30 protein-coding genes and 2 pseudogenes are annotated in these 46549 nt (G+C 73.9%); 10 read left to right on the top strand and 22 right to left on the bottom strand.

Translation table 11 applies throughout. From position 1 onward, the window contains the following. Window positions 1–8: 8 nt before the first annotated feature. The 3 genes from ACFWJ4_RS25240 to ACFWJ4_RS25230 form a co-directional block, all read right to left on the bottom strand. Window positions 9–1070, bottom strand: coding sequence for a zinc-binding alcohol dehydrogenase family protein (locus ACFWJ4_RS25240; protein WP_380547215.1), 1062 nt, complete (start codon window positions 1068–1070; stop codon window positions 9–11). A 29-nt stretch (window positions 1071–1099) separates the two neighbouring features. Then, window positions 1100–2425 (bottom strand): peptide ligase PGM1-related protein, encoded by a 1326-nt coding sequence (locus tag ACFWJ4_RS25235; RefSeq protein WP_380547213.1) that lies wholly within the window; start codon window positions 2423–2425, stop codon window positions 1100–1102. A 396-nt stretch (window positions 2426–2821) separates the two neighbouring features. Continuing rightward, window positions 2822–3940 carry an RICIN domain-containing protein gene (locus ACFWJ4_RS25230; protein WP_380547211.1) on the bottom strand — a complete coding sequence of 373 codons (1119 nt, stop codon included), beginning with the start codon at window positions 3938–3940 and terminating at the stop codon, window positions 2822–2824. Window positions 3941–4221: 281 nt separating this feature from the next. Here ACFWJ4_RS25230 and ACFWJ4_RS25225 point away from each other — a divergent pair, with 281 nt between their 5' ends. Together ACFWJ4_RS25225 and ACFWJ4_RS25220 are read left to right on the top strand one after the other, a co-directional pair. Beyond that, window positions 4222–5265, top strand: coding sequence for an NAD(P)-dependent alcohol dehydrogenase (locus ACFWJ4_RS25225; protein WP_380547209.1), 1044 nt, complete (start codon window positions 4222–4224; stop codon window positions 5263–5265). A gap of 64 nt (window positions 5266–5329) precedes the next feature. After that, window positions 5330–6235: an NAD(P)H-binding protein gene (locus ACFWJ4_RS25220; protein ID WP_380547207.1), complete on the top strand. Its 906-nt coding sequence runs from the start codon at window positions 5330–5332 to the stop codon at window positions 6233–6235. A 71-nt stretch (window positions 6236–6306) separates the two neighbouring features. On the opposite strand, the gene ACFWJ4_RS25215 is transcribed toward ACFWJ4_RS25220, so the two are convergent. Continuing rightward, complete coding sequence (locus tag ACFWJ4_RS25215) at window positions 6307–7224, bottom strand: SMP-30/gluconolactonase/LRE family protein (RefSeq protein WP_380547205.1); 918 nt, start codon at window positions 7222–7224, stop codon at window positions 6307–6309. Window positions 7225–7300: 76 nt separating this feature from the next. Here ACFWJ4_RS25215 and ACFWJ4_RS25210 point away from each other — a divergent pair, with 76 nt between their 5' ends. Next, entirely contained in the window at window positions 7301–7804 is a 504-nt protein-coding gene (locus tag ACFWJ4_RS25210) for an Lrp/AsnC family transcriptional regulator (protein WP_359906786.1), read from the top strand. A 105-nt stretch (window positions 7805–7909) separates the two neighbouring features. Here ACFWJ4_RS25210 and ACFWJ4_RS25205 read toward each other — a convergent pair. From ACFWJ4_RS25205 to ACFWJ4_RS25180, 6 genes and pseudogenes are all read right to left on the bottom strand, one after another. After that, window positions 7910–8863 (bottom strand): annotated as a pseudogene (locus tag ACFWJ4_RS25205) (chitinase); the annotation flags it as partial. Between the two features lie 255 nt (window positions 8864–9118). Next, window positions 9119–9619, bottom strand: a pseudogene (locus tag ACFWJ4_RS25200) (carbohydrate binding domain-containing protein); the annotation flags it as partial. A gap of 299 nt (window positions 9620–9918) precedes the next feature. After that, window positions 9919–11286, bottom strand: coding sequence for a hypothetical protein (locus ACFWJ4_RS25195; protein ID WP_380547203.1), 1368 nt, complete (start codon window positions 11284–11286; stop codon window positions 9919–9921). Between the two features lie 61 nt (window positions 11287–11347). After that, the gene (locus tag ACFWJ4_RS25190) at window positions 11348–12967 is read right to left on the bottom strand and encodes a S8 family peptidase (protein ID WP_380547202.1); all 1620 of its coding nucleotides are present in this window, start codon (window positions 12965–12967) and stop codon (window positions 11348–11350) included. A 277-nt stretch (window positions 12968–13244) separates the two neighbouring features. Further along, the gene (locus tag ACFWJ4_RS25185) at window positions 13245–13742 is read right to left on the bottom strand and encodes a MarR family winged helix-turn-helix transcriptional regulator (protein ID WP_380547200.1); all 498 of its coding nucleotides are present in this window, start codon (window positions 13740–13742) and stop codon (window positions 13245–13247) included. A gap of 184 nt (window positions 13743–13926) precedes the next feature. Next, window positions 13927–15288, bottom strand: a complete 1362-nt coding sequence (locus tag ACFWJ4_RS25180) for a DUF3533 domain-containing protein (RefSeq protein WP_380547198.1) — start codon at window positions 15286–15288, stop codon at window positions 13927–13929. A 270-nt stretch (window positions 15289–15558) separates the two neighbouring features. On the opposite strand from ACFWJ4_RS25180, the gene ACFWJ4_RS25175 reads away from it, so the two are divergent. Both ACFWJ4_RS25175 and ACFWJ4_RS25170 read left to right on the top strand, forming a co-directional pair. Next, window positions 15559–16251, top strand: coding sequence for a MerR family transcriptional regulator (locus tag ACFWJ4_RS25175; protein ID WP_380547196.1), 693 nt, complete (start codon window positions 15559–15561; stop codon window positions 16249–16251). 45 nt (window positions 16252–16296) lie between these two features. Continuing rightward, on the top strand, window positions 16297–17220 hold the full coding sequence (locus tag ACFWJ4_RS25170; protein ID WP_380547194.1) for an endonuclease/exonuclease/phosphatase family protein: 924 nt from the start codon (window positions 16297–16299) through the stop codon (window positions 17218–17220). Between the two features lie 115 nt (window positions 17221–17335). On the opposite strand, the gene ACFWJ4_RS25165 is transcribed toward ACFWJ4_RS25170, so the two are convergent. The 4 genes from ACFWJ4_RS25165 to ACFWJ4_RS25150 all read right to left on the bottom strand — a co-directional run bounded on the left by ACFWJ4_RS25165 (window position 17336) and on the right by ACFWJ4_RS25150 (window position 22593). After that, window positions 17336–17539, bottom strand: a complete 204-nt coding sequence (locus tag ACFWJ4_RS25165) for an MbtH family protein (protein ID WP_380547192.1) — start codon at window positions 17537–17539, stop codon at window positions 17336–17338. A 523-nt stretch (window positions 17540–18062) separates the two neighbouring features. Continuing rightward, window positions 18063–19616: a sialidase family protein gene (locus tag ACFWJ4_RS25160; protein WP_380547190.1), complete on the bottom strand. Its 1554-nt coding sequence runs from the start codon at window positions 19614–19616 to the stop codon at window positions 18063–18065. 505 nt (window positions 19617–20121) lie between these two features. Further along, window positions 20122–20715, bottom strand: coding sequence for a hypothetical protein (locus tag ACFWJ4_RS25155; RefSeq protein ID WP_380547189.1), 594 nt, complete (start codon window positions 20713–20715; stop codon window positions 20122–20124). A gap of 333 nt (window positions 20716–21048) precedes the next feature. Beyond that, window positions 21049–22593, bottom strand: a complete 1545-nt coding sequence (locus ACFWJ4_RS25150) for an FMN-binding glutamate synthase family protein (RefSeq protein WP_380547187.1) — start codon at window positions 22591–22593, stop codon at window positions 21049–21051. Between the two features lie 242 nt (window positions 22594–22835). Between ACFWJ4_RS25150 and ACFWJ4_RS25145 the strand changes: the two genes are divergently transcribed. After that, on the top strand, window positions 22836–23486 hold the full coding sequence (locus ACFWJ4_RS25145; RefSeq protein ID WP_380547185.1) for an NAD(P)-dependent oxidoreductase: 651 nt from the start codon (window positions 22836–22838) through the stop codon (window positions 23484–23486). 236 nt (window positions 23487–23722) lie between these two features. Continuing rightward, complete coding sequence (locus ACFWJ4_RS25140; protein WP_380547183.1) at window positions 23723–24490, top strand: SpcZ; 768 nt, start codon at window positions 23723–23725, stop codon at window positions 24488–24490. A gap of 72 nt (window positions 24491–24562) precedes the next feature. On the opposite strand, the gene ACFWJ4_RS25135 is transcribed toward ACFWJ4_RS25140, so the two are convergent. The 5 genes from ACFWJ4_RS25135 to ACFWJ4_RS25115 form a co-directional block, all read right to left on the bottom strand. Beyond that, window positions 24563–25435 (bottom strand): TauD/TfdA dioxygenase family protein, encoded by an 873-nt coding sequence (locus ACFWJ4_RS25135; RefSeq protein ID WP_380547181.1) that lies wholly within the window; start codon window positions 25433–25435, stop codon window positions 24563–24565. Window positions 25436–25468: 33 nt separating this feature from the next. Further along, complete coding sequence (locus tag ACFWJ4_RS25130) at window positions 25469–26164, bottom strand: hypothetical protein (RefSeq protein WP_380547179.1); 696 nt, start codon at window positions 26162–26164, stop codon at window positions 25469–25471. Then, the gene (locus ACFWJ4_RS25125) at window positions 26127–27176 is read right to left on the bottom strand and encodes a GSCFA domain-containing protein (RefSeq protein ID WP_380547177.1); all 1050 of its coding nucleotides are present in this window, start codon (window positions 27174–27176) and stop codon (window positions 26127–26129) included. The genes ACFWJ4_RS25130 and ACFWJ4_RS25125 overlap by 38 nt, the downstream gene beginning before the upstream one ends. Window positions 27177–27353: 177 nt before the next feature. Next, window positions 27354–36812: an amino acid adenylation domain-containing protein gene (locus tag ACFWJ4_RS25120; RefSeq protein WP_380547175.1), complete on the bottom strand. Its 9459-nt coding sequence runs from the start codon at window positions 36810–36812 to the stop codon at window positions 27354–27356. Further along, on the bottom strand, window positions 36812–40957 hold the full coding sequence (locus ACFWJ4_RS25115; RefSeq protein ID WP_380547173.1) for an amino acid adenylation domain-containing protein: 4146 nt from the start codon (window positions 40955–40957) through the stop codon (window positions 36812–36814). Before ACFWJ4_RS25115 ends, ACFWJ4_RS25120 begins: the two co-directional genes overlap by 1 nt. 429 nt (window positions 40958–41386) lie before the next feature. On the opposite strand from ACFWJ4_RS25115, the gene ACFWJ4_RS25110 reads away from it, so the two are divergent. After that, the gene (locus ACFWJ4_RS25110; protein ID WP_380547171.1) at window positions 41387–42508 is read left to right on the top strand and encodes a hypothetical protein; all 1122 of its coding nucleotides are present in this window, start codon (window positions 41387–41389) and stop codon (window positions 42506–42508) included. A 137-nt stretch (window positions 42509–42645) separates the two neighbouring features. Here ACFWJ4_RS25110 and ACFWJ4_RS25105 read toward each other — a convergent pair whose 3' ends face one another. Further along, on the bottom strand, window positions 42646–42903 hold the full coding sequence (locus ACFWJ4_RS25105; protein ID WP_380547219.1) for an ABC transporter permease subunit: 258 nt from the start codon (window positions 42901–42903) through the stop codon (window positions 42646–42648). Window positions 42904–42936: 33 nt separating this feature from the next. Here ACFWJ4_RS25105 and ACFWJ4_RS25100 point away from each other — a divergent pair, with 33 nt between their 5' ends. Beyond that, window positions 42937–43311 (top strand): FtsX-like permease family protein, encoded by a 375-nt coding sequence (locus tag ACFWJ4_RS25100; RefSeq protein ID WP_380547217.1) that lies wholly within the window; start codon window positions 42937–42939, stop codon window positions 43309–43311. Window positions 43312–43401: 90 nt separating this feature from the next. Here ACFWJ4_RS25100 and ACFWJ4_RS25095 read toward each other — a convergent pair whose 3' ends face one another. Both ACFWJ4_RS25095 and ACFWJ4_RS25090 read right to left on the bottom strand, forming a co-directional pair. After that, on the bottom strand, window positions 43402–43866 hold the full coding sequence (locus tag ACFWJ4_RS25095; RefSeq protein WP_380547170.1) for a phage tail protein: 465 nt from the start codon (window positions 43864–43866) through the stop codon (window positions 43402–43404). Between the two features lie 303 nt (window positions 43867–44169). Further along, the gene (locus ACFWJ4_RS25090; RefSeq protein ID WP_380547168.1) at window positions 44170–45357 is read right to left on the bottom strand and encodes a cytochrome P450; all 1188 of its coding nucleotides are present in this window, start codon (window positions 45355–45357) and stop codon (window positions 44170–44172) included. 391 nt (window positions 45358–45748) lie between these two features. Between ACFWJ4_RS25090 and ACFWJ4_RS25085 the strand changes: the two genes are divergently transcribed. Next, a partial coding sequence (locus ACFWJ4_RS25085) for a glycoside hydrolase family 19 protein (RefSeq protein WP_380547166.1) occupies window positions 45749–46549 on the top strand: 801 nt, incomplete at its 3' end.

The following is a 46549-nucleotide window of genomic DNA, read 5'->3' as shown; positions in this document are numbered from 1 at the left end:
CGCTTCGTTCACGCCTCGCGGCGGACGTCCACCAGCACCTTGCCCATGGTCTGCCGCGCGGCCATCGCCCGGTGCGCGGCGGCCACCCCGGACAGCGGCACGGTCCGGTCGATCCGCGCCACCACCCGCCGCTCGGCGGCGAGCCGGAACAGGTGGTCGGCGATGCTCTCGAACAGCGCCCGGTCCGTGAGCACATGCCTGAGCCAGAAGCCCTGCACCCCCGCCGAGCGCTCGGTCAGCTCGCCCATCGTGAAGCCGTCCTCCACGCCCTCCCGCGCCCCGACCGACACCAGCCGCCCGAAGGGTGCCAGTCCGGCCAGCCCGGCGCGCAGCACCCGGCCGCCGACCGAGTCCACGAACAGGTCCAGCCCGCCCGACTCCGCGAGCCGCTCGCCCAGGTCGGGGTCCTCGGAGTCCAGCACGGCGTCGGCGCCCAGCGAGCGCAGGAACTCCCGCTTCTCCGGGGTGGAGGCCAGGGCGACCACCCGGGCCGCCCCCAGCTCCCTGGCCAGCTGCACCGCCAGGTGACCGACCCCGCCCGCGGCCGCGGACACCCCGACGGCGTCGCCCGGCCGCAGCCGCCCCGCCAGGACCAGCGCGCCGTACGCCGTCGCCCCCTGCTCCAGCAGCGCGAGCGCCTGCTCGTCGTCCACGCCGTCCGGCACCTCCACCGTGTGCGCCGCCTCGGGGACGGCCACCTCGGCGTACCCGCCGCCGGTGCGCAGCAGCGCGACGACCCTCCGGCCGTCCTCGCGGCGCCGCCCGACCGCGTCGACGCCGAGCACCAGCGGCAGCGGGAGCTGCAGGTACTCGCCGGCGCGGATCTCCAGGTCGGCGTAGTTGAGCCCGGCCAGGGTGACGTCCACCAGCACCTGGCCCGGCCCGGCCACCGGTTCCGGCACCGTCTCGATGCACAGTTCCTCCGGCCCGCCGTAGCGGTGGATCACCGCCGCGCGCATCCCCTTCCCGTCCGCGGCCACCTCGTCCCCTTCCGCCTCCGCCTGGTCCACGGCCACCTCGTTCACGGTCACCTCGATCTCGGTCGTCTCGTTCACGGTCGTCTCGTTCACGGTCGTCTCGTTCACGCCCGCCCCGGGCCTCATCCGGCGAACAGCGCGAGCAGCGCGCTCTCCAGGACACGGACGGCCTCCGGGCTCTCGGCGACCACGCAGTACATCACCGAGCCGTCGGCCGGCCCGAAGTCGCTGCTGTACAGCACGCCGGTGCCCGTCCGCGGGTCGAAGGCCAGCCCGGCCGCGCCGAGCGCCGCCACGGCCTCGGCGAAGGACGGCACCTTGAGGCCGGCGAGCTCCAGCAGGTGGCGCGAGCCGCGGTGCTCCTCGCGCAGCAGGCGGGCGGCGAAGATGTCGTGCAGGTGGCTGGAGCCGGTGAGCCGGCCGTTGGTCTCGTGGAAGTAGATCTCGCCCCCGGGCGCCAGCACGGCGTCCGCGCTGACCGTGCCCCGGTAGCCGATCACCCGCAGCGACTCGCACAACCGGGCGCCCTGCTCGACGAGTTCGGCCAGGACGCCCGCGTCCGGGGTGACCGGCGGGGTGATCTCGCCGACCACCACCGGCCGCATGACCATCTCACCGCAGCCGGCGAGCACCACGGCCGCGTCGTCGACGAGGAACTGGGCGTACAACGGCGCGCAGTCGGGGAAGTACCGCTCCACCACCACCCGTTGGCCGCGCCCGCCGGTCAGCCAGGTCCACCGCTCGGCCACGTACGCGGCCACCGCCGCCCGGTCCGGCAGCGGAACCACCCGCTCGGCTCCGACCGCCTCCACCTTCTCGTCCCGGGCGAGGATCTCGTTGCCCAGCCCGCCCACCTGGTACTCGACCTTCAGCATCACGCTCTGCCCCTGCCCCAGCAGGTGCTCGACGGCGGCCTCGACCTCGGCCGGCGAGCCGGCCACCGTCCCGGGCGGGATCGGCACCCCGACGCCGGCGGCCAGCGCCCGGAACCCCGCCTTGCTGTTGACCAGGGCGTTGCCTCCCTGCGCGGCGAAGGGTTGGCCTGGCATCGCGTGCGCCAGGCCGAGTGCGGCCGCCAGCCCGGCCACCGCGCCGTTCGGCGAGACGGCCAGCACCTCGTCGACGGTGCGCCCGTCCAGGGCGCTGTGCAGCTCCGCGAGGAATCCCGGGTCGACCAGGCGGTCGGTGGTGAGCACCTGGTCACCGTGGGCGCCCGGCGGCGGCACCACGAAGGTCAGGCTGTCGGCCCGCACCCCGGTCAGCCCGGCGACGTACGCCAGGTACTCCGGGTCGGGGCCCCAGGGCAGCACCAGGACGTCGCCGTCCTCGGCCCACCAGAGCATCCGCTGCGCCCCGCACCCGGCGAACAGCTGCTCCAGCGGCGTCGCCCCGGTGAGGTCCCCGACCATCTCCTCGGTGCGGTTGTTCGCGATGCAGAGCGTCGTCATTCGGTGAACTCTCCCGGTGTCCGGCGCTGTCGCGGCCCACGGTCCTGGTCCCGCGCACGACACGGGTGTGGCGTGCGCTACTGGTGTAGCGCACCGGGGTTGTTCTGGTTCGGTCCTCGGTCATTGAACAAAACGCCGAACAACCGGCAGCCCTTCGACCTGCGCGGTCGGGCCCGCGGGAGGGCCCGGGCTCGGTGCGGTACTCGCCGCAGGTGCCGTACGTCCCGTTCCGGTGGCCGACCCGGTCACCGGCGCCGTCGTGGATGTCCCCCGAGGCCGCCCGTCCCCGGGGAGCCGGCCCTCGACCTGCCGGCTCCCCCTGCGCGATCCGCACGCCGGGGCACGGGCGGTTCACCGGGGACGTTCAGTGCCGATGCGGCGTGGCGGGATCCCGCGTCAGCTCTTCTCCCCGTCGGCCCAGGTGATGTCCATCTGGTCGATGAAGTACCGGCCGTCGAAGCAGAGGAAGACCTTGGACGTGGTGTCGTTGTCCGCGATCCAGGTCTTGTTCCACTGCACGACGGTGCCGGCGCCGTCGCGCCTGGGGAAGTAGAGGCCCTCGCGGCGTTCGGGCCGGTGGTAGAAGCCGTGCCCGTTGGCCAGCCGGTACGGCGTCCGGACGAGGGCGCCGCTGACGTCGTCGAAGAGCGCGGCGGGGAAGTTGGTGCGGGCGACGAGCTTCGGCGGGACGTAGTGAACGTCCACCTCGGCGGCGTCCACGTAGCGGGCGGGTTCCCCCTTCAGCCGGTGGAAGGCCCTGCGCGCGGCGCCCGCCGTCTCGTAGCTGTCCGTGAACGTGACGAGAGTGCCCTCCCGGCCCTCCCGGTACCAGTCGCCCTGGGAGTACTGGTCGAAGTCGAAGGTCTCGATGCGCGTGCCCGGAGTGAGGAGCTCGCCGGGGACCTCCCGGAAGATCGTCTCCCCGAAGATCTCCTCGACGATCCGCCCGTACCGCTCGAAGCGGCGGGCCGGCACCCGGACCCGTCCCGTACCCACCGGGAGGTCGGTGACCTTCGGGGCCGGAGCGGGCGCGGGCTCCGGCGCCGGGACGGGCGCGGGCGCCCAGGCGGTGCAGGACAGGTCCTGGGCGCCGGCACCCTTCTCCAGCACCAGCGGCCCGCCCGGCCGGTCGGCGGCCGGGTCGGCCAGGCCGAGGAGGCAGTTGGAGGAGTCGTTGATCGCCATCAGCCGACCGGTGTCGCGCTGGACGTAGGCCCGCCAGGCCTGTCGCCAGTAGGAGGAGTCGCTGCCGGTGTCGGGGAACTTGGGCCGCAGGGTGACCGCGGCGCCCCGGCCCGTTCCCTCGGCGGTCAGGTAGAGGCCGGTGGCGGCGTGCCGGATCCGGTGGTTGAGCACCCGGAACCGCTCGGCCACCCACCGCTCGCCCTCACCGCCGGTCTCCGGCCCGAGCACCACGGGGGTGCCCTCCGGGCTTCCCGCCGCGGCGCCCGCCACCAGGCCGGGAATGCGGTGCAGACGGAGCGCGAACACTTCGGTGGGCCAGTCGACCAACATGGAGAACACCTTCTCGTCAAACAAACATGACAGGACGTCACATCATGATCACCCACTCGGATGCGGTCACGCCAGGCGCCTCCGGGCCTGCCCGACCGTGATCGTCCCGGGGCGGGTTCCGCCGCTCCCCGGCCGGGCCGGCAGCGCGGCGCACCGTCCTCGTGGGTACCGTGGACGTGCTGGTCGACCGACCCGTCCGGCTCACCCGACCCGTCCGGCCCGGCCGACGCGGCCCGATCCGACCATCGCGGTTCCGTCCGCAGAAGGGGGAACGAACTCCCATGACCACCACCGTCGCCGCCTACGCCGCACCGGGCCCCAAGGCCCCGCTGGAACGCACCACCATCGAGCGCCGTGCGGTCGGCGAGCACGACCTGCTGATCGACATCGCCTTCGTCGGCATCTGCCACTCCGACATCCACCAGGCCCGCGAGGGCTGGGGCGAGGCGGTCTTCCCCATGGTGCCCGGGCACGAGATCGCGGGCGTCGTCACCGGGGCCGGCCCCGGCGTCACCAGGTTCCGGGTCGGCGACCGGGTCGGCGTCGGCTGCATGGTCGACTCCTGCCGCACCTGCGACAACTGCCGGGCCGGCCTGGAGCAGTACTGCGACGACGGCCCGGTCTGGACGTACAACGCCGTTGGCAAGGACGGCCGGCCCACGTACGGCGGCTACGCGAAGAACGTGGTCGTCGACGAGAACTACGTGGTGCGCATCCCGGACGCGCTGCCGCTGGACAAGGCCGCCCCGCTGCTGTGCGCGGGCATCACCACCTATTCCCCGCTGCGGCACTGGAACGCCGGGCCCGGCACGCGGGTCGCCGTCGTCGGCCTCGGCGGGCTCGGCCACATGGGCGTGCAGATCGCCCACGCGCTCGGGGCCGAGGTCACCGTGCTGTCCCAGTCCCTGCGCAAGAAGGACGACGGCCTGCGGCTGGGCGCCGACCACTACCACGCGACCAGCGACCCGGCGACCTTCCAGGAGCTCGCGGGCACCTTCGACCTCGTCCTCAACACCGTCTCCGCCCCGCTCGACTTCGCCGCCTACTTCTCCCTGCTGCGCACCGACGGGGCCATGGTCACCGTCGGCCTCCCGGAGGAGCCCGTGGAGGTCGACCTCCGGCGGCTGGCCGGCAAGCGCCGCAGCATGAGCTCCTCGGGCATCGGCGGGATCGCCGAGACCCAAGAGATGCTGGACTTCTGCGCCGAGCACGGCGTGGCGGCCGAGATCGAGCTGATCGGCGCCGACCGGATCAACGACGCCTACGAGCGCGTCCTCGCCAGCGACGTCCGCTACCGCTTCGTCATCGACACCGCCACCATCTGACGACCGGCCGGGCCGGGCCGCACCGGGCCCGCGCCGCGCCGGGCCGAACACTTCGGAGGAGACCGTGCAACCGATCCTGGTGACCGGGGCCGCCGGCCGCGTCGGGGGCGTCGGACGGTCCGTGGTCGAGGACCTGCGGCGGCGGGGCCTCCCGGTCCGCGCCCTGGTGCACCGCGAGGACGAGCGCGCGCGGGCCCTGCGGGCGACCGGCGCCGAGGTCGTCGTCGGGGACCTGACCCGCACGGACGACGTCCTCGCCGCCCTGGCCGGCTGCCGCCGGACGTACTTCGGCATGGGCGTCTCCGACCAGTACCTGGAGGCCGCCCTCACGGCGGCGGCCGTGGCCCGGGAGGCGGGGCGGCTGGAGGTGTTCGTGAACATGTCCCAGCTGACCGTCTCCGAGCTGGGACTCGCCGCCGCCGGCGAGTCCCACCAGCACCGGCAGCAGTGGCTGGTCGATCAGGTGCTGAGCTGGTCGGGCCTGCCCGTCGTCGAGGTCCGGCCCACCGTGTTCCTGGAGAACCCGCTCTTCCGGGCCGGGCTGTCCTCGATCGCCAGGGACGGCACCGTCAGGCTGCCGTTGGGGCGGGCCAGGACCTCCCCCGTGGCGGCCGCGGACGTCGCCGCGGTCGTCGCGGAGGTCCTGGCCGACCCGGCCCCGCACCTCGGCCGGGTCTACGAGCTGACCGGCCCGCGCTCCCAGGACGGCCCGGCCATCGCCGCGGAGGCCTCCGAAGCCCTCGGCCGGCCCGTCCGCTACGTCGACGTCCCGCTGCGGGAGTGGATCGACCACGACCTCGCACCACTGGAGCTGCCGGAACACGTCCGCCGGCACATCTCCACCATGGCCCGCCTCCACGCCGAGAACCGCTACGACCGCCGGACCGACGGCGTCCGGCAGGTCACCGGCCGCCCAGCCACCGGCGTGGGCGACTTCGTCCGGCGGAACGCCGGCCTGTTCACCGGCTGACCACCGGCTGACCACCGGGGACGCAACGGGCCGGCGCTCCCCCGCCGCGAGCGGCCGGGCCGGCGTGTCTCCTACTGGAAGGAGACGCGGTGGGTGCCCGTCATGGACGTCACCAGGGAGTACAGCGAGGTGGTGGCGGTGATGAACAGCCGGTTCCGCTTCGGGCCGCCGAAGGTGAGGTTCGAGACCGGCTCGGGAACACGGATGCGGCCGAGGAGGGTGGCGTCGGGGGCGTAGCAGTGGACGCCGTCGTCGAAGGCCGCCGCCCAGAGCCGGCCGTCGCGGTCGAAGCGGATGTTGTCGAAGCGGCAGCCGACGCCCTTGACGAAGATCCGGTCGCCGGTGAGGGTGCCGTCCTCCCGGATGTCGAAGACCCGGATGTGCCCGGCCCGGCTGTCGTTGACGTAGAGCTGCCGCTCGTCCGGTGACAGGACCAGTCCGTTGGGCCCGTCGAAACCGTCGGCCGCCAGCCGGACCTCGCCGCTGTGCGGGTCGATCCGGTAGACGTCGCGGGCGCCGATCTCGGATTCGGCCCGGTGGCCCTCGTAGTCCGAGGTGATGCCGAAGTCCGGGTCGGAGAACCAGATCGCGCCGTCCGAGCGGACCACCGCGTCGTTGGGCGAGTTGAGCCGCTTGCCCCGGTAGCGGTCGGCGAGGACGGTGATCCGGCCGTCGTGCTCGGTGCGGGTCACCCGGCGGTCGCCCTGCTCGCAGCTGATCAGCCGGCCCTCGCGGTCGAGGGTGTTGCCGTTGGGGTGCCCGGCCGGGGAGCGGAAGACGCCGACCGTGCCGGTGGCCTCGTCCCAGCGCAGCAGCCGGTCGTTGGGGATGTCGCTCCAGATCACCTGGCGCCAGGCGGGCAGGTAGAGCGGGCCCTCGGCCCAGCGGCAGTCGCCGTACAGCTTCTCCAGCCGGCTGTCGCCGTTGGTGCAGCGGCGGAACCGATCGTCCAGGATCTCGTACAGCTCGGACCCGATGGAGCCGGACATCATTCACCCCGTGTCGCCTAGTACCGAATACCGTCCCGACAATCGGGAGTATGCCAGAACACGGTATGGTCCCACCATGACCATCGATCATCTCGACGACACCGACCGGGCGTTGCTCGCCCTGCTGCAACAGGACGCCGGACAGGCGTACGCGGCGCTGGGCAGGGCCGTGGGCCTCTCCACGGCGGCGGCGCACGAACGGGTGCGCAAGCTGCGCGAGCGCGGCGTGATCCGCCGCACCACGGTGGAGCTGGACCCCAGGAGCCTCGGGCTCGGGGTGCTCTCCTTCGTGATGGTGGATTCCACGGCCTGGATGGGGGACTCGGCACCGGCTTTCACCGCGATACCCGAGATCGAGGAGGCGCACATCATCGCGGGCAGCGCCTCGGTGCTGGTCAAGGTGCGGACGGCGACCCCCGAACAGCTTCAGGACGTGCTGCGGCGGCTCTACGCGATCGACGGCGTGAGCGGCACCCAGGCGACCGTCGTCCTGGAGACCTTCTTCGAACGGCCCCCCGCGCCCGAGGGCTTCGACGGCCCGCGCCCCGGGCTCCGAGCCGGGCGCGGCTCCGGTCGGTGACCGGGCCGCACCCGGAGCGGTGCACCGGGGCGCGGGGACGTCGGCGGGAACTCCGGGAGCTCCGGGGGCTTCAGGAGCTCCGGGGACTCCGGGGACTCCGGGGTGTCAACGCCCCTGGAGGCGCTTGACGTTGTCGCCGAAGGACCAGCCCTTCGAGCCGTCCCAGTTGAGCGACCAGGTCATGAGCCCCTTCAGCGAACCGCTGAAGGCGTTCCACGACTGGCCGACCAGGCCCGTGTCCATGTAGCCGCCGCCCGCACCGGGCTGGGCCGGCAGGCCGGGCACCTGCTTGTCGTAGGGCACCCGGACGGTGGTGCCCTGGATGGTCAGGCCGTTGTTCAGGCAGGTGGTCTGCGCGGTGAAGCCCTGGACGGTACCGGCCTGGTAGGAGTCGCCGGAGCAGCCGTACATGCTGCCGTTGTAGTACTGCATGTTCAGCCACCACAGCTGCCCGTTGTCGGCGTACTTCTTGACGATCGGCAGGTAGGCGCCCCAGATCGACCCGTAGTTGACGCTTCCGCCGGTGACGTACGCGGTCTCGGGGGCCATCGTCAGACCGAAGCCCGCGGGCATCTGGGACAGCACGCCGTCGATGATGCGGATCAGGTTGGCCTGGGAGGCGGACAGCGTGTTGATGTTGCCGCTCCCGGACAGGCCGGTCTCGATGTCGATGTCGATTCCGTCGAAGTTGTACTTCTTCAGGATCGGGACGACGGTCGCGACGAACTTGTCGGCGACGGTGCTGGAGCTCAGGTCGATGCCGGCGGCGGCGCCGCCGATCGACATCAGGATCGTCGCCCCGGCCGCCTTGGCCTGGCACATCTCGGCGGGGGTCGAGACCTTGACGTTGGTGTCCATGCCGTCCTGCCACAGGACGGTGCCGTCCGAGAGGATCACCGGGAAGGCGGCGTTGATGACGTTGTAGCCGTGCGCGGCGATCCGGCTGTCCGTGATGGGCACCCAGCCCATCCCGGGGTGGACGCCGTTCAGGGCGCCGTCCCAGTTCTCCCAGTACCCCTGGAGGACCTTGCCGGACGGCTTGGGCTTCGTGGGGCAGGTGTCGCCCGGCGGCGTGGTGGTGGGCGGCGTCGTGGTGGGCGTCGACGTCGTCGGCGGTGTGCTGGTGGGCGGCGCGGTGGTCGGCGTCGACGACGTCGGAGGCGCGGTGGTCGGCGTGGTGGCGGTCGGCGAGGGGCTGCTGCCGCCGGGGCCGGTGAGCGACACGTCGTCCGCGTAGAACGCGGGCTGCCCGTACCAGCCGTGCAGGAAGACGGTCACCGAGGTGGTGTTCGCCCCGGTGGTGAAGCCCACGCCGAGCTGGCTGTACGAGGCGCTGTTCGCCGTCCAGGTGGAGGCGTTGGTGACACCGGCGCCGGTGGCGCCCAGGTAGATGTAGCTGCCCTGGACGTAGGCGCTCAGCGTGTACTGGGAGTTGGGCTGCACACTGATGGTCTGGGTGCACTGGGCGGTGTCCTGGCCGGTCGGCGTGGCCTTGAGCGCGGAGGCGCCGGAGTGGACCGGGCTGCTCACCGCCGCACCCGCGCCGCCGGAACAGGTCCAGTCGGAAAGCCCGTTCTCGAAGCCGGGGTTGGCCACCAGGTTGGGGGTGGCGGCCCCGGCCGTGACGGTGCCGGCCACGGCGATGCCGGCGCCGATGACGGCTGCGGCGCTCACCCCGGCGAGGAAGCGCTTCAGGACGGTCGGCCCGTGCTCGGGGCCGCCGGTCCGGTGCACCCGTACTGCGCGTTCCACGGTCGTCCGCTCCGGGCGGAATCCGCCCGACGGGCGTGGGGTGCGCGACCTCCGACGAAACATGCTGTGCTCCCTTTCCGCCGAGCGTCATGGACATGACCGACGCGTGGGGGCGTGACGCCCGGCTCTGGGTGAGGTGGGGGAAACATGTGGGGCTGTGCCGGACCGGATCGTAGGAGGGGCGGCAAGGGGAGTCAATAGGTCTGGACCAATTAGGTCTGGACCAATTGTGCGGGGCGCGGCCCGACATCGCGATCGGCCCGCTCGGCGACCGGCCGCACGACGCCGCCGCCCGGTCCGCTCCGTACGAGCGGGCCGGGCGGCGGCGTGCGACGGCCGTGGTCAGTCCACCGCCGCACCCACTACCCGTGCGCCGCGGCGGCGGCCGCCGCGAGCACGGCGACCTGGGGCTTGCGGATGTCGGAGTGCGCACCGGAGAACGGCTCGCCCGCCACGTTGTTGATGACGGCGGCGGCGTTCACCCGGTAGAAGGTCCCGGGCACGAAGGCGTAGTCGATGCCGCCCTCGGCCGGCATCACCCGGTCCCCGGTCGGCGCCACGGCCTGGTACCCGTCCGCGCCCATGCCGTCCCAGCGTCCGGCGACATCGGCCTCGGAGTCCTGGCGGGCGAGGAAGGACGCCTTCGGGTACCACACGCCGACGGCCCAGTCGTGGACGCTGTAGGTGGAGACGAGCGGACCGTGCACCCGGTCCGCGAAGGCGTTCAGCGCGCCCGCGCTGCCGAAGGGGTTGTCCTGGGCGTGGGCGAAGGACCAGTGCGAGAACGCCCCCTGGATCAGCAGGAGTGAGGTGACCGGGCTGTCGGCGGGGGCGCCGACGCCGGCCAGGGCGAAGGAGACCAGCCGGGCACCGAAGCTGTGGCCGAGGAGGTGCACCCGCAGGCCGGGCGAGCGGCCGTGCAGGGTGGCCAGCAGCGGCCCCAGGCCGCCCCGGCCGATGTCGCCGGCCCGGGCCTTCATGATCGAGAACGAGAGCACCCGCAGCACGTCCTTCGCGCCGTTCACGGCGTGCTGGAACCAGTCGCCGATGCCCTGCGTGGAGGAGCCGGGCGGCGCGCTGCCGAAGGCCTCGGCGGCGGCCTGGTACGACGTCTTCGGATCGGCGTCCAGGAGCAGCGCGGTCTCGCCCGCGTCCTCGAACCCGCCGCCAGGCCCGGGCGGCGGCACCAGGGACCGGATCAACTCGTGGATCCGCACCAGTCGTTGCTCCTTGGCCGCATCGGGCTCGGCCGCACCGGCGGCCGCCACCGCCTCGTCGATGCGTCGGCCGATCTCGGTCACCGTCTGCTGCTGCTCGGGGTCGGCGAAGCCCTTGCCCAGCGACGCGGCGATGTCCGCCCCGGAGACGGCCGCCGTTCCGGCGCTGAGGTCCAGCAGGGCGCCGTCCCCGGCCTGGGGCGAGGCGACCGCCGCCGGCGGGGTCGCCGGCGTGGGCGGGAACCAGAGCGCGGGCCAGTGGATGCCCGCGAACCCCACCGTGCCGAGGTTCGCCGCGCCGCTTCCGGCCTGCCGGATCAGCGGGAACATCGCGTCGTAGAGCACGCGGGCGCTCTGTTCGTCCACGCCCCACCCGTGGCTGAACACGAACAGGTCCGTCACCTCCTCGGCCGTCACCTCGTCGAGGAAGTCGCCCGCCGCCGGCGCGGTCAGCACCCCCTTCTCGTCGAAGGTGAGGTCCCACACGGGCTCGTCGGTCGGCAGTCGCCTCATCGCACATGACCTTTCGGATGGCCGTTCGTCGGTTCGTCGGTTTCGTCCGTTCGCCGGTTCGTCACACGTTCGCCAGCATCCGCATCAGGTCCACCAGGCCCGCCCCCTGGGCGTACCGCTCCCGGCCGAGGTCGGTGGCGGAGGCGGTGAGCAGGCTCTTGACCTCCCGGGGTCGGCCGATGAACTCCGGGCGGGCGGACAGGAAGGCCGCGATCACACCGGACACGTGCGGCGCCGCCATCGAGGTACCGGACTGCTCGGCGTACGTCAGCAGACTCTCCGGCACCGGATCCCCCGGGGCCGGGGTCAGCCCGGCGGTGGCCCGCACGTCGCCGCTGGCCGCCGAGGCGATCCACTCGCCGGGCGCCACGACGTCCGGTTTCATCCGGCCGTCGAGCGTCGGGCCCTTTCCCGAGGTCCAGGTGACGCCGAACGCGTGCGGCGCCTCCCGGTGGGTGGAGCCGACCGCGATGCAGTCCTCGGTGTGTGCCGGTTCCGTGATCGAGCCCATGATGGCCGAGGTGTTGGCGGTGTCCCGGGCCGTGCTCCGGGCACCGAAGTTGCCGGCCGAGATCACCACGACCACACCGGAGGCGACCACCTGGCCCACGGCCTGGCAGAGCGGCGACTGGCCCGCGGCGTACTGGTCGGGCCTCCACTCGCAGCCGAGGCTCATGTTGACGCCGTGCACGCGCAACACCGCCGGGTCCACGTTGACCTCGGTCCGCAGGTAGGTCAGCGCGCGGATGACCGCGCTGGAGGAGGTCACATAGGTGCCCTGGCGGCTGAGCCTCATCACCTTGATGCTGACCAGATCGCAGTCCGGCGCCATCCCGGACAGCCGGTCCGCGCCGGCCCTGGCGACGAATCCGCCGTCCCCGGGCTCGTCCGGCGTCGCCACCCGCGGCGTCATGCCCTCCGGGGTGCAGCCCGCGATGATGCCGGCGACGTGCGTGCCGTGCCCGCTGTCGTCCACGAGCGGCGACGCCGGGTTCTGGCCCGTCGCTCCGCCGGGCGGCTGCGCCACGGGGTCGTCCGGGTTCACCAGGAAGCTGAAGTCGCGGTGCAACCGGGTGGTCCGCCCCTGCGGCAGGTCCTCGCCCCGCCCCTCGGCCGCGAGCTCCAGCCGGGAGAAGTGCGGGTGGGCCGCGTCGATGCCGCTGTCGATGACCGCCCACACGATCCCGCTGCCGCGCGCGTCGTAGGCGCGCCAGGCGGCATTGGCCTTCACCGTGGGTGCCGAGCGGTCGATCTGGGGATCCAGCGGATAGTCCGGCCACACCCGGAAGATGACGGGCGGCCGCCCGGTCCGGACGGCGGACTGCCGGTCGTCCTCCACCAGCTCGCGGAGGTCCCCCCGGGAGAGGACGGTCTGGTACAGCTTCGGCGCGACCAGCGCGAGCCCCCGCGGCACCTCGGGCTGCACATGGCTCCCCGAGGTGACCTCCACCGGCCACCACCCGCTCGACCGCCCCGCGTAGTGCTCCCAGAGCGCGTAGAACTCGTCGCGGACCGCCTGGAGTCCGCCGGGAAAGCGCAGGTTCAGCTCGATCAGCATCGGCAGCTGCCGCTCCGGGTCGGCCGCGGGCTCCGCGGCCTCGCGAAGCACCACGCCGGGCGGGGACAGGTTGAGGTCACCCACGATGGGCGACCGGAAGGGGCTCTCCGGCTCGTACGCCATGACCGTTCTCATCTCCGGGGCGGGCGCGGCGGCCGACCCGTCGGCGACACCGCTCCTGCTGCGAGTGTCAGCCGGTCCCACAGCCGCTGCAACTCGCCGGTGCCCACCCCGGCACCGCCCTCCTCCCGTGCTCGACGACGCCCGTTCGCCCCCCCGGTCCGGCCGTGGGGAACGGCGTGCGGCGGTCGGTGGAAGCCGAGCGCGGAGGGGGTCCCGGCCTGGCGGTCGGCGGGCCGCGGGTTCGCCAGGACGGCGCGGGTCGGCGCCGCGAGTTCGGTCAGAGCTGCCGACCGGTCCGGGGCGTGCCGGTGTCGCCTTCGAGGAGGTGTTCCAGCCTGGTGAGCAGGCCGGCGAGGGCCCGGCGTTCCCCGTCGTCGAGCCCGGCCATCAACCGCTGTTCCATCAGGCGGTGCCGGGCGATGACCTGGTCGACAAGGCACAGGCCGCGGTCGGTGAGCCTGAGGTGGATGATCCGGCGGTCGCGTACGTCGCGCTCACGGGCGATCAGGCCCTTGCGTTCCAGCTGGTCCGCGCGGGCCGTCATGCCGGAGCCGGTGACCATCTCGCCGGCGGCCAGTTGTCCGGTGGTCAGGCGGTGGGAGGGCCCGGCCTGGCGCAGGACCGCGAGGACGTGGAAGTGGGCGACGGTGAGCCCGTGTTCCTTGAGGGCGGGCGCCAGGTGCCCCTTCCAGAGCGCGATGATGCGGTACATGCGGTCGAGCGGCCGTACGGGCGGGGCCGACGGGGGCGGGGGTGCGGGCGCGTCCTGGGACATGGCGGTTCTCTCGGTGGTGCTGGCTCGTCGGTTAGTCGGTTCGCGGGGTCGCGGGGTCGCGGGGTCGCGGGGTCGCGGGGTCGCCGCCGGCGGCTGTCCGAGGCGGCGCCCGGCGGACCGGCGGTCATGGCGCGGGTCCGGTGCCGACCCGGGGAGGGCCGGCACCGGACCCGTCACGGGCGGGTCACCCGGCCGCCGGGGCCGGCTGCGGCACGCGGGCGGGGCTGCGGTGCAGCCCCTTGCGGTCGTAGAGGCGGGTGACGGCGAGGCCGAGGGCGACGGAGATCGCGAAGCCGATGCCGACCATGGCCCAGGCCCGGCCGAGTCCGGCGTCGGCCTGCGCGCCGAAGTAGAGGATGGAGCGGACTCCGTCGACCACCTGGCGGAAGGGCTCGAAGTCGGCCAGGAACCGGTAGAAGTCCGGCAGCGCCTGCAGCGGGATGGTGGCGCCGGCGGACGGGATCGCCAGGCCGACCAGCACCAGCATGGACACGATCGGGCCCGGGGTGCCGAAGGCGGCGAGCAGGGCCAGCCCGGTGATGCCCATCGCGGCCGTGGCGCAGGTCCCGAAGAGCCACAGCAGGGGCAGGTGGGAGGCGTCGATGCCGATGACGCCGACGGCGGCGGCCATCGCGAGGGCCGAGGTCAGCGCCGAGAGGACGACCATGAGCACCGAGGCGACCGCGAAGTGGCGGGTCCGGCTGATGTGCTGGGCGGGTGCCGTGCTGCGGAACGGGCCCTTCTCACTGGAGATGTAGCCGAGCGCCGTGTCCACCTGGGTGTGGATCACGTTGGCGCCGAGCATGCCGCCCAGGACCAGGACGAGGGTGTAGAAGAAGGCGCTCAGGCCGAGGCCGCTGTGGTGGCCGAGCGGGTGGCCCTCCTGGATCACGGCCTTGACCGGGTCGGTGACCATCAGCTGAGCGGCGGCGCCCGGCGCGGCCTGGTGCGCCGCGGAACCGTCCGCCGCGGCCGCGCCCGCCTGGTGCGCGGCCTGCTGCTTCGCGAGCTGCTCGGTGAGCTGGTGGCCGAGCTGGACGGACGTGGCCTGGACGACGTTGCGGTTGATCTCCGTGGCCATGGAGGAGCCGAAGCTTCCGGCCGCGGGGTTGGTCAGCACCGTGATGGTCGGGGGGTGCGGGTCGTGCTGGGCCGGTCCGGCGAGTGCGGCGACCGTGGCGGAGAAGTCGTCCGGGATGACGAGCGCCCCGAACACCTTGTCCTTGCCCAGGAGGTCGTCGGCGGTGGCGCGGTCGACCTGCTTCCAGGAGACCTTGCCCTTCAGGTCGTCGGCCCCGGTGACCTGCGCGACGATCTGCGCGCCCAGGTCGATCCGCTGGCCGGCCACCTGGGTGCCGCGGTCCGCGTTGACCAGTGCGATCGGCATGTCCTTCGTCGAGCCGACCGGGTCGTTGTTGGCCCCCAGGTAGAGCAGGGACAGGACGAACGACAGCAGGCCGAGGATCACCGCCGACGGCAGCCACAGGCTCTTCCTGCGCAGCAGTCCGCGGGCGCTCACGTTCACGACACGGCTCGGCTCAGACATCACTCCTCCCGGAGTTCCGGGGCGGGGCGGGGGTCGTGGCGTGGCGCCCGGTTCCGGTGGGGCTTGGGGCTGGCATGGTGCTCCGGTTGCGGTATCGCGCCGTGACGGCGCTCCAGGTAGGGACGAACAGCCGGTTCCTGGCGTTGTGGCTGTTCAAAAGCCCAACTGGAACCTTCACTATCCAGCCCGATAGTGGCACTATCAGTGGACGGAGTCCATTCGACGGCCTGCGAGACTGATCACAGACACCGAGTCCGAGCGAGAGCGCGCATGAAGATCTCCGACCTGAGCCGGCAGTCCGGGACACCGGTCGCCACCATCAAGTACTACGTACGCGAGGGCCTGCTGCCGCCCGGACGACCGCTCGGCGCCACGCTCACGCTCTACGGCGACGAACACGTCCAGCGGCTGCGGCTGATCCGCGCCCTGACCGCCCGCGGCGGCCTGTCCATCGCCGCCACCCGCGACGTCCTCGCCGCACTCGACGAGCCCCTCGCCCCGCTCGCCAGGCTCGGAGTCGTCCACTACGCCCTGCCCACCCCCGTGGACGCCGCCGAGACGGAGGCCGTCGACCAGCAGGCGCACCGGGTCGACGAACTGCTCGCCGCCATGGGCTGGAACGTCTCCGAGGACTCACCGCACCGCCGGGCCCTCGCCGCGAGCCTGATGGACCTCGACCGCCTCGGCGTCAGCTACCGCACCGAGGACCTCCTCCCCTACGCCGAGGTCGCCGCCACCGCCGCACGCCTCGACCTCGACCAGCTCGAAGGCATCAAGGACCCCCTGCGGCTCGCCGAGCACGCCGCCATCGTCGTCCTCCTCCTCGAACCGGTCCTCGCCCTCCTGCGCCGCCTCGCCCAGGAACACGAATCCCAGCGCCGCACCGCCTGGGCCCGCACCACCGAGAAGCCCGAGAAGCCCGAGGAGAGCGGGGAGAGCGAGGAGAGCGGGGAGAGCGACTGAGCAAGGGCGCCGATGCGGCCCGGCCCGTTGCTGTACCGTCCATCCATGATCGGCTCCGCGCTGGTGCGCCTGGCGACCTTCAACGTCCTGCACGGGCAGCGGTTCCCGGCCGGCGGCCACCCGCCGGCGACGGCCTCCGGCACCGCCACCGTGCACCCGCTCGTCGACGCCGTCGCGTCCCTGGACGCCGAGGTGGTGGCGCTGCAGGAGCTCGACCGCTTCCAGGAGCGGTCGGGCCGGGTGGACCAGGCGCGGGCGGTCGCCGAGGCGACCGGTGCCGCGGACTGGCGCTACGCCTCGGCGTTCCACGCCCGGGCCCTGCCGGGCCGGACCTGGGTCCGCGACCGCTCCGAACCGGGCCTGCGGGTGTACGGTCCGCCGGGCGCGGGCCACGACGGCGAGGTTCCCTCGCACGGCATCGCGCTGCTGTCCAGGCTGCCGGTCCTCGGCTGGCGGGCCCGGCGGTTCGGCGCGCCTCGCCTCGCCGTCCCGCTGCGCCTTCCCGGGCAGGCGGGCCTCACGGTGATCCGCGACCATCCGCGCACGGCACTGGCCGCCGTCCTGCAGGGACGGCGCGGCCCGTTCACCGCGGTGGCGCTGCACCTGTCGTTCGTCCCGGGGTGGAACGTCGGCCAACTCCTCGCCGTGCACCGCTGGATCACCGACCTTCCCCGGCCGCACGTCCTGCTGGGCGACTTCAACATCGTCGGCGCGATTCCCGCGGTCGCGCTCGGCGCGGCCGAGCTCCTCTCCCCGTCGAGGTCCTCGAAGCCCCGGCCGGCCGGCCCGCCGACCCGGTCCGGCTGGCGTCGAGCGGCCCGGGTCCGGACCTTTCCCTCGCACCGCCCCCTGGTACAGCTCGACCACGTCCTGGCGGCCGGGCTCGGACCGCACCAGGCGGCTTCGGTCCGGGCGCCCAGGACGCCGGTGTCGGACCACCGGCCACTGGTGGTCGAACTGCCGCTGTAGGCCGGCTCCACCACCGGGCCGGCCACCCCTGAGCGGACAGCAAGTCGCCCCGGCCAGGAACCTTGAAGGGTCCAGCCGGGGCGGGCTCCGGAGTTGCGGTGTCGCGAAGCCGGCTCTACTTGGCGGCCTCGCCCATCGCCCGCCGGAGCGAGAGGGGGCGCATGTCGGTCCACACCTCTCGGATGTGCGCCATGCACTCCTCCTTGCTGCCGGTCTTGCCTTCGGCCTTCCAACCGAGCGGGAGGTCCTGGTCCGCGGGCCAAATGGAGTACTGCTCTTCGTCGTTGACGGTGACCTGGTAGGTGACGTCGTCGGCCATGTCGATGTTCCTTTCACATGAGGTTCAGCGCTGACCCGAGCATTGCCTGTTGTGATCATCGAGTACACCGACTGTCACTAGTTCGGGTGATCCTTTGTCAACTTCTGGATGATGGCTCGACAGTGTGATAACAGGCTGAACGTCCAACGACGCCCTATCCGTGGACGGCACGAACTGCCTCGCCGGCACTACCGAAGACGTCGACCATCGGCGCGGACTCGGTGACCAGGGACCCCGCCGCGCCAGCGGTTCCAGTCCCGCCGCCCGCATGATCACGACCGGATCGCGCGAGTCCTTCCGAGGACGTCCCATCGCCATTCTGATCTCCCGTCAGCGCATCAGTGCCCAGCGAGGCGATCTCATCGGCCACTGACATCCCGGCTGCCCCTGGACGTCGGCAGCAGGGTTGTCGCAGCTCGCCCGGCAGGGCGAGGACGGCGCCGCCCGGCCGTCCGGTGCGGAAGGCGGGCAGGGCCCGTCCTCCCGTCGGGTGGGAGGACGGGCCCGACCGGTCAGCGGCCGGTCACCAGCGGGTCACCGGCGAACGGTGCCGGGCCCGGCCGGGTGCGGTGACGACCGGCCCGGTACTGGAGGGAACGGTACCGGGCCGGACGGCGAGGCCGCCCGCGACGGCGTACATGGCCTCGTCGAAGGCCTGGCCGCCGGTCGGCGTCCTGCCGACCGCGAAGACGGCCACGGCCCTGCCGTGGAGGACGGACGTGGAGAGGTAGTCACCGACCATGCCGCCCCCGCTCGTGGCGGCGATCCGGGACACCGACATCGGGCCGGCGACGGTCCGCGGCGCACTCCAGGTGGCGCCCCCGTTGGTGGAGGAGACGAAGCCGACCTCCAACTCGCAGGTGTCGGCGGTGCAGTCGGCGTTCGGGTAGAAGTAGTAGTACAGCCCGAGCCTGGCGGTGCGACCGGCGGTGGTGCGGTCGACGCCGAGGCCGGGGATGAAGTGGTCGACACCGCTGGTGGTGGGGTCGATCGGCACCCGGGTCACGGCGGACCAGGTGGTGCCGTCGGCCGAGCTCGCGTAGACGATGTCGTTGGCCGCGCAGCCGGCCCGGAAGCGGCAGTCCTGCCAGGCGACGTAGACCCTGCCGTCGGCGTCGATCTCCGCCGAGGGCAGGCCCTCGCCGTCGCGCAGCCCGCCCGCGACCTCGTGCGCGACGACGTCGGCGACCAGGACCGTGGAGCTCCAGGACCTGCCGCCGTCGGTGGAGGTGAAGGAGCGGATCGAGGTGGTGTCGGTCGAGAAGGGGACCACGACCGTCCCGTCGGGCCGCACCAGCGGCTGGCCGCCGAGGCCCAGGTTGACGCCGGACGGGCCGGTCGGGGCGGACCAGGTGGCACCGCCGTCCCGGGAGGCGGACATGACCATCAGGTTGTCGGAGGAGGGGATGTCGACCTCGACGTAGCAGGTGCCGAAGTACGGGCTGGTCGGAGTGTTGTCGCAGACGATCCACTCCTTGTCGTAGGCCTGGCCGTCGTGGCCGACCGCCCGCACCGGGTCCTGCCAGTGCAGGCCGTCGGCGGACCGGCTGACGGTCACACCCACCGGGTTGCGTCCCGAGTCGATGACCAGGCCGGCCACCATCCAGGTGCCGTGCCTGGCGTCGTAGGCGACCGCGGGGTCGGAGGCGCGGGCCCAACTGCCGCCGCCCCAGTGGGTGGTGAGGCCGGGCAGCATGCCGTGCTGCCAGCTGAGGCCGCCGTCCAACGAGGTGTTCCAGCCGAGGCCGGCCGCCCCGCCGTCGGTGAACCGCCCCACCTGGGCGGCGGAGACGATCGTGCCGCCGTAGGCGAAGGTGTCGGGCTCCACCTCGGTGGCGTACTGGCTGCCGGCGCTGGTGAACGGGTCGCTGCTCACCCGGACCAGGCTCGGTCCGCCGCCGTCGACGGTCAGGGTGATCGGGTCGGTGCCGGACGTGGCGTCGCCGGCGGCACGGGCCGGCGGCGCGGACGCGCCGGCCGGGCTCGCGTTCCAGGCCGCGCCGACCAGGACGAGGGCGACCGCCGCGACGGCGGCGAACGGCCTGCGCCAGGGGGTGGGGGTGCGCGGGTGCTTCATCCGAAGCTCCTTCGCGTGAGGGGTGGTTCGGACGACCCGGCGGGCGCGGCAGGCCGCACCTCGTGGTCCTTGCCCTTGCCCCGGTGCTCGGGCTCGGGCGCGATGACGGCGGCGGCCGCCGGGCCCCTCGGCGAGTGGGGTGTCGTGATGGCCGGCGGCGCGGGAGTCGGCGGACCGCGCGAGCGCGACGATCAGTCCTCTTCCCAGGGGGAGCGTGACAGGGAACGTCCCTCCGACCGCCGGGGATCCCGGCAGGCGCAAGGGTGAAGGGCGCCCACGTGGCTGTGCACACGTGTTCGCAAATCGGAAGTGTGAGCCGGATCATGACATCGCACAAGATGTACGGCCGAATCTCACGGAACGACGGCTTGGGCGTTTAATCCCCCGCGGGGAACGGGAATCGGGCCCACACACAAGCCCGGATCCACGTCCGCGCCCACGCCCACGGCCCCAGGTCCTCCGCCGGGTGGGCGAGGACCTGGGGCCGCAGAGCCGGTCAGGAGGATTACACGGGGAAGGGCCAGGTCGGGCACCACGGCCAGACGATCTGGCCGGGGAGCGGCGGGCCCCACGGCGGGCAGGCCGGGAGGGGCGCCGGGGTGGACGGGGCGGAGGTCCACAGGACCTTGCCGTTCAGGACGACCGCGATCGCGCCCTCGTTGTAGATGGCCAGCTCGGCGCCCGGGCGGCCGCCCGTCTGGCTGTTCCACAGCGGCGTGTTGGCGGCGGAGTACACGACGAGGTTGCCGTCGCCCTGCATGACCAGCACGTTGCCGTCGGGCATGGCGCCGGGGGCCACCCAGACCGGCTTGTTGTCCCGGTAGAGCACGACGTTGCCGTCGCCCTGCATGGCGAACACGACCCGGCCGTCCGGCGAGTACCAGGCCTGGTTGCGGGAGATCGCGGTGTTGCCCGGGATGCGGGTGGGCGTGGACAGCGCCGCGACCGCGGCGGGCGCGGCGGCGGGCGCCTGGGCGACCGAGGGGGCGGCCGGGGACGGCGCTGCCGCGGCGGCGTGGGCGGTCCCGGCGGTGAGGGTGGCGAACCCGACGGCGGCGACGGCCGCCAGGGCGGCGGCCCGGGTGCGGAGAGTGGTCATGGCGGGCTTGGGATCCTTCCGGACGGGGACGGCGAGCCACGGGGGACGCCGTTCTGGCGGCGCGTCAGCCTGGTCCTGCGCGCCGGGCGCCCAGGCTATGGCGGCCGTCCCGGGGGGCTGCGGCAGATCGACCGGCAGCTTCCCGGCACCCCCTCGGGTCCCGGTGGCGCCCCTCCGCCCCTTGCGTGCCGACGGCTCCCGGCGGTCCCTCACGTCCCATCGGCCTCCCGCCACCCCTCGCGTCCCGCCGCGTCCCGGCCCCTCGCGGGCGGCTGGTCGCCGTCACGCGAGGGGCCGGGAGTCGGATCCCGTGGAGCCGCTCCGGGCGGTGCCTCAGACCGCCGGCTTCCGGGCGGCGGCCGACTCGCCGGTGAGGAGCGCCGTGATCTCCTCGGCGAGGTGCGGGCCGAGCTCGCCCCAGCCCTCCTTGTAGCCGTAGACACCGGCGAGGGTGCGGGCCTCGTAGTCGCCGTTCATGATCTCGAAGTCGTCGGCCGTGATGAGCGCCGGGTGGGCGACGCCGACGGCCGCCGAGACCTTCATCAGCTCCCTGCGCAGGGTGCGCAGGTAGGAGGCGGCCCGGTCGGCCTTCGAGGCCGGGTCGATGCCGCGGGCCAGCCACGGGTTCTGGGTGGCGATGCCGGTGGGGCACTTGTCGGTGTGGCACTTCTGGGCCTGGATGCAGCCGATCGACAGCATCGCCTCACGGGCCACGTTGATCATGTCGACGCCCAGGGCGAAGGCGACGGCGGCGTTCTCGGGCAGGCCGAGCTTGCCGGAACCGATGAAGGTCAGCTCGTCGGTCAGCCCCAGCTCGGCGAAGGTGCCGTAGACCCGGGAGAAGCCCATCCGGAACGGCAGCGACACCGAGTCGGCGAACATCCGCGGCGCCGCCCCGGTGCCGCCCTCGCCGCCGTCGATCGTCACGAAGTCGACCCCGCGGTCGCCGCGCGCCATCAGCGAGGCCAGCTCCTGCCAGAAGCCCATCTCCCCCACCGCGCTCTTGACCCCGACCGGCAGACCGGTCTCGGTGGCGAGCAGTTCGACGAAGTCGAGCATCGAGTCGACATCGCCGAACGCGGAGTGCCGCGACGGCGAGGCGCAGTCCTGGCCCTCCGGGATGCCGCGGATCCCGGCGATCTCGGCCGTCACCTTCGCGCCCGGCAGCATCCCGCCCAGCCCCGGCTTGGCGCCCTGGGAGAGCTTGATCTCTATCGCCTTGACGGGCGCGCCGGCGACCACCTCCTTGAGCTTGTCGAGGTTGAAGGTGCCGTCCTCGTTGCGGCAGCCGAAGTACGCCGTGCCGAGCTGGAGGACGAGGTCACCGCCGTTGCGGTGGTACGGCGAGAGGCCGCCCTCCCCCGTGTTGTGCATCGTGCCCGCGAGCGCCGCCCCCTTGTTGAGCGCCGTGACGGCCGCGCCGGAGAGCGATCCGAAGCTCATCGCCGAGATGTTCACCACGCTCGCCGGCCGGAAGGCCTTGGCGCGCCCGCGCGGCCCGCCCAGCACCTTGGCCGAGGGCAGCGGGGCCTGCGGGTCGTGCGCGTCGGGCAGCGTGCCGGCGAAGGTGCGCTGCTTCAGGTAGGCGTGCCCCTGGACGTGCTCGACGTCGACCTCGGTGCCGAACCCGAAGTAGTTGTTCTCCTCCTTCGCCGACGCGTAGATCCACGTGCGCTGGTCACGGCTGAACGGGCGCTCCTCCTCGTTGGAGGTCACGATGTACTGCCGCAGCTCCGGCCCGATCGTCTCCAGCAGGTACCGGGCGTGCCCGACCACCGGGAAGTTCCGGAGCAGCGCGTGCCGCTTCTGCACGAGGTCGCGGGCCGCCAGGAGGGCCACCGCTGTGGCGGCGGCCGCGCCGATCTTCCGGGCTTGCATGGACGTTCCTCCTCGATGTACGGCTCCACCGCCGGGCGGTGGAGCCGTCGTGTCGTACGGGGTGCGGGACGGCGGGGACACGGCCAACCGGGCAGCAGCTCCGTCGAAGAATGCGACATGATGGTAAAAGGCCGCGCCGACCCTCCTGCGACCCGGGGGTGCCAGCGCGCCTTCCCGGGCGACGAAGGCACGCTGGCTAGCGTGGTGCCTCCACCCGATGCCCGGTCCCGAGGAGACCCGCCATGGCCAAGATCGCCCTGTACGGCGCCACCGGCATGATCGGCAGCCGCATCCTGCGCGAGGCGCTGGACCGCGGCCACCACGTCACGGCCGTCGTCCGCGACCCCGGGAGGCTCACCGAGAAGCGTCCCGGCCTCACCGTCATCACCGGCGACGTCCTGGACCCCGCTTCGGTGACCGCCGCGGCCCGGGGCCAGGACGTGGTCGTCAGCGCCGTCGGCGGCAGCGACGGGCCCGGTCACATCGCCACCATCGCGCCCTCCGCCGAGTCGCTGGTGGCCGGGCTGCGTTCGCTGGACGGCAAGGCCCCGCGGCTGATCACCGTCAACGGCGCCGGTTCGCTGCGCACACCCGACGGAAAGCAGGTGTGGGACGCCGAAGGACTGCCCGAGCCCCTGCTGCAGATCATGCACGCCCACGGCGACGCCCTCGACTTCTTCCGCTCCGTCCACGACGTCCGCTGGACCTGTCTCAGCCCCGCCGGACAGATCGAGCCCGGCGAGCGCACCGGCACCTACCGCACCGCCCTCGACGACCTGGTCGTGGACTCCGAGGGCAGGAGCCGCATCTCCGCCGAGGACTACGCGGTGGCCCTCGTCGACGAGATCGAGCAGCAGAACCACGTCGGCGAACGCTTCGCCGTCGGCGACTGAACCCCGCGCTCCGCCCGCGGTATCCGCCCGGTGGCGGCGAGAGCGGGTCGGGCCGAGGTGCGGGCGGCCCCGGGAACCCCTCCCCCGCCGTCTGCGCGCCTGTACGATCTCCTCACCGGAGCGGCCGGTGAAGCTCCACTTCTCCACCGCTCCAGCGGACTTCACCGGTTCGGCGTTCTCGCCCGGGCCGGCGTTCTCCCCCCGGGTCGGGGACGAGCCCCTGAGGAGCAGAGCGGATGACCACTCCCGAGACCTTCGCGGCCTTCTACTCCTCCCTCGGCGCCCTCGCACCGGCCCCGGTCGGGGCGGCGGCGCCGGGTGGGGGGCCGGCCGTGCCGCCCTGGCTGGCGCAGGTGTCGGAGGCGCTGTTCGCGGGCATGGACGCCGACGCCGCGCGGGCCTGGGCACGCCGTGTGCGCCGGGAGATGGAGCGGCTGAACGGCAGGGTGCCCTTCAGCGTGGTCCACGACTGGTACCGCTCCGCCGTCGGGCCGGTGCTGACCGAGGCGAGCGCACGGCGCGGCGGGTCCGTCGCGCAGCACCAGCGCGTCCAGGCGCTGCACGCGGACGCCCTGGGCGGCGGTCGGGTCGACGAGGGCACGTGGCGCGCGGCGCTCGAACCGGAGCTGCGGGAACTCTTCCACCACGCGTACCCGTACGCCGAGGCCTACGCCGCGGCCGCGGCCGCCGCCGGTTCCTACGCGCTGGCGAACGGCTACGACGCGGCCGAGGCCGCCCAGTACGGCGAGACCTACGCGGAGCTCAACACCACGGCCAACGTGCGGGCCCATGCCGACGCGAACGCCCTGGCCAACGCGGCCGCCGTGGCGGCCGCGTACGCGGCGGCGGACCCGGCCGCCTACGCCGCGACCTGGCCGTCCGCCCGGGTCCGCGCGGTGGTGCTGGTGCACGCCGACCGGCGGGACGAGCGCGGCGAGCGCGCCACCTGGGCGCGGCTGGCCGACGGCCTCGCCGCCTGCCTGGCCCGCGCGGAAGCCGCCTGACCCGGAGCTGAGTCCGGCACCCGGGTCCGGGCCCCGGGCTCAGGTCCGGGCGCGGACCGGGCGCGGACCGGATCAGGCCTTGAGCGGCCCGCCGTTGATCGCGACCCGGCGACCGTAGCGGGTGTGCGGGTGGTAGTCGTACGTGGCGTGGTGCTGGACGCAGCGGTTGTCCCAGAACACCAGCGTGTTGGGGCTCCAGCGGATGCGGCAGCTCAGCAGGGGCCGCTGGGCGGGCAGCGCGCAGAGCAGGTCGAGCAGGGCCCGGCTCTCGTCGGGCGACAGCTGGGGGATGCGCGCGGTGTAGGCCTTGTTGACGTAGAGGATCCTGCGGTCGGTGTCGGGGTGCCGCACCACCAGAGGGTGTTCGCTCTTGGGGATCACGTACCCCTCGGGCGGGGTGTGGCCCTGGAAGGCGACGAGGCCGTCGTGGATCGCGGTCAGGCCGTCGAGCAGCTCGCGCATCGTCGGGGACAGCATCTCGTACGCCAGGTGCATGTTGGCGAACAGGGTGTCGCCGCCGCTGCCCGGTTCCGGCACGCGGGTGATGTGGAGCATCGACCCGAGCGAGGGTTCGGCGTCGGCGGTGCCGTCGGCGTGCCAGCCGTTGCCGGCGACGTTGTCCGCCTCGGCGCCGGTGCTGATCTCCAGGATGTACGGATCCGCGTCGACCGGGGGCGGGTTGACCGGGCGCAGTTCGCCGAAGTGCCCGGCGAAGCGCTTGTGGTCCTCGTCCGTCAGCTCCTGGTCGCGGAACACGAGGACGTGGTGGTCGAGGAACGCCTGCTTCAGCTCGGCCAGTTGGTCGTCCGACAGCTCCTTCGAGAGGTCGACGCCGGAGACCTCGGCGCCGATCACCGGAGTGACCGGGTCGACCGTGACGGTCCGGTACTCCTTGGCGGGCCTGGTGGTGACGGCCCTGACCGCGTCCAGCTCGTACTGCTCCATGACCTGCTCCTGTGGTGGGGGGATTCGGTGTCGTCACAGCCCGCGTGCCAGCAGGTCCGCGAGGACCAGCCGGCCGAAGGCCAGGTTGCCGTGGATGGAGTCGTCGGCCTCGCACAGCTCGGGGCGCTGGAAGCCGTCCGGTCCGGTGGTGCGGGCCCGGAGGTCGACGAGCTCGACGCCGAGCGCGTCGAGCGCGCTTCGGACCGTTTCCTGCGCGGCCGTGAACACCACCGGGTCGGACTGCTCCGGTACGCGCTGCGGCGGCAGCACGGCCAGCACCCGCAGGCCGAGGCCGAGTGCGTGGCGGTAGAAGGCCAGCGCGTCGCGGACGGTGGCGCGGACGACGGCGTCGAACAGCGGCCCGGAGAGGAAGCCCGGGGCGAAACCGCCGTCGCGGCCACGGTGGAGGTGCCAGTTCTCCCGGGTGGCGACGAAGTGCGCGCTGAGGCCGAAGGTGGACACCAGGGGGACCGTGAGGTGCCCGAGGCCGTCCGCGTCCATGCCGGCCAGGAAGCCGCGGTAGTGGGCGTCGGCCTCGGCCTTGTGGAACACCACGTCGTGCCCGCGCGGCGCGAAGAAGTCGTCGGTGAACTCGCGCCCGGCACCGATCGGGCCGCCCTGGAAGGGGATCCGGGCGGCCTTCGCGGCTCGTCCGATCGGGCCGGCGTGCGAGTCGCCGAGCAGCAGGAACCTAGCGGGGGCGGTAATAGTCGAGGACGGCGTCGTCACAGGTGTCCACCCCCTTCGGTCCCGCGGCCGGCGTACCGGTTCGGACCGGTCGCGGATCCGCCGAGGGCCGCGACAGCCCGGCCATGAAGTGGCGCATCACGAAGTCGACGCCCTCGGAGGTCACTTCACGCAGGTTCGGCGCGTAGAACCTGCTCCGGAACGGGAGGCCGGTGATGAGTTCGTACGACGGGAAGTAGTCGACGTCGTCGAGGTCCTCGGTCAGCTGCCCGGCCACCGTCCGCAGCAGCGACTTGGCGTAGGTGTTGGCGGTGAGCGCGTGGCCGCCGGTCGCGGTCGCGGTCAGCGGAACCGGTGAGACGGTCAGCAGGACCCGCAGCCGCGGATTGGCCTCGCGGGCCAGTGCCACGGCGTCCGTCAGGTCGCGGCGGACCTCGTCGAAGGTGAACCGGTGGAGGACGTGGCGGTCCGGGTCGAAGGTGCCGCGCACGGTGCCGGGGCAGGACGGCAGGACGGTGCCGTCGGCGCGGTCCCGCCACGCCTCGGTCAGGCCCAGGGTGAAGATCAGGCAGCCGGCTTCCGTGACGGCCTCGCGGACGGCGGCGAGGGTCGTCCCCCGGGCCGCCAGCATCTCCTCGGCCGAGGCGTGGCCGCCGGGTTCGACGGACGGACGGCAGGGGTCGTGGTACCTGCCCTCGTCCAGCCACGCCCCGGTGGGCGGGTTCGTGCGGCCGAAGGCCCAGGAGAGCCACTGCCGCAGCACGGCGGCGGTGTAGATGTTTCCGGTGCGGAACGAGAACACCCCGTAGTGGCGGGCCCTGCGCTCCTGCTCGGTCAGCCCCGGCGGGGCCGGCTCCGCGTCGTACCAGTTCATGCCCCGCTCCAGCAGGGCACGGCCGATGTGCGCGGCGAAGCAGGACCCCGCGGTGAGGATCGGCTCGTCCTGCCCGATCGCGAACGCGGGCGTCCAGAGGTCGTCGATGGCGAGCGGGTCCGGCTCGGCCACAGCGGAGCGCCAGAACGAGCGCGCCGGTAGTGCCTGGTAGGGGTTCACGGGGGATGGTCTCCGATGGTCGGACGGCGGCGGTCGAAGGGGGCGCGGGTGCGCGACGGCTGAGGGGCTGGCGCTGGCGCGGACCGGGCCTGCGGCCGCTCCGGGCGACGCCGGGCGCCCCCGCCGGCGGTCCGGGCCCGATGCCGCCCGGACCGCCGGTGCGGGGAGCGCGCCGGATCACGCCCGGGGGCGGTCGACGCGGTCCCCGGGCGGGTCGTCCGACGCCTCGGCGATCGCCGCCGCCACCGCGTGCACATGCGGCGGGCGGACGATGCCGTAGTGCGTCGTGTCGAGCCGGTGCCAGGTGCTGGGTTCCGGGAGGTACGGACGCCACAGTTCCCGCTGCCGCTCCGGCGACCCCGCCCAGGGCAGCCCCTCCACCGGCCGCCCGGCCAGCCACAGCCGGCTGGGCGTGGCGCTCAGCATCGGCATCCGGTAGTCGGCCATGCTCCGCAGGTTGGCCCGGCAGCACCGGACCAGACGTTCGGCGTAGCCGTGGGCCGCCGGACCGGCCGGCACCGATCCGCCCTGGCCGAGCTCGTGCGCGAACACCGCCTGGAGCTGCGCGTCGTCGTACTCCTGGAAGAGCCCGCCGGAACCGGGCGGCGGCGGGTCGATCAGGTGGACGCCGTGGACCGGCCGGCCGATCGCCTCCGCCTCCGCGGCCATCCCCATCACCGCCCAGGCGCCGAAGGACCAACCGGCCAGGTGCAGCCGCCGGGTGCCGTCCGCGTAGCGCGCCCGCAGGGCGGCGGCGTAGCGGCGGGCCCGCTCGGGCAGTGTCCAGTCCGCGGTACCGGGCCGTTCCAGCGCGGGATCGGCGATCAGACAGACGGTCGGCCGGGGGCCCAGTGCCGACACCAGGGACCGGTAGGCCTGGATGTCGCCGCCGACCGGGTGCACCAGGCACAGCACGTCGGTTCCGGTGCCCTGCTGCCAGATCTCCGGAACCACGCCCTCCGTGGCGACGGCCCGGGCGTGTGTCGCCTCGGACAGCCGGGTCAGGATCTCGGTGAGGGAGACCCGGTGGCTGAGCCGTGACAGTTCCAGCTCGACATCGAAGTGACGTTTCACCAGGCCGATCACGTCGAGCAGGGTCAGCGAGTCGGCGCCCAGGTCGTAGAGCGGGGCGTCGGGATCGATGCGGTCGAGATCCAGCCAGTCGCACAGCCGGTCGCGGAGCAGGACGGCCGCGCTGCCGTCGGCCGTCTCGGCCGCCATGGTGCCTCCGGCGGACACCGGCGCGGTCCCGGCGGACGGCACCGTCCCAGTGGGCAGCGCAGGAGAGGGCGGCACGAGGGCCCCGGCGCCGGGCGCCGAGTAGAACGCGCGGGATGCGTGGAGGTCCGTGGTGGAGACCAGCACCTGCGGCAGTTGCAGTCCCATGGCCCGCGCGAACACCCGCTTGCCCTCGGCCACCGTCAGCCCGACCGACAGGTGCGCCCGGTGGCGTGCGTCGGCCCCCGGTGCGCGCAGCGCCATGCCGGCCTCGCTCCACACGTCCCAGTTCACGCCGAGCCGGACCGTGGTCCCGGCGTCACCGGACGACCGGTACTGGGCGAAGCCGTCGAGCAGGCTGTTGGCGGCCGCGTAGTCGAACTGGCCGACGCCGCCGAGCTCCGCGGACATCGACGAGCAGTACACCGCCACCGACGGCCGGTAGCGCTCGATCACCTGCTCGACCAGCAGGGCGCCCTGCAGCTTGGCGGCGGACGCCCGACCCACCGCCTCGGCGTCGCGCCGGGCGATCAGACCGCCGCTCGCCACCCCGACGGCGTGGATCACGCTGTCGAGACGGTCGGTGCGGCGGCCGATACGGGCCATCACCTCCTCGGGCGCCGACTCGGCGAGATCGGCTTCGACCAGCTCGACCCGGTCGGCCCAGGGAGTCAGCTCCTCCGGCAGCCGCGGACTCCTGGCCAGCAGCAGGACCCGGGCGCCGCCGTTCTCCAGCAGCCAGCCGGCGATGCTGCGGCCGATCCCGCCGGTGCCGCCCAGGACCAGGTGCACGCCTCCGACAGGCAGCCTGACGGGGCCCGGGCCGGCCGTGGACACCGGCAGCGTGACCTGTTCCCACCAGTGGCCCTGGCGCAGCGCCAGCCGGCGCGGAAGGGCGGCCGCGGCCGCCGGGGTCGCGGCCTCGGCCAGCAGTGCCGCCAGCGGTACGGCCCAGTGGGCGGGGTCCGCGGCGGGGACGTCGACCCAGTGGCCCGCCCCGGCTCCCTCCTGGGGCGCCACCTCGGCGGCACCGGCCAGCAGGCCCGCCTCCGGCCGCTCCACCGGGCCGTCCACCGGCCTCGCCCGGTACGACAGCCACCACGGCCTCAGCCGCAGTGGCCCGGCGGCGTCGGCCACGGCCCGCAGCAGTGCGGCCGGCGTGTCCAGACAGGCCCAGCGGGCCCGGGCCAGGCTGTCCCGGCCGACCGGGCCGCCGATCCCCAGCGGCAGCGCGTGCACCCAGTCGATGCCGTCCTCGCCCGCACCCGAACCTGTGCCCGTGCCCGGACCCGCCAGTGCGTCGAGAAGCCGACCGAGCGAGGCGGGGTCGGCCGGGTCGACCTCGTAGACGTCGTCGCCCAGCCGGGCGAACGCCCCGGCGGCACGGACCCGCACCACCCGGGCGTAGGCGGCCTCGAAGGCGCGGACCGCCTCCGGGGGCGCCGGTCCGTCCGTGAGCAGCACCATCGGCCGGGAGGTGCGCGAGCCGATCGCCGAGCCCGCTCGACGCAGCCGCGCCCAGTGCGGCTGGTGCAGCCAGGCGTCCTCCGGAAGGCGCCGCGGAACGTCGGCGGCGGCCGGACCGGCCGGGTCCGGGGCCGTCGGGACGGGGGCCGCCGTGGCGCGGGGGAAGTCGAACTCCGCCAGCTCGAAGGCCGGCGGCGGGAAGTCCCACGGTGCCTGGGCAGGGCCGGCGGGCCAGTCGATCCGCTCGCCGGACAGCCAGGCCGCGGCCGTCTCCTCGGCGGTGAGGCCTTCGCTCGAAACCGGTGCCCCGGTACGGACCTCCCCCGCTCCCGCGTCCGTGATCCGGCCCGCGCCGCGCAGCCAGGCCACGGCGGCGGAGGCGTCGGGGCAGGCCGCTGCCAGCCGTCGGCGGCGTGCGGGACGGCCCGCCTGGAGGTGGCGCAGCACCTGCGCATAGTCGGAGGGCCGGGCCTCCAGGTAGTCGGCGATCCGGGCGGCGTCGGCGCGCAGGCCCGCTTCGCTGCTGCTGGAGAGCAGCAGGCAGGGAGGCACGGGGGTGCCCGGTGCCGCGTCGCCCGCCGTCGGGCCGGCTGCGCCCGTCGTCCCGGGGGCCGGCCGGTCGGCCTCCAGGACCGCGTGGGCGTTGGTGCCGCCGATCCCGAAGCTGCTCACCGCCGCGATCCTGTCCCGGTCCGCGGGCCAGGGCCGGGCCTCGGTGGGGACGTAGAACGGCGTGGGGTCGGCGCCGAGCTGCGGATTGAGGGCGTGGAAGCCGACGTTGGGCGGGATCACGCCGTGGTGGACCGCGAGCGCGGCCCGTACCAGCCCGACCACGCCGGCCGCCGCGCCCAGGTGTCCTATCTGGCTCTTGACCGAGGTCAGCGCGCAGTGGCCGGACCGGTCCAGGTCGAAGGCCTGGCGCAGGGCGCCGACCTCGACCGGGTCGCCGAGCCGGGTGGCGGTGCCGTGGGCCTCGACATAGCCGAGGTCGGCGGCGCCGCGGCCGCTGCGGCGCAGGGCGGCGCGGATCACCTCGCGTTGCCCGGCTAGCGAGGGGGCGCTGTAACTCAGCTTGTCGGAGCCGTCGTTGTTCAACGCCGTGCCGGTGATCAGGGCGTAGACGGTGTCGCCGTCGCGTCGGGCCAGCCGGAGCGGCTTGAGCACCACCGTGCCGACGCCGCTCGCGCCGATGGTGCCGCTCGCGTCGTCGCTGAAGGGCCGGCAGCGACCGTCCACGGAGAAGATGTGCTGCGGCCGGTAGCGGTATCCGTCGGTCAGGGTCGGGTCGACCAGGACTCCGCCCGCCAGCATCACGTCGGCGTCGCCCTGGCGCAGCATCCCGGCGGCGACGTGGACGGCCACCAGCGAACTGGCGCAGGCCGCCTGGGTGGTGAAGGCGGGCCCCGTCAGCCCCAGGTGGTAGGCCGCCTTGGTGGCGAGGAAGTCCTTGTCGTGGTGCAGGGCCAACTGGAAGCCGTCGGGCAGGCGTTCGGGGTCGGCCTCGCGGAGCATGGACTGGAAGTAGGTGCTCTCACCGGCTCCGGCGACCAGGCCGACGCGCGCACCCGACGGGTCGGCGATCCCGGCGTGTGCCAGGGCCTCGACACAGCTCATCAGCAGGTGCCGCTGCTGGGGGTCCATCAGCCGGGCCTCCTGCCGGCCGATGCCGAAGTGGTCCGGGTCGAAGTCCAGGGGGCCGTCCAACTGGCTGCGCGCCCCGACCAGGCCGTCGGCGGCGTCGAAGTGCTCGATGCCGGTGCCGCCCGTGGTGACCATCCGCCAGAACGCGGCGAGATCGGACGCGCCCGGAAGCCGTACCGCCATGCCGACGACCGCGATCGGCTCGTCCAGGGCGATCGGGCCGGCGGTGGCGATCCGCCCGGCGGCTTCGGCCGGCGCCCCGGCAGCGGTGGCGGCGCGTGGGGATCCGCCGTCCGCGGCCGTTGCCGACCGGTCCAGGAAGTCGGCCAGCGCCCGTACGGTGACGTGTTCGAACAGGTCGGCGACGGTGAAGCGCAGGCCCGCTTCGGTGGTGCAGCGCAGCTGGAAGCGCATCAGGCCCAGGCTGGAGGCTCCGGCGTCGAAGAAGGTCTGCCCCGGGTCGATCGCCAGGCCGGTGACCGCCTCGAACGCCTCGGTCAGCAGGGCCTCGCGCGCCGACAGGCCGGCGGCGCGGGCCGTCGGGCGGCGCAGTTCGCGCCCCGCGGAGCGCAGCGCGCCCCGGCGGTCCAGCTTTCCGCTGGGGGTCCTGGGCAGCTCCCCCATCACCCGGAAGCGGGCGATCCGGACGTGGCCGGGCAGCATCGGCGCCAGGTGCGCGGTGAGGTCCTCGACCGTGGGCGCCTCCCCGCGGCATTGCAGGCAGGCCACCAGTTCCTCGCCGTCGCGGACCACCACGGCGTTGACGACGGCCGGGTGCCGCAGCAGGGCCGCCTCGACCTGTCCCGGCTCCAGCCGGTGTCCGCTCAGCTTGATCTGGTCGTCGTCCCGGCCCAGGAAGTGCAGCCGGCCCTGCCGGTCGAAGCGGGCCCGGTCGCCGCTGCGGTAGCACAGGCCGAGGCCGGGCAGCTCGACGAAGCGCGCGTCGTTGAGCGCCGGGTCTCCCAGGTAGCAGCGCGCCGCCATGGTGCCGCCGATCAGCAGGGTGCCGGCGCGGCCGGGGGGAACGGGCTCGTCGGCCTCGTCGACCACCGTGAGCACCGCGTTGGCCACCGGCCGGCCGATGGCGGGACGCTCCGGCCACAGGGCCGGATCGCCGTCCAGGCACAGGCTGCTCACCACGTGCGTCTCGGTCGGGCCGTAGTGGTTGAACAGCCGGGCGCCCGGCAGGCCCGCGAACCAGCGGCGGATCGCCTCGGTGCACACCAGCTGCTCGCCGGCGGTGACCACCTCCCGCAGCCGCGAGGGGTAGCGGCCCAGGTGGACGCCGTGCTCGGCGAGGAGCTGGAGTGCCACGTAGGGCATGAAGACGCGCTCCGCACCGGCCGTCTCCAGCTGCTCCAGCAGCGCGGGGGCGTCCTGCCGCCAGCCGGGCCGGACCAGGTGCAGGCGGCCGCCGCCGCACAGCGTCCCGAAGACCTCCTGGAAGGACACGTCGAAGGAGAGCATGGAGAACTGCTGGGTGGCCGCCGGGGCCGCCAGTCCTCCCGACTCCGCCTGCCACTGCAGCAGGTTGCACAGGGTGCGGTCGGACACCTGAACGCCCTTGGGGACACCGGTGGATCCCGAGGTGAACAGGGTGTAGAGCGGTCGGGCCCCGCGGTGCGCCGGGGCGGCGGGCGCGGCGGTGGGTGCGGCCGCCGCGGTGGCGGGTGACAGCACCACCGGGTGGCGCGCGACGCGGCCCGGGTCGACCGCGTCGAACTCCGGGTCACCGCCCGGGGGCAGCAGCACGCACAGCGGCTCCACCTGGTCCAGCACCTGGCGGCGCAGGGCCGGTGGATAGGACGGGTCGAGCGGCACGATGGTCACGTTGAGCCTGGCCAGCGCCAGCAGCGCCACCACGTGCTCGACCGACGGCCCCAGGTGCAGCGCGACGCAGCACGGGCGGTCGTCCCCGTCCGGCAGCGGGTGGGCGGCCCGCAGCTCGGCGGCGAGCGCCGCCGCGTGGGCGTCGAGTTCGGCGTAGCTCACCCGTCGGCCGTCGGACATCAGGGCCGGTGCGTCGGGTGTGCGGGCGACCTGCCGGGCGAAGCCCTCGGCCACCGTCGTCCAGGCCGGCACCGTCGGGGCGCCGCGACCGGGTTGCGGCAGTGCGCGGCGGTAGGGTGCCGCGAGCTCGGCCGGGGTCGCCGTCCCGCCGTCGGCCAGCAGGTCCAGGCCCCGCCGGAACAGGACCGCCATCGCCGCCACCTCGGCGGCGTCGAAGCGGTCGTCGGCGTACTCCCACAGGCAGTCGAGACCGCCCTCGCGCTCGACCACGGACAGCGTCATCGGGCACTTGGCCTCGGCCGGGGCCCACCACAGCGGGCGGGCGGCGCAGCCGGGCAGGGCCAGCGCACCGAAGTCGGTGTTCTCCAGGACGAACAGGTAGTCGAACGGGGAGTCGCCCCGGGCCGGCTCCCGGTCGGCCAGGACGTCGGCCAGCGCCACGTCCTGGCGGTCCAGCACCCGGCGGGCTTCGGCGCCCAGGCGCAGCAGCTGGCCGCGCAGCTCCTCGCGGGGCGCGACGGCCTGCGGCAGCAGCACGGTGTTGGCGAACATGCCGACGCTGCCCTCGAACTCCTGGACCGGCCGGTTGGCCACCGGTGCGGCGATCCGCGGCCTGGCCGCGCCGGTCACCCCGTACAGGCTCCAGGCGAAGACACCGAGCAGCAACTCGAAGCGGGTCATGCCCAGTTCGGCGCAGATCCGGTCCACGGCGGCGCGCCGCACGACGTCCAGCGAGGTGTGCAGCAGGCCGGCCCGGGAGAAGGGCGGGGCTCCGGCCGGGTCACCGGGCTCGTGGTCCACTGCCTCCTCCGACCGGGCGTAGTGGGCCCGCAGTTCGGCGCGCTGGGCCTGGTAGGCGGGGCCGGCGAACCAGTCGGCCTGCCAGGCGGCGTAGTCCAGCGGGGTGGGCACCGGGGCGGTGTCCGTCCGCCGCGAGGCCTCGGCGGCGCCGCCGAGGGCGTGCCGGTAGCCGGACGACAGGTCGTTCAGCAGGACGTTGAGCGACCAGCCGTCGACCGCGATGTGGTGCAGATGGAGCAGCAGCACCCCTCCCCCGTCCTGCGGCAGCCAGCGGGCGCGCAGCATCCGGGGGCGGGCCAGGTCGAACGGCACGGCGAAGAAACGTTCCGCCATGGCGCGCGCACCGTCCTCGCCGCTGGCGCCGACCACCCTCGCGCCGGGTCCGGCCCGCAGGCCGGGTTCGGTCCCCGGGCCGGGTCCGGTCCACGGGTCGTACGGGTCCCCGACCAGCTGGCGCAGGCCCTCGGGCGCGGCCTCGAAGGCGGTGCGCAGGGCCGCGTGGAGCCGCACCAGCTCCCGCAGCGAACCGCGCAACGCCTCGGTGTCGACCGGGCCGTCCAGGCGGAAGGCCAGTTCCACCGCGTAGGCCCGGGAACGCGGCGCCCGCTGCTGCAGCAGCCACAGGCGCTGCTGCTCGCTGGTGGCGGACGCCGAGCGTGCCCGGGTCGGCGCGGGCGGCACCGGGTACGGCGAGTCGGCGGCTCCGGCCTCCGCCACCGCCCGGGCGATCCCCGCCACGTCCCCGGTCAGCACGCGGGCCTGGGGCAGTTCGCAGCCCCAGCGCCGGCGCACCTCGAAGCGCAGCCGCAGCGCCTTGAGCGAGTCGCCGCCGGAGGCGATCCAGCGGTCGTCCAGCCGCAGGTCCGGCACCCCGAGCACCTCGGCCGCCAGGGCCAGCACCTCACGCTGCCGCGCGGTGACGGCCGCGGCGCCCGGACGGTCGCCCTCCGGGCCGCGCCAGGGCCGGTCGTTGCGGCGCAGCAGGGCGGCCCGGTCGACCTTGCCGTTGGCGTTCAGCGGGAGCGCGTCCACGAGGTGGATGTGATGGGGCCTCATGTAGCCCGGCAGCCCGGCCGCCAGATGGCGGTCGAACTCCTCGAACGGGACCTCCTCCCCGAGCACGACGTACGCCAGCAGCTCGTTCGGGCCGTCCTCCCCGAGCCTGCGGGTGCACACGTACGCCTGCCGCACCGCCGGATGCGTGACGATCTGCCGCTCCAGCTCGCCGGGCTCGATCCGGAAGCCGCGGACCTTCACCTGGCGGTCGGCGCGTCCGACGTACTCCACCAGGCCGTCGGCGTCGGCGCGCACCAGGTCGCCGGTGCGGTAGTGCGTCGTGCGGCCGTCGTCGTACCAGGGCAGCCGGACGAACCGGCGCTCCGTCTCCTCGGGCAGCTTGCGGTAGCCGGCCGCGAGACCGGCACCGGACAGATGGAGTTCGGCCACCTCCCCGGGCGCCGCGACCCGATCGCCGTCCGGGGCCACCAGCACGGCCCCGGTCCGCGGCAGCACCCGTCCGATCGGCACCAGGTCCCCGTCGAAGTCGCGCGGGATCGGGTGGCACAGCGCGAAGGTGGTGGCCTCGGTGGGGCCGTAGACGTTGTGCAGCCGGGTGGGGGCCGCCGCGTTGTGCCGGTACCAGCGGCGGATCAGCCGGGCGTTGAGCTGCTCCCCGCCGACCAGCAGCTGTCCGACACCGGCGAAGCAGGACGGCTCCGTGTCCACCACCGCGTTGAACAGGGCCACCGTGACGAACGCCGTGTCGATGCGCTCCCGCAGCAGGGCGGCGGCCAGCCGGTGCGGTGTCTGGACGGCCTCGTCACCGAGGACGACGCAGCAGCCGCCGGTCAGCAGCGGCACCCAGACCTCGAAGCTCAAGGCGTCGAACGCCGGATTGGACAGGCAGGAGTAGCGGGCTCCCTGCTCGATGCGGATGTACCCCGGGCTCGCCAGCCGCAGGATGCCGGCGTCCCGCACCTCGACGCCCTTGGGGCGGCCGGTCGTGCCCGAGGTGTAGAAGAGGAAGGAAACCGGCGCCCCGGTGAAGACCGCCTCCCGGTCGCCCGGTCCGGCCGCGAGCAGCGCCGCCGCCGCCAGCGGGCGCACCCGGCCCGGCAGGTCGCCGGGTGCCGTCCCGCCGTGGACCACGGCCACGCTGGACGAGTCCGTCAGGATGTGGCGTCGGCGTTCCGCCGGGCTCTGCGCGTCCAGCGGGACGACCAGGGCACCGAGCCGCAGGACGCCCAGCATGACGCAGACCAGCTGCCAGGAGCGCGGCAGGCAGACCGCCACCGCCTCGCCGGGGCGGACGCCGGCACGGCGCAGCCCGTGTGCCACCGCCGCGGCGGCGGCCTCCAGGCCCGTGTAGTCCAGCCGGACGTCGCCGTCGACCAGCGCGACGGCCCGGGGGGTGCGCAGGGCCTGCTCGTGCACCGCCAGGGCGAGGCCGGTGGCCGGGGGCGTGACGGGGGCTGCGCTCACGGCGCTCTCGGCGGGCATCAGGCCTCCCCGACGGGCGCGGCGGACACGCCGGACGCGGCGGACGGCTGTCCGGGTACGGGATCGGCCGGGGCGGGCGGGGGCACCGGATGGCGGTCCAGCTCGGCCGCGATCAGCTCGGCGATCCGGGGCACCGCCGCGCTCTCCAGCAGGTCCCAGTGGCCGCCGGCGACCGGCTCGACCAGCAGGCCGCCGCCGGCGCGCCGCTGCCAGAACGCGCGTACGGCATGCGCCGGTTGCTCCTCCTGTTCCCGGTTCGCGTTCCCGCCGGCCGATGCGTCCCCGGCGGCCTCGACCAGCACCAGCCGGGCCGGTGAGGGCGGCGTCCGGTAGTCGCGGGCGGTCATCCGGTTGTGGTTGTAGATGCGGAAGTACCGGTCGATCTGCTCGTCCTCGATCCCCGGGTACATCCCGTTGAACCTGATGAGCTTGTCGCGGAACTCGGTCATCGGCACGGGCTCGATCGAGGCGAGCTGCTCCGTGTCCTCGGTTCCGTGGGTGTCGAGCAGCACCACGCTGAACCGGGTGTGCCCGGCCCGGGCCAGTCGGCGCCCCATCTCGTGGGCGACCAGGCCGCCGTAGGAGAGCCCGCACAGCACCAGCGCCTCGTCCGGACGGGGGTCGACCAGCGCCAGGTACTGCTCCGCCATGGCCTCGACCGTGGGCAGCGGCGTCTCCCCGGGGTTGATCCCGGGCGACTGCACCCCGAGGACGCCGACCCGGTCGGGCAGCGCCGCGGCCAGCGGCAGATAGCAGAAGGCGGTACCGCCGGCCGGGTGGACGCAGACCACCCGCTGTCGTCCGTCCCCCCGGCGGAACTCGACCAGATTGCCGTCCAGTGCGCCCGACGCCCCCGCCCGGAGCCGTTCGGCCAGGGCCTCGATGGTCGGGTTCTGCACGAGGTCGCGGATCGGCAGGGTCTCGCCGAACTCCTCACGGACGGCCAGGGCCACCTTGATGGCGGATATCGAGGTGCCGCCCAGATCGAAGAAGTTGTCGGATATCCCGATGCCGGGGTGGAGCAGCACCCGCCGCCAGATGGTGTGCAGCGTCATCTCCACGTGGTCCCGCGGGCTCGCCGTGTTGACCCGGGCACGGGTCGCGGAGCGGGCCGCGTCCAGCAGCGCGGCGCGGTCCGGCTTGCCGCTGCGGTTGAGCGGCAGCCGCGGCAGTTCCACGAAGAGCGCGGGGATCATGTAGTCCGGCAGCCGCCGCGCCAGGGCGGCACGCCACTCGTGCGGTCGGCGCGGCTCCGCGTCGCCCCGGCCCAGGCCCGCCACCAGGCGCAGCTCGCCCGCGGCGTCGCGGTCGGCCAGCACCGCCGCCTCCCGCACGCCGGGGAGGGCCAGCAGCGCGGCCTCGACCTCCCCCGGTTCGATCCGGAAGCCGCGCAGTTTGACCTGGTCGTCGCCGCGGCCGAGGTACTGGGCGTTGCCGTCCGGAAGCCAGCGGGCGAGGTCCCCGGTGCGGTACAGGCGTTCACCGGGCGCGAAGGGGTCGTCGACGAAGCGCTCGGCGGTCAGGTCCGGACGGTGCAGGTAGCCCCGGGCCAGGCTCGCCCCGCCGAGGAAGACCTCGCCGGTCACCCCGGTCGGCACCGGCCGGAGCCGCCGGTCGAGCAGGTAGAGGCGGGTGTTGTCGAGGGGGCGGCCGATCGGGCACGGCCGGTCCAGCGGCCGCGGGTCGGTGTAGGCGGTGCTGTACAGCGTCGCCTCGGTGGGCCCGTAGCCGTAGCAGACGCGCAGGCCGGGCAGTGCCTGCTGGATGCGGTGCAGCGCCTTCTCCGGGAGGGACTCCACCCCGGTCAGCAGCTGACGGAGCACCAGCCCGTCCAGGCGCGCCTCGGGGTCCTCGTCGATCCACGTGACGTAGGACGGCGGCAGGAAGGCCTGCACGACGCGGTGCTCGCGCATCCAGCCCAGCAGTTCCTCCGGGTCGCCGCGCAGCTCGTCGGGGACCAGGTGCAGCACGGCGCCGGTGGTGAGCGGCATCAGCAACTCGTGCACCGAGGCGTCGAATCCGATGCTCGACCAGGCGGAGGCCGCCTCGCCGGGGGTGGCCCCGAAGCGCGCCAGCCAGGTGTCGAAGAGGTTGAGGACGCTGCCGTGGGTCACCGCCACGCCCTTGGGGCGGCCGGTGGAACCGGAGGTGTGGATGACATAGGCGAGCTGCGACGGCCCGACGGCGATCCCCGGTGCGTCGTCGCGCTCCGTCTCGGCCTCGACCGCCCGCACCGGCTGCCAGTCCCCGGGCGGCACGTCGGCGTCGCTGAGCACCAGGGCCGGCGCCGCGTCCTCGACCATCGCGGCCAGCCGCTCGACCGGCTGCCCCGGGTCCAGCGGCAGGTAGGCGGCGCCCGCCTTGAGGATGCCGAGGACGCCCACCACCAGCTCGGTCGAGCGCCCGGAGTGCAGGCCGACGACCTGGTCCGGGCCGACGCCGCGGGCGATCAGCGCGTGCGCCAGCCGGTTGGCGCGGCGGTCGAGCGCGGCGTAGTCGAGCCGCTCCCCCTCCCGGACCAGGGCCGGAGCGGTGGGGCGGGTTCGGACCTGGGCCTGGAAGCGTTCGACCAACCCGGCCGGGGCGGTAGCGGCGGGCGTCACCGACCCGTCGGCGCGGTCCTCCCGGTCCTCCCGGTCCTCCCGGTCCTCCCGGTCGTCCTGGCAGGTGCCGTCGTCCCGGTGGGCCCGGTCGGCGCCGCTCCATTCCGACAGCACCCGGCGGCGCTCCTCCTCGTCCATGAGTTCCAGCTCGTCCACGCCCAGGTCGGGCCGGTCGACCAGCTGGGCCAGCACCCGGAGCAGATAGCCCGCGTAGCGCTCGGCCGTCGGGTGGTCGAACAGCGCGACGGCGTAGTCCAGATGGCCGACCACCCGGCCGTCGTCCTCCTCCGCGAGCGACAGGGCCAGGTCGAACTTGGCCCCGGCGTACGGGATGCCGAGCGGCTCGACCTCGATCCCGGGCAGGTCCAGCAGGCCCTTCCGGGAGGGCTGCCAGGCGACCATGGTCTGGAACAGCGGGGTGTGGGCGGTGCTGCGCGGCGGGTTGATCAGCTCCACCACCTGCTCGAACGGCAGGTCCTGGTGCTTCAGGGCGGCCCGCAGCGCGCCGCGCACCTGCTTCAGCACGGCCGACCCGGTCGGCGAGTCCGCCAGGTCGACCCGCACGGCCAGGGAGTTGACGAAGAATCCGATCAGGTCGGAGAAGGTGCCGCGGCGGCGGTTGGCCGTCGGGACGCCGACGACGATGTCGCTCTGCCCGGTCAGCCGCGACAGCACCACGGACCAGCCGGCCAGCACGGCTGTGAACAGGGTCCCGCCCTGCTGGCGCGCGAGCGACGTGAGGGCGGTGCCGAGTTCCCGGTCGATGGAGAGCGGCACCCGGCCGCCGCGGTGGTCCTGCTCCGGCGGTCGGGGGCGGTCGGTGGGCAGTTCGAGCAGGGCCGGGGCGCCGGCGAGGGCTTCCCTCCAGTGGGCGGCCTGCACCGCCGGTTCGTCCCCGCACGCCCACTCCCGCTGCCAACGGGTGTAGTCGGCGTACTGCAGGGGCAGCGGCGGCAGCGGGGAGTGCGCGCCGTCACGGAAGGCCGTGTACAGCGTTCCGAGTTCGCGCAGCATCACGGTCATGGACCAGCCGTCGAAGACCGCGTGGTGCAGGGTCAGCAGCAGCACGTGGTGCCGCTCGGCCAGGACGATCAGACGGCCGCGCGCCAGCGGGCCGCGGACCAGGTCGAAGGGCGTGTCGGACTCCGCGCGCTGCAGGGCGGTGACGCGCGCCCCGGCGTCCGGGAGCCCGGTCAGGTCGTCCACCGCGAGGGTGTAGCCGGAGTCGGGCGGACCGATCAGTTGGTGGAGGCCGTCTCCGTCGGTGACCAGCCGGGTGCGCAGGACCTCGTGCCGGGAGACCAGTTCGTCGAGCGCGCGGGCGAGCACCGCCCGGTCGAGGGTTCCGCGCAGGGTGAAGGCCAGGGTCTCGTTGTACGCGGCGTTGGCGCCGTCCAGCTGGGACAGCGCCCAGAGCCGCTGCTGTCCCGGCGCGGGCTCCGGGAGCCGGACCCCGGCCGCCGCCGGGGTGTCGGCCCCGCACGCGGAACGCGTGTCCGCCTGGTCGGTGGTGGTGCCGTGGGGCTCGTACGTCTCCGACAAGGCCAGACCTTTCCTGGGGGAGGGCCGTTGCAGGGATCGACGGCGCGGTGGCGGTGCGTGGGGGGAGCGGCCGGTGACCCCGGTGGTACGGATCGGATCGCCAGGGCCGAGGCCCCCGATCGGATCGCTCGGGTCGCTTCGAACGCGCGCGGAACCCCGGGGTGACGGACGGTCGGCATCCGTTGGAGCTCGGGCGGTCCAGGGCGGCCCACAAGGGTGCCCGTGAAGCCGGCGGTGACGACGTGCAGTGGATCACCGCCTCTGGATGCATAGTTAAGATGACTAATTCGGCCGGGGCAAGAGCTTGGATCTTCTTCCGCTGTCCGTCCGCGCGCCCGCCGTCACCGGAGCACAGCGGTTCGCCACCGGAGCACGCCGCCCGTCCATCGCGTTGCCCGCACGAGCCGCGATCAAGGATGATGCTCCGCCGTGACGTACCTCATCCTCGGCGTGCTGGGCATGCTCGCCCTCGCCGCCGTCCTCAGGTTCCGCAGGAACAGGGCACGGAACTGGGCCCGGGCCGAGTTCGACGCGCCCACGTACGGCATGGCCCCCCGCGACCGGCTCGACCCCGGCCGCGCCGGTCCGCCACCGCCCCCGCACCTCCGCCAGGAGTGCCTGGCGATCGCCGAGGCGGCCTGGGCCGGGGACTGGAGGCCGGCCGCCGCGTACGTCGAGGCCGCCGGGCAGGACTGGGACGAGCGCTGGTACCGACTCGACCTGCTGGACTCCATCGCCGACCGGAACGACAGCTGGCTGAAGACCTGGCGCGCGGCCGAGCCGGGCAACTGCGACGCGGCCACCCTGGAGGCCGGTCGGATGGTGCAGGCGGCCTGGACGGTCCGCGGCTCCCGGGACACCCACAAGGTGCCCGAGGAGGCCATGCTGACCTTCCGGGCCATGCTTCCCGCCGCCGTCGAGGCCGCGAAGCGGGCCGCCCTCCTGGCCCCCGCCGACCCGGGCCCCTGGGTCGTCATGGTGACCGCCGCCCGCGGCGCGCAGTACACGCCCAAGCACTTCGAGGAGCTGTGGCGCGGGCTGGTCGAGCGGGCGCCGTTCCACTACGAGGGCCACTGGCAGGCCATGCAGTACTGGTGCGCCAAGTGGTCCGGCTCGGACAAGAAGATGCTGGCCTTCGCCAAGCGGGCGCTCAGGAAGGCCCCGACCGGCAGCCCGCTGCCCGGCCTCTACCTGCAGGCGCTGTACGAGCTGGAACTGCGCGGCACCCTCGGCACCACGCTGGCCGGCGAACTGGGCAGGGACCCGGTGCGCAAGGTCGCGGCCGCGCTGGCCCGGGTCCGCCCGGACCACGACCGGCTGCCGCACCTGCGGCACCTGCTCGCCCACTACGCGGGCATCGCCGGGCTCCACCGCATCGCCCTGGAGCAGTTCCGGGCGGTCGGGCCGTGGTGCGGCAGCCCGCCGTGGACCCGCACGGAGGACCCGGCGCTCGCCTTCGACCTCGCCCGCGGCGCCGCCGTACGGCTGTCGGGCGCGAAGCCGACGCCGGCCCTGCTGCGGCCGAAGGCCGGGCCACGGGACAGCGCATAGGGATCCGGGAGGACATGGCGGTCGAGCCACGACCGTCCAGCGACCACCGACGGAGGAGGCCGCCCCCGCCTTCCGGCGGAAACGGCCTCTGACCTGCGAGGAGCCGGCCGGGACGGCAGGCCCCGGCCGGCGCGCGCTCAGCGCCGGAGCACCTGGCGGGCCAGCCAGTTGCCGAGCAGTTGCGCGATCTGCACCAGGACGATGAGGATCGCCACCGTCACGACCATCACCGTGGTGTCGAAGCGCTGGTAGCCGTAGGTGATGGCCAGGTTGCCGACCCCGCCGCCGCCGACCGTCCCGGCCACCGCCGAGAAGTCGACCAGCGCGACCAGGACGAAGGTCAGCCCCAGGATCAGCGGGCCGAGCGCCTCGGGGACGAGCACGGTGAGGATGATCCGGCCGGGGCCGCCGCCGGATCCGGATTCGCCCTGCTCGCCGTCCTGCTGACGCTCTTCCGGGCCGTGCCCGACCGCACCGCCGTGCTCGCCCGACTGCGCACCATGGGAATGCGGCCCCGGCAGGGGCTGGCACTGATCATGACCGAGGCGCTGCCGCAGACCCTGGCCGCGGCCGTCGGCGGCGGCCTGGTCGCACTGGCGGCGGTCGCCCTGCTGGGCGGGGCCTTCGACATCTCGACGCTGGTCGGCGCCAAGGTCGGGGATGTCGTCGTCCCCGTGCTGATGCCGGTGCTGCTGCCCACCGCCGGCCTGGCCCTGCTGGTCGGGCTCGGGGTGGTGGTGGAGACACTGGTCGCCGGCCGGCACCGGATCGCCACCGAACTGCGGGCGGGTGAGCAGTCGTGACACCGGGAGCAGCCGGGACCCCCGGTCGACGCCCGGCTGCTCCGGTCCTGGGGGCCGGGGGCCGGGCCGCCGGACGCGGGGGTGCCTCGGTCAGTACTCGTTCTTGACGACGAAGAACGAGCCGCGGATGACACCGGCGAGCTTCGACTTCTGCCGGGCGAACTTGAAACGGGAGGCGAGCTCCTCCGGGATCTCCATCCCCTCGGAGAGCTTGAACCCGACCGCCCGCTTCTTGGCGTCGCCGACGGTGTACATCACATTGATCGACAGCCCGCTCTCGTAGAAGACATAGGCCATGCGGATGTCCTCGACCTGAAAGGCCGTGGCCTCCAGCGGGCGGGACGAGATGACGATGTCCCGTTCCTCCTTGAGGATCCGGTGCACCCAGTCGACGGCCTCCCGGGCGTCGCCGGCCGGCTCCACCGTGAAGACGTGGTCGTACTTGTTCCTGAAATAGCGGGCCTCGTTCGCCCGCAGACCGGCCAGCGCCTCCGCGACGGGTGAAGACTCCAGACCGACGGTCGAGACGGTGTCGAAATCCACGGTATAGGTCATGGCGGGTTCTTCCTCGTCGGCGTCGGTGGATGGCGGACGCCCCGGCACCCGCGCCGGAACGAGTGCTGCCTCGTCCCGCGTCCCACGTCCCGCTCCGAGCGCTGGTCGCCGTGGACCGGGATGCCGTCGGCTCCCGCCAGTATGCGGGCCGGGTGGGGCTGGTTCCAGGTCCTGAAGGTGGTGTCGCGCCCGGTGAAGCCGTTCTCCGACCTGCCGGGACGGTGCGGCCGAGGCGCCGGAGGCCGCGGCGGACGTCCGTCGCACCGTGCCCGGCGCCGCCCTGGTTCCCGTCGACGTCACGGGTCACCAGGTGACGGGCAGCGCGTCGAGACCGTAGACCTCGTTGTTGACGCGGTAGGGCACGTCGTCGGCGGGACACGCGAGCGCGAGACCGGGCAGTCGCCGTAGGAGCGCGGGCACCGCGATCCGCAGTTCGGCGCGGGCCAGCGGCGCGCCGAGGCAGTGGTGCGCACCGTGCCCGAAGGCCAGGTGCGACACGGGTGTGCGTGCGATGTCGAAGCGGTCCATCCCGGCGCCGAGCGCCGGGTCGCGGTTGGCCACCGGCAGTTGACAGACGACCTGGTCACCGGCCTTGATCGGGACGCCGCCGACCTCGGTGTCGCACCGCGCGGTCCGGGCCAGCGCGGTGCTGGACACGGACAGGTACCGCAGCAGTTCCTCGACGGCGGTGTCGATCACCGGATCGGCCTCGGTGGCGTCGCGCAACCGGTCGGCCTGCTCCGGGTGCGACAGCAGGGCGAGCACGCCCAGGCCGATCGTGTTGGACACCGTGACGTGGCCGGCGAGCAGCAGCAGCTCGCAGACGCCGACCAGTTCGGAGTCCGACACCGCGCCGCCGTGCTCCCGGACGAGCATGCCGATCATCCCGTCGTCCGGGCTGCGCCGCTTCTCCGCCACCAGGGAGGCCATGTACGCGTGCGATTCCCGGCCGGCCGCGAGCCGTTCCTCGATGGGGAGCCCGAGATCCAGCGTGGTACGGGACCAGCGGTGGAACTGCCCCTGGTCGGGGTCGGGAACGCCGAGCATCGCGCAGATCACCCCGAGCGGCAGCGGCAGGGCGAAGTCGGCCATCAGGTCCGCCGCGGGACCCCGCGATTCCATGGCGTCGATCAGCTCGCCGACCAGGGTGCGGATCATCGGCTCCAGTGAGCGGATCCGCTTCCCGGTGAACTCCGGCGTCAGGACGTGGCGCAGCCGCGTGTGCTCCGGCGGGTCCATGTTGAGGAGCTCGTTCGGCAGGACCGGAGCGCGTTGCGGGTCGTACATCGCGAACGTCTCCTGGTCGGCCAGCACGCGCCGCACGTCGGCGTGCCGGGTGACGAGCCAGTACTCACCGAGCCGGTGCAGCCAGAAGTCCTGGACGCGCCGAACCCGGTCCCCGCGCTGGGCCTCACCCAGTGCCGGGCCCGGGCCGAGCCCGTCGCGACGGTAGAAGATCGAGATCGGCGGCACTTCCTGCTGCTCGCTCATGGAACCTCCCGTGATCGCCCGATACCCAGTTGCCGATACCCACGTGCCGATACCGCCTTCCCGATACCCCGGTGCTCGTGCCGCTGCGCGCTTCGGCCTCGGTCCTGTGCGGCGCGCGGGGGCGCGGAGACCTCGAACCCAACCCCTCCCCCGAGCCGGAGCCGCCCCCTGCCCCTGTTCCCTCCCCGGCCGTTCCGCGGGGTGCGTCTTTTTCCGGAAACCCCTTGACAGGTATAGACCATTCCGCTTGAGTCTGGGTCAGCCCCGCACCGGCCCGCACCCCGGTCGGCCCGTCCCCCACGACGTGCCCCACCCGCGGGGCCCGGCTCCCCTGCCCCGACGTCCCTACCTCCACGACCGTGCGGCCCCACACCGCACAAGGGGTGATCAAGTGTCCACGAAACGCCTGCTCGCACTGCTCTCCGCCGTCGCCACGGCACTGGCGGTGGTCCTGCTGCTGCCCGCGGCCAACGCCAGCGCCGCCGTCTGCGCCACGCCCTGGAACTCCTCGGCCGTCTACACCGGCGGCGCCGCCGTCTCCTACAACGGCCACAACTGGCTCGCCAAGTGGTGGACCCAGAACGAGCCGCCCAGCACCGGAGGCTCCGGCGTCTGGTCCGACCAGGGCGGCTGCGGCACCGGCCCGACGACGACCCCGACCCCGACCGCCACGCCGACGCCCACGTCCACCGGCACGCCGAACCCGAGCGGCTTCCCGGTCAGCCAGGCCCAGTTCGACCAGATGTTCCCGAACCGGAACCCCTTCTACACCTACCAGGGCCTGATCGACGCCCTCACCGCCTACCCCGCCTTCGCGGCCACCGGCAGCGACACCGTCCGCAAGCAGGAGGCCGCGGCCTTCCTCGCCAACGTCAACCACGAGACCGGCGCGCTGGTCTACGTGGTCGAGCAAAACACCGCCAACTACCCCCACTACTGCGACACTTCACAGCCGTACGGCTGCCCGGCCGGCCAGGCCGCCTACTACGGGCGCGGCCCGATCCAGCTGAGCTGGAACTTCAACTACAAGGCGGCCGGCGACGCCCTCGGCATCGACCTGCTGCGCAACCCCAACCTGGTGCAGACCGACCCGGCCGTCGCCTGGAAGACCGCGCTCTGGTACTGGAACACCCAGAACGGGCCGGGCACCATGACCCCCCACAACGCGATCGTCAACGGCTACGGCTTCGGC

The sequence above is a fragment of the Kitasatospora sp. NPDC127067 genome (assembly GCF_042724755.1).
In the GTDB taxonomy this organism is placed as follows: Bacteria; Actinomycetota; Actinomycetes; order Streptomycetales; family Streptomycetaceae; genus Kitasatospora; species Kitasatospora lactacystinica.
This window is presented reverse-complemented; position numbering and strand designations above follow the sequence as displayed.

What these genes read in the sequence shown, in the direction of transcription:
- ACFWJ4_RS25235 (WP_380547213.1), bottom strand. Translation starts at nt 2,425, where the DNA reads ATGACGACGCTCTGCATCGCGAACAACCGCACCGAGGAGATGGTCGGG.
- ACFWJ4_RS25230 (WP_380547211.1), bottom strand. Translation starts at nt 3,940, where the DNA reads ATGTTGGTCGACTGGCCCACCGAAGTGTTCGCGCTCCGTCTGCACCGC.
- ACFWJ4_RS25225 (WP_380547209.1), top strand. Translation starts at nt 4,222, where the DNA reads ATGACCACCACCGTCGCCGCCTACGCCGCACCGGGCCCCAAGGCCCCG.
- ACFWJ4_RS25215 (WP_380547205.1), bottom strand. Translation starts at nt 7,224, where the DNA reads ATGTCCGGCTCCATCGGGTCCGAGCTGTACGAGATCCTGGACGATCGG.
- ACFWJ4_RS25210 (WP_359906786.1), top strand. Translation starts at nt 7,301, where the DNA reads ATGACCATCGATCATCTCGACGACACCGACCGGGCGTTGCTCGCCCTG.
- ACFWJ4_RS25195 (WP_380547203.1), bottom strand. Translation starts at nt 11,286, where the DNA reads ATGAGGCGACTGCCGACCGACGAGCCCGTGTGGGACCTCACCTTCGAC.
- ACFWJ4_RS25190 (WP_380547202.1), bottom strand. Translation starts at nt 12,967, where the DNA reads ATGGCGTACGAGCCGGAGAGCCCCTTCCGGTCGCCCATCGTGGGTGAC.
- ACFWJ4_RS25185 (WP_380547200.1), bottom strand. Translation starts at nt 13,742, where the DNA reads ATGTCCCAGGACGCGCCCGCACCCCCGCCCCCGTCGGCCCCGCCCGTA.
- ACFWJ4_RS25180 (WP_380547198.1), bottom strand. Translation starts at nt 15,288, where the DNA reads ATGTCTGAGCCGAGCCGTGTCGTGAACGTGAGCGCCCGCGGACTGCTG.
- ACFWJ4_RS25175 (WP_380547196.1), top strand. Translation starts at nt 15,559, where the DNA reads ATGAAGATCTCCGACCTGAGCCGGCAGTCCGGGACACCGGTCGCCACC.
- ACFWJ4_RS25170 (WP_380547194.1), top strand. Translation starts at nt 16,297, where the DNA reads ATGATCGGCTCCGCGCTGGTGCGCCTGGCGACCTTCAACGTCCTGCAC.
- ACFWJ4_RS25165 (WP_380547192.1), bottom strand. Translation starts at nt 17,539, where the DNA reads ATGGCCGACGACGTCACCTACCAGGTCACCGTCAACGACGAAGAGCAG.
- ACFWJ4_RS25160 (WP_380547190.1), bottom strand. Translation starts at nt 19,616, where the DNA reads ATGAAGCACCCGCGCACCCCCACCCCCTGGCGCAGGCCGTTCGCCGCC.
- ACFWJ4_RS25155 (WP_380547189.1), bottom strand. Translation starts at nt 20,715, where the DNA reads ATGACCACTCTCCGCACCCGGGCCGCCGCCCTGGCGGCCGTCGCCGCC.
- ACFWJ4_RS25150 (WP_380547187.1), bottom strand. Translation starts at nt 22,593, where the DNA reads ATGCAAGCCCGGAAGATCGGCGCGGCCGCCGCCACAGCGGTGGCCCTC.
- ACFWJ4_RS25145 (WP_380547185.1), top strand. Translation starts at nt 22,836, where the DNA reads ATGGCCAAGATCGCCCTGTACGGCGCCACCGGCATGATCGGCAGCCGC.
- ACFWJ4_RS25140 (WP_380547183.1), top strand. Translation starts at nt 23,723, where the DNA reads ATGACCACTCCCGAGACCTTCGCGGCCTTCTACTCCTCCCTCGGCGCC.
- ACFWJ4_RS25135 (WP_380547181.1), bottom strand. Translation starts at nt 25,435, where the DNA reads ATGGAGCAGTACGAGCTGGACGCGGTCAGGGCCGTCACCACCAGGCCC.
- ACFWJ4_RS25120 (WP_380547175.1), bottom strand. Translation starts at nt 36,812, where the DNA reads ATGCCCGCCGAGAGCGCCGTGAGCGCAGCCCCCGTCACGCCCCCGGCC.
- ACFWJ4_RS25095 (WP_380547170.1), bottom strand. Translation starts at nt 43,866, where the DNA reads ATGACCTATACCGTGGATTTCGACACCGTCTCGACCGTCGGTCTGGAG.
- ACFWJ4_RS25090 (WP_380547168.1), bottom strand. Translation starts at nt 45,357, where the DNA reads ATGAGCGAGCAGCAGGAAGTGCCGCCGATCTCGATCTTCTACCGTCGC.